56 protein-coding genes (2 of these 56 only partly in view) are annotated in these 55,122 nt (G+C 68.4%); 22 read left to right on the top strand and 34 right to left on the bottom strand.

The features are described 5' to 3' along the window. The 3 genes in view from AC07NC_RS01715 to AC07NC_RS01725 are tightly spaced (at most 56 nt apart) and all read left to right on the top strand, a layout consistent with a single transcriptional unit that may run on beyond the window. Positions 1 to 715, top strand: the 3' portion of a protein-coding gene (locus AC07NC_RS01715; protein WP_494568415.1) for a dienelactone hydrolase family protein. It extends 35 nt beyond the left edge of the window; 715 of the gene's 750 nt are visible here — the last part of the coding sequence; its start codon lies off the left edge, out of view; it ends in the stop codon at positions 713 to 715. Positions 716 to 771: 56 nt separating this feature from the next. Continuing rightward, positions 772 to 1,260: an Rrf2 family transcriptional regulator gene (locus tag AC07NC_RS01720; protein WP_494568416.1), complete on the top strand. Its 489-nt coding sequence runs from the start codon at positions 772 to 774 to the stop codon at positions 1,258 to 1,260. After that, entirely contained in the window at positions 1,229 to 2,176 is a 948-nt protein-coding gene (locus tag AC07NC_RS01725; protein ID WP_494568417.1) for an NAD(P)/FAD-dependent oxidoreductase, read from the top strand. Before AC07NC_RS01720 ends, AC07NC_RS01725 begins: the two co-directional genes overlap by 32 nt. Here AC07NC_RS01725 and AC07NC_RS01730 read toward each other — a convergent pair. From AC07NC_RS01730 to typA, 6 genes are all read right to left on the bottom strand, one after another. Further along, positions 2,173 to 2,637, bottom strand: coding sequence for an OsmC family protein (locus AC07NC_RS01730; protein ID WP_008263054.1), 465 nt, complete (start codon positions 2,635 to 2,637; stop codon positions 2,173 to 2,175). The two genes, AC07NC_RS01725 and AC07NC_RS01730, sit on opposite strands and share 4 nt — an antisense overlap. Before the next feature lie 14 nt (positions 2,638 to 2,651). After that, complete coding sequence (locus AC07NC_RS01735) at positions 2,652 to 3,359, bottom strand: GNAT family N-acetyltransferase (protein WP_494568418.1); 708 nt, start codon at positions 3,357 to 3,359, stop codon at positions 2,652 to 2,654. Between the two features lie 75 nt (positions 3,360 to 3,434). Continuing rightward, positions 3,435 to 4,475 carry a tryptophan--tRNA ligase gene (gene trpS, locus AC07NC_RS01740; protein ID WP_494568419.1) on the bottom strand — a complete coding sequence of 347 codons (1,041 nt, stop codon included), beginning with the start codon at positions 4,473 to 4,475 and terminating at the stop codon, positions 3,435 to 3,437. A gap of 136 nt (positions 4,476 to 4,611) precedes the next feature. Then, a complete protein-coding gene (murJ, locus tag AC07NC_RS01745) occupies positions 4,612 to 6,207 on the bottom strand; it encodes a murein biosynthesis integral membrane protein MurJ (protein ID WP_008259524.1) in 1,596 nt (531 codons plus the stop codon). A 36-nt stretch (positions 6,208 to 6,243) separates the two neighbouring features. Further along, positions 6,244 to 8,946 carry a [protein-PII] uridylyltransferase gene (gene glnD / locus AC07NC_RS01750; protein ID WP_494568420.1) on the bottom strand — a complete coding sequence of 901 codons (2,703 nt, stop codon included), beginning with the start codon at positions 8,944 to 8,946 and terminating at the stop codon, positions 6,244 to 6,246. Positions 8,947 to 8,992: 46 nt separating this feature from the next. Further along, on the bottom strand, positions 8,993 to 10,825 hold the full coding sequence (gene typA / locus AC07NC_RS01755; protein ID WP_183197195.1) for a translational GTPase TypA: 1,833 nt from the start codon (positions 10,823 to 10,825) through the stop codon (positions 8,993 to 8,995). A gap of 225 nt (positions 10,826 to 11,050) precedes the next feature. On the opposite strand from typA, the gene AC07NC_RS01760 reads away from it, so the two are divergent. Continuing rightward, positions 11,051 to 11,356 carry a hypothetical protein gene (locus AC07NC_RS01760; protein WP_494568421.1) on the top strand — a complete coding sequence of 102 codons (306 nt, stop codon included), beginning with the start codon at positions 11,051 to 11,053 and terminating at the stop codon, positions 11,354 to 11,356. Here the strand turns inward: AC07NC_RS01760 and AC07NC_RS01765 are convergent. The 5 genes from AC07NC_RS01765 to AC07NC_RS01785 all read right to left on the bottom strand — a co-directional run bounded on the left by AC07NC_RS01765 (position 11,353) and on the right by AC07NC_RS01785 (position 14,239). Beyond that, positions 11,353 to 11,850 carry a GNAT family N-acetyltransferase gene (locus tag AC07NC_RS01765; protein ID WP_494568422.1) on the bottom strand — a complete coding sequence of 166 codons (498 nt, stop codon included), beginning with the start codon at positions 11,848 to 11,850 and terminating at the stop codon, positions 11,353 to 11,355. The genes AC07NC_RS01760 and AC07NC_RS01765 overlap by 4 nt on opposite strands. Further along, positions 11,850 to 12,284, bottom strand: a complete 435-nt coding sequence (locus AC07NC_RS01770; protein ID WP_008261224.1) for a DUF1178 family protein — start codon at positions 12,282 to 12,284, stop codon at positions 11,850 to 11,852. Before AC07NC_RS01770 ends, AC07NC_RS01765 begins: the two co-directional genes overlap by 1 nt. After that, positions 12,281 to 13,120 (bottom strand): carbon-nitrogen hydrolase family protein, encoded by an 840-nt coding sequence (locus tag AC07NC_RS01775; protein ID WP_494568423.1) that lies wholly within the window; start codon positions 13,118 to 13,120, stop codon positions 12,281 to 12,283. Before AC07NC_RS01775 ends, AC07NC_RS01770 begins: the two co-directional genes overlap by 4 nt. 4 nt (positions 13,121 to 13,124) lie before the next feature. Beyond that, on the bottom strand, positions 13,125 to 13,382 hold the full coding sequence (grxC, locus tag AC07NC_RS01780) for a glutaredoxin 3 (RefSeq protein ID WP_008262738.1): 258 nt from the start codon (positions 13,380 to 13,382) through the stop codon (positions 13,125 to 13,127). Between the two features lie 62 nt (positions 13,383 to 13,444). Beyond that, entirely contained in the window at positions 13,445 to 14,239 is a 795-nt protein-coding gene (locus tag AC07NC_RS01785; RefSeq protein WP_494568424.1) for a ComF family protein, read from the bottom strand. Between AC07NC_RS01785 and AC07NC_RS01790 the strand changes: the two genes are divergently transcribed. Next, complete coding sequence (locus AC07NC_RS01790; RefSeq protein ID WP_494568425.1) at positions 14,238 to 15,152, top strand: methyltransferase domain-containing protein; 915 nt, start codon at positions 14,238 to 14,240, stop codon at positions 15,150 to 15,152. The two genes, AC07NC_RS01785 and AC07NC_RS01790, sit on opposite strands and share 2 nt — an antisense overlap. 20 nt (positions 15,153 to 15,172) lie before the next feature. Here the strand turns inward: AC07NC_RS01790 and AC07NC_RS01795 are convergent, their stop codons facing one another. From AC07NC_RS01795 to AC07NC_RS01810, 4 genes are read right to left on the bottom strand one after another with little or no spacing between them, the layout of a single operon-like run. Further along, positions 15,173 to 15,352, bottom strand: a complete 180-nt coding sequence (locus tag AC07NC_RS01795) for a Flp family type IVb pilin (protein ID WP_008263592.1) — start codon at positions 15,350 to 15,352, stop codon at positions 15,173 to 15,175. Positions 15,353 to 15,376: 24 nt separating this feature from the next. Next, on the bottom strand, positions 15,377 to 15,790 hold the full coding sequence (locus AC07NC_RS01800) for a (deoxy)nucleoside triphosphate pyrophosphohydrolase (protein ID WP_292150940.1): 414 nt from the start codon (positions 15,788 to 15,790) through the stop codon (positions 15,377 to 15,379). Next, the gene (gene argJ / locus AC07NC_RS01805; RefSeq protein ID WP_008260229.1) at positions 15,787 to 17,181 is read right to left on the bottom strand and encodes a bifunctional glutamate N-acetyltransferase/amino-acid acetyltransferase ArgJ; all 1,395 of its coding nucleotides are present in this window, start codon (positions 17,179 to 17,181) and stop codon (positions 15,787 to 15,789) included. Before argJ ends, AC07NC_RS01800 begins: the two co-directional genes overlap by 4 nt. 1 nt (position 17,182) lies before the next feature. Continuing rightward, complete coding sequence (locus AC07NC_RS01810; protein WP_447941623.1) at positions 17,183 to 18,112, bottom strand: peptidylprolyl isomerase; 930 nt, start codon at positions 18,110 to 18,112, stop codon at positions 17,183 to 17,185. Between the two features lie 281 nt (positions 18,113 to 18,393). Between AC07NC_RS01810 and secA the strand changes: the two genes are divergently transcribed. Beyond that, positions 18,394 to 21,243, top strand: a complete 2,850-nt coding sequence (gene secA, locus AC07NC_RS01815) for a preprotein translocase subunit SecA (RefSeq protein ID WP_494568426.1) — start codon at positions 18,394 to 18,396, stop codon at positions 21,241 to 21,243. A gap of 58 nt (positions 21,244 to 21,301) precedes the next feature. Here secA and hemW read toward each other — a convergent pair whose 3' ends face one another. After that, positions 21,302 to 22,462 (bottom strand): radical SAM family heme chaperone HemW, encoded by a 1,161-nt coding sequence (hemW, locus tag AC07NC_RS01820; RefSeq protein ID WP_494568427.1) that lies wholly within the window; start codon positions 22,460 to 22,462, stop codon positions 21,302 to 21,304. Next, a complete protein-coding gene (gene rdgB / locus AC07NC_RS01825; RefSeq protein ID WP_494568428.1) occupies positions 22,455 to 23,057 on the bottom strand; it encodes an RdgB/HAM1 family non-canonical purine NTP pyrophosphatase in 603 nt (200 codons plus the stop codon). The genes hemW and rdgB overlap by 8 nt, the downstream gene beginning before the upstream one ends. Positions 23,058 to 23,517: 460 nt before the next feature. On the opposite strand from rdgB, the gene AC07NC_RS01830 reads away from it, so the two are divergent. From AC07NC_RS01830 to AC07NC_RS01840, 3 genes are read left to right on the top strand one after another with little or no spacing between them, the layout of a single operon-like run. Next, positions 23,518 to 24,174: a DUF2975 domain-containing protein gene (locus AC07NC_RS01830; RefSeq protein WP_492071969.1), complete on the top strand. Its 657-nt coding sequence runs from the start codon at positions 23,518 to 23,520 to the stop codon at positions 24,172 to 24,174. 23 nt (positions 24,175 to 24,197) lie between these two features. Beyond that, a complete protein-coding gene (locus tag AC07NC_RS01835) occupies positions 24,198 to 24,437 on the top strand; it encodes a helix-turn-helix domain-containing protein (RefSeq protein ID WP_008258757.1) in 240 nt (79 codons plus the stop codon). Then, a complete protein-coding gene (locus tag AC07NC_RS01840; RefSeq protein ID WP_287927542.1) occupies positions 24,434 to 25,033 on the top strand; it encodes a Smr/MutS family protein in 600 nt (199 codons plus the stop codon). The genes AC07NC_RS01835 and AC07NC_RS01840 overlap by 4 nt, the downstream gene beginning before the upstream one ends. A gap of 72 nt (positions 25,034 to 25,105) precedes the next feature. Here the strand turns inward: AC07NC_RS01840 and AC07NC_RS01845 are convergent, their stop codons facing one another. Together AC07NC_RS01845 and AC07NC_RS01850 are read right to left on the bottom strand one after the other, a co-directional pair. After that, on the bottom strand, positions 25,106 to 25,747 hold the full coding sequence (locus AC07NC_RS01845; protein WP_008261977.1) for a TetR/AcrR family transcriptional regulator: 642 nt from the start codon (positions 25,745 to 25,747) through the stop codon (positions 25,106 to 25,108). Positions 25,748 to 25,947: 200 nt separating this feature from the next. Further along, positions 25,948 to 27,783, bottom strand: coding sequence for a cation:proton antiporter domain-containing protein (locus AC07NC_RS01850; RefSeq protein WP_008264369.1), 1,836 nt, complete (start codon positions 27,781 to 27,783; stop codon positions 25,948 to 25,950). A 155-nt stretch (positions 27,784 to 27,938) separates the two neighbouring features. Between AC07NC_RS01850 and AC07NC_RS01855 the strand changes: the two genes are divergently transcribed. Then, entirely contained in the window at positions 27,939 to 30,059 is a 2,121-nt protein-coding gene (locus AC07NC_RS01855) for a M13 family metallopeptidase (RefSeq protein WP_494568429.1), read from the top strand. Positions 30,060 to 30,431: 372 nt separating this feature from the next. On the opposite strand, the gene hisS is transcribed toward AC07NC_RS01855, so the two are convergent. Further along, entirely contained in the window at positions 30,432 to 31,922 is a 1,491-nt protein-coding gene (hisS, locus tag AC07NC_RS01860; RefSeq protein ID WP_494568430.1) for a histidine--tRNA ligase, read from the bottom strand. A gap of 155 nt (positions 31,923 to 32,077) precedes the next feature. Here hisS and AC07NC_RS01865 point away from each other — a divergent pair, with 155 nt between their 5' ends. Further along, positions 32,078 to 32,227: a hypothetical protein gene (locus tag AC07NC_RS01865; protein WP_494568431.1), complete on the top strand. Its 150-nt coding sequence runs from the start codon at positions 32,078 to 32,080 to the stop codon at positions 32,225 to 32,227. 105 nt (positions 32,228 to 32,332) lie between these two features. Here AC07NC_RS01865 and hslV read toward each other — a convergent pair whose 3' ends face one another. Then, the gene (hslV, locus tag AC07NC_RS01870; RefSeq protein ID WP_494568432.1) at positions 32,333 to 32,887 is read right to left on the bottom strand and encodes an ATP-dependent protease subunit HslV; all 555 of its coding nucleotides are present in this window, start codon (positions 32,885 to 32,887) and stop codon (positions 32,333 to 32,335) included. Between the two features lie 132 nt (positions 32,888 to 33,019). Between hslV and AC07NC_RS01875 the strand changes: the two genes are divergently transcribed. The 3 genes from AC07NC_RS01875 (at position 33,020) to AC07NC_RS01885 (ending at position 34,699) form a co-directional block, all read left to right on the top strand. Further along, positions 33,020 to 33,430, top strand: a complete 411-nt coding sequence (locus tag AC07NC_RS01875; protein WP_494568433.1) for a BLUF domain-containing protein — start codon at positions 33,020 to 33,022, stop codon at positions 33,428 to 33,430. 82 nt (positions 33,431 to 33,512) lie between these two features. Then, positions 33,513 to 33,923, top strand: coding sequence for a BLUF domain-containing protein (locus tag AC07NC_RS01880; RefSeq protein WP_154725820.1), 411 nt, complete (start codon positions 33,513 to 33,515; stop codon positions 33,921 to 33,923). 38 nt (positions 33,924 to 33,961) lie between these two features. Continuing rightward, the gene (locus AC07NC_RS01885) at positions 33,962 to 34,699 is read left to right on the top strand and encodes a HesA/MoeB/ThiF family protein (protein WP_494568434.1); all 738 of its coding nucleotides are present in this window, start codon (positions 33,962 to 33,964) and stop codon (positions 34,697 to 34,699) included. 3 nt (positions 34,700 to 34,702) lie between these two features. Here AC07NC_RS01885 and AC07NC_RS01890 read toward each other — a convergent pair whose 3' ends face one another. After that, a complete protein-coding gene (locus tag AC07NC_RS01890; RefSeq protein ID WP_008262988.1) occupies positions 34,703 to 34,954 on the bottom strand; it encodes a hypothetical protein in 252 nt (83 codons plus the stop codon). Between the two features lie 119 nt (positions 34,955 to 35,073). On the opposite strand from AC07NC_RS01890, the gene AC07NC_RS01895 reads away from it, so the two are divergent. Then, complete coding sequence (locus tag AC07NC_RS01895; protein WP_494568435.1) at positions 35,074 to 36,279, top strand: DUF6880 family protein; 1,206 nt, start codon at positions 35,074 to 35,076, stop codon at positions 36,277 to 36,279. Here AC07NC_RS01895 and AC07NC_RS01900 read toward each other — a convergent pair. Then, entirely contained in the window at positions 36,276 to 37,262 is a 987-nt protein-coding gene (locus tag AC07NC_RS01900; protein ID WP_494568436.1) for a 2-hydroxyacid dehydrogenase, read from the bottom strand. The genes AC07NC_RS01895 and AC07NC_RS01900 overlap by 4 nt on opposite strands. 66 nt (positions 37,263 to 37,328) lie before the next feature. Here AC07NC_RS01900 and AC07NC_RS01905 point away from each other — a divergent pair, with 66 nt between their 5' ends. The 4 genes from AC07NC_RS01905 to AC07NC_RS01920 all read left to right on the top strand — a co-directional run bounded on the left by AC07NC_RS01905 (position 37,329) and on the right by AC07NC_RS01920 (position 41,194). Further along, a complete protein-coding gene (locus AC07NC_RS01905) occupies positions 37,329 to 37,901 on the top strand; it encodes an SH3 domain-containing protein (protein ID WP_292148386.1) in 573 nt (190 codons plus the stop codon). Between the two features lie 77 nt (positions 37,902 to 37,978). Next, a complete protein-coding gene (gene fabA, locus AC07NC_RS01910; RefSeq protein ID WP_292148387.1) occupies positions 37,979 to 38,515 on the top strand; it encodes a 3-hydroxyacyl-[acyl-carrier-protein] dehydratase FabA in 537 nt (178 codons plus the stop codon). A gap of 77 nt (positions 38,516 to 38,592) precedes the next feature. Continuing rightward, positions 38,593 to 39,810 carry a beta-ketoacyl-ACP synthase I gene (fabB, locus tag AC07NC_RS01915; RefSeq protein WP_494568437.1) on the top strand — a complete coding sequence of 406 codons (1,218 nt, stop codon included), beginning with the start codon at positions 38,593 to 38,595 and terminating at the stop codon, positions 39,808 to 39,810. A 340-nt stretch (positions 39,811 to 40,150) separates the two neighbouring features. Next, on the top strand, positions 40,151 to 41,194 hold the full coding sequence (locus tag AC07NC_RS01920; RefSeq protein ID WP_494568438.1) for an aspartate-semialdehyde dehydrogenase: 1,044 nt from the start codon (positions 40,151 to 40,153) through the stop codon (positions 41,192 to 41,194). A gap of 18 nt (positions 41,195 to 41,212) precedes the next feature. Here the strand turns inward: AC07NC_RS01920 and truA are convergent, their stop codons facing one another. From truA to AC07NC_RS01965, 9 genes are read right to left on the bottom strand one after another with little or no spacing between them, the layout of a single operon-like run. Further along, the gene (gene truA / locus AC07NC_RS01925; protein ID WP_008259305.1) at positions 41,213 to 41,956 is read right to left on the bottom strand and encodes a tRNA pseudouridine(38-40) synthase TruA; all 744 of its coding nucleotides are present in this window, start codon (positions 41,954 to 41,956) and stop codon (positions 41,213 to 41,215) included. After that, a complete protein-coding gene (gene fmt, locus AC07NC_RS01930) occupies positions 41,956 to 42,879 on the bottom strand; it encodes a methionyl-tRNA formyltransferase (protein ID WP_008264402.1) in 924 nt (307 codons plus the stop codon). The genes truA and fmt overlap by 1 nt, the downstream gene beginning before the upstream one ends. Before the next feature lie 27 nt (positions 42,880 to 42,906). Continuing rightward, positions 42,907 to 43,149: a hypothetical protein gene (locus tag AC07NC_RS01935; RefSeq protein ID WP_008262062.1), complete on the bottom strand. Its 243-nt coding sequence runs from the start codon at positions 43,147 to 43,149 to the stop codon at positions 42,907 to 42,909. Continuing rightward, positions 43,149 to 43,727 (bottom strand): peptide deformylase, encoded by a 579-nt coding sequence (gene def, locus AC07NC_RS01940; protein WP_008262368.1) that lies wholly within the window; start codon positions 43,725 to 43,727, stop codon positions 43,149 to 43,151. The genes AC07NC_RS01935 and def overlap by 1 nt, the downstream gene beginning before the upstream one ends. Before the next feature lie 44 nt (positions 43,728 to 43,771). After that, on the bottom strand, positions 43,772 to 44,173 hold the full coding sequence (locus tag AC07NC_RS01945) for an acyl-CoA thioesterase (protein ID WP_008260913.1): 402 nt from the start codon (positions 44,171 to 44,173) through the stop codon (positions 43,772 to 43,774). A gap of 33 nt (positions 44,174 to 44,206) precedes the next feature. Next, positions 44,207 to 44,827 carry a hypothetical protein gene (locus AC07NC_RS01950; RefSeq protein WP_035308592.1) on the bottom strand — a complete coding sequence of 207 codons (621 nt, stop codon included), beginning with the start codon at positions 44,825 to 44,827 and terminating at the stop codon, positions 44,207 to 44,209. Between the two features lies 1 nt (position 44,828). Continuing rightward, positions 44,829 to 46,001 carry a polysaccharide biosynthesis/export family protein gene (locus AC07NC_RS01955; protein WP_008264281.1) on the bottom strand — a complete coding sequence of 391 codons (1,173 nt, stop codon included), beginning with the start codon at positions 45,999 to 46,001 and terminating at the stop codon, positions 44,829 to 44,831. Positions 46,002 to 46,031: 30 nt separating this feature from the next. Then, positions 46,032 to 47,315 carry a glycosyltransferase family 4 protein gene (locus AC07NC_RS01960; protein WP_008259324.1) on the bottom strand — a complete coding sequence of 428 codons (1,284 nt, stop codon included), beginning with the start codon at positions 47,313 to 47,315 and terminating at the stop codon, positions 46,032 to 46,034. Positions 47,316 to 47,325: 10 nt separating this feature from the next. Next, the gene (locus AC07NC_RS01965; RefSeq protein ID WP_008263429.1) at positions 47,326 to 48,318 is read right to left on the bottom strand and encodes a KpsF/GutQ family sugar-phosphate isomerase; all 993 of its coding nucleotides are present in this window, start codon (positions 48,316 to 48,318) and stop codon (positions 47,326 to 47,328) included. 198 nt (positions 48,319 to 48,516) lie between these two features. Here AC07NC_RS01965 and otsB point away from each other — a divergent pair, with 198 nt between their 5' ends. From otsB to AC07NC_RS01980, 3 genes are read left to right on the top strand one after another with little or no spacing between them, the layout of a single operon-like run. Further along, positions 48,517 to 49,245: a trehalose-phosphatase gene (gene otsB / locus AC07NC_RS01970; RefSeq protein ID WP_035308587.1), complete on the top strand. Its 729-nt coding sequence runs from the start codon at positions 48,517 to 48,519 to the stop codon at positions 49,243 to 49,245. A 4-nt stretch (positions 49,246 to 49,249) separates the two neighbouring features. Further along, the gene (locus AC07NC_RS01975) at positions 49,250 to 51,034 is read left to right on the top strand and encodes a glycoside hydrolase family 15 protein (protein WP_494568439.1); all 1,785 of its coding nucleotides are present in this window, start codon (positions 49,250 to 49,252) and stop codon (positions 51,032 to 51,034) included. Positions 51,035 to 51,088: 54 nt separating this feature from the next. Then, positions 51,089 to 52,501 (top strand): alpha,alpha-trehalose-phosphate synthase (UDP-forming), encoded by a 1,413-nt coding sequence (locus AC07NC_RS01980; protein ID WP_008264209.1) that lies wholly within the window; start codon positions 51,089 to 51,091, stop codon positions 52,499 to 52,501. Between the two features lie 6 nt (positions 52,502 to 52,507). Here the strand turns inward: AC07NC_RS01980 and AC07NC_RS01985 are convergent, their stop codons facing one another. Beyond that, complete coding sequence (locus AC07NC_RS01985) at positions 52,508 to 53,491, bottom strand: esterase-like activity of phytase family protein (protein ID WP_494568440.1); 984 nt, start codon at positions 53,489 to 53,491, stop codon at positions 52,508 to 52,510. Next, positions 53,488 to 55,122 carry the 3' portion of a cobaltochelatase subunit CobT gene (gene cobT, locus AC07NC_RS01990; protein WP_494568441.1) on the bottom strand. The gene runs 249 nt beyond the window's last position, so only the last 1,635 of its 1,884 coding nucleotides appear in the window; the start codon falls outside the window, past its right edge; its stop codon occupies positions 53,488 to 53,490. Before cobT ends, AC07NC_RS01985 begins: the two co-directional genes overlap by 4 nt.

Here is a 55,122-nt window from a genome sequence, read left to right on the forward strand (position 1 = left end):
ACCCCATCTGACTGTTGTCGGGCCCGACGACGACCGGCCCCGGCCGGCGGTGCTGCTGTTCCACGGCTGCGGCGGTCTGCGCGACCACCTGCCTCGCTATGCCGAGGCGGCCAAGGCGGCGGGCTGGCGGGCCTTCATCGTCGACTCCTACGGCCCGCGCGGCTGGGGGCGGGCCTTCACCCTGACGGCGGTCTGCACCGGCCTGGCCTTTCGGGGCTATGAACGGGCCGGCGACGTGCTGGCGGCGATCCAGGGGATTTCGGCCCGACCGGACGTGGACGCGACCCGGCTGGCCCTGGCCGGATGGAGCCACGGCGGCTGGTCGATCATGGAGATGATGAGCGCCGATCCCGCGCCGAACACGATGGGCGTGGCCGATCCCGGCGCGGCCGACCTGTCGGGGGTGCGGGCCGTCTGGCTGGCCTATCCCTATATCGGCCCGTTCGCCTTCAATCGGATGAAGCCCTGGCGGCACTGCCCCAAGGTGCTGGCCGTGACCTGCAAACGCGACCACCTGACCACGGTCCGCAACGCCGAAATGATCAACGCCATGATCCGCGACTGCGGCGCCGAGGTCGAAAGCTGGGTCGCCGCCGGCACCCACGCCTTCGACGAACCGACCAACAACGGCCCGATGCGCCACGACCCGGACCTGACCGAGGACTCCCTGCGGCGGTTCAGGGCCTTCCTGACGGACGTCGCGCCCCACGTCTGAAAAGAATCCCAGCCCCCGTCTTGACGCCGGGCCCATCACGTAACAATTGAAGTTACATGAAAAGGGACTCCCGCCTCTCGAACATCCTTCACGCCCTGCTGCACATGGCAGAGCATGAGGCGCGAACCGGCGCGCCCATGACCTCGGATCAGCTGGCCGTCTGTCTGTCGACCAATCCGGTCGTGGTGCGCCGGACCATGGCCGGCCTGCGCGAGCAGAAGCTGGTGGCGTCGGAAAAGGGGCATGGCGGCGGCTGGCGGCTGGCCCGGCCGCTGGACCAGGTGACCCTGGGCCAGGTCAACACGGCCCTGGGCGAGCCCGGCCTGTTTCCCGAAACCCCGCCTGTCGAGGCCGACGGCTGTCTGGTCGAGGCGGCGGTCAACGACGCCCTGGCCGGAACCTATGCCGCCGCCCGCGCCCTGCTGGTCGCGCGGCTGAACGAGATCACCCTGGCCGATCTGGCGGCGGACTTCGCGCGCCGGATGGCCGAACACCCCAAAAGGGATTTGCTGAATGCCCGTCTCAACGCCCATCGCCCCGAGTGAGCCCATGCCGCACGACGCCCTGATCATCGGCGGCTCCTACGCCGGTCTGTCCGCCGCCCAGCAGCTGGTTCGCGCCCGGCGCAGGGTGCTGGTCATCGACGACGGACGCCCCCGAAACCGGTTCGCCGCCCGCGCCCACGGCTTTCTGACCAACGACGGCCGACCGGGGGCCGAGATCACGGCGACGGCCCGGTCTCAGGTTGCAGCCTATCCCACCGCCGCCTTCCGCATGGCCGAGGCGATCACGATCGAGCGGATCGACGGCGGCTTCTCGGTCGCCTTCGCCGACGGCACGCGGACGCGGGGGCGCCGCCTTCTGCTGTCGCACGGGGTCGAGGATGTGCTGCCCGATATTCCGGGCGTCAAGGAACGCTGGGGCCGCACGGCCCTGCACTGTCCCTGGTGCCACGGCTATGAGATCGGCGGCGGTCCGATCGGGGTGCTGGGGCGGGGCGACCATGCGGTCCAGTACGCCGCCACGGTGGCGGAGTGGGGCCAGGTCACCCTGTTCATGGGGTTGGACGTCGGCCTGTCGCCGGAGGACGCCCATCTGCTGTACCGGCGCGGTGTTACCATCGAGACGACGCCCATCGCCCGGCTGGAGGGCGAGGCGCCGACCTTGACGGGGGCGCGGCTGACCGACGGGCGCTTCGTGGACCTGAAGGCCATCTTCGTCGGCGCCAGCGTCCGCGTCGCCAGCCCCTTCGCCGAGCGGCTGGGCTGCGAGATGACCGACACCCCGATGGGCCGGGTGATCAAGGTGGACGCCATGCAGGCGACGACCCAGCCGGGCGTGTTCGCCGCCGGCGACCTGGCGCGGGCGGCGTCCAACATCACCCTGGCCACCTCGGACGGCATGATCGCCGCCCACGGCCTGTTCCGCTCGCTGATCGAGGAGGAGACGGCCCCCGCCTAGCCGATGGTCGCCTCGATGGTGATTTCGGCGCGGACCGAATGGGCCATTTCGCAATGTTCGTGGGCGGAATGGTGCAGGGCGTCCAGCTCGGCCTGGTCCGGCTGGCGGCCGGAGAAGGCGGTCACGGGGCGAAGGGCGACACGGGCGAGATACCGGGCGCCCGCCGCGTTCTTGTCCAGTTCGCCGGAGGCCGCGTCGCGATAGGAATCGACCACCAGACCGGCGTTGGCGGCGAAGGCCAGGAACCACAGCATGTGGCAGCTGGACAGGGAGGCGACCATCGCCTCCTCCGGATCGACCGCCGAGGCGTCCGACAGGGGCACGGGCACGCCGGCGGGCGACGACGACCCGGGGACCACCGCCCCGCCGTCGAAGGTCCAGCTGTGGGCGCGGCTGTAGCGCTTGTCGGTGAAGGGCTGATCGCCCCGCATCCACTCGATGGTCGCCCCGTGCGCGCTCATGGCCCGTCTCCCTGTCAGTCGGCCAGGATCGTATAGACCATCGGCGCCCGAACCTCGAAGCCCAGGGACCGGTAAAAGGCGATGGTCGCCTCATGATCGGCGAAGGCGTGCAGGAAGGCGGCCTCGCCCGAGGCGTGAATTTCGCCGACCACCGCCCGCGAAAGGGCGGCGGCATAGCCCTTCCCCTGGTGGTCGGGGTGGGTGCAGACCCCGCTCAGCTCGGTGAAACCGTCCACCCGCAGCCGCCGCCCGGCCATGGCGACCAGTTCGCCGTCCTGCTTGATCCCGATGAAGGGGCCGAGTTCGCGGGTTCTCGAGCGGAAGGGGCCGGGCCGGGTCAGGGTCGCCAGGGCCAGCATGGCGGGGGCGTCGGCCTCGGTCAGGGTCTCGAAGGCGATGTCGGGCGCCCTGGCCGAGGTCCTGGCCGGGGTCAGGGCGCTGGCGGTCATCTGCACCAGGGCGATGCGGCGATCCACGGCGACCCCGTCCGGCAGGACGTCGGCCATGGGTCCGTCGGAATGCTCGACCATTCCCGCGCCGGGGTGTCGCCGGGCCAGTTCGGTCAGCCGGGCGCGGCTCTGGGGCGAGGCGTCGGCGGCCGACAGGAAGACCCCGATCTCGGGGTCGATGCGCACGGCGTGGGCGTCGGACTCCGGCGTCGTGAAGGATGACAGACGGGTGGTCAGGGCGTTCCAGACGGCGCGGTCGAGGGGATGTTTCATGGCCGCGCTTCTAGCCCCGACGGCGCGGCGGCGGAACCGGTCGCCGCGACGCCGCGTCCGAAAACCGCCAGCGGCCTACCCCCGCCAGAAGCCGACGATCGTCTTGACCTCGTCCACCACCGGATCGGCGACCTCGGCGGCGCGGTCGGCGCCGTCCTTCAGCACGCGGTCGATCTCGGCCGGATCGTCCATCAGGCGGCGCATTTCGGCCGTGACGGGGGCCAGGGAGGCCACCGCCAGGTCCGCCAGGGCCGGCTTGAAGGCGCCGAAGCCCTGGCCGCCGAACTGTGCGATCACCTGTTCACGCGTCAGGCCGGCCAGGGCGGCGTAGATGGCCACCAGGTTCTTGGCCTCGGGCCGGTCGTTCAGCCCGTCCAGGGTTTCCGGCAGGGGCTCGGGATCGGTCTTGGCCTTGCGGATCTTGGACGCGATCGTGTCGGCGTCGTCGGTCAGGTTGATGCGGCTGTTGTCGGACGGATCCGACTTGGACATCTTGGCCGCCCCGTCGCGCAGGGACATGACGCGCGTCGCCGGCCCCTGGATGATCGGCTCGGGCACCGGGAAATAGCCGGGAACGCCGAAGTCGTTGTTGAACTTGGCGGCGATGTCGCGGGTCAGCTCCAGATGCTGTTTCTGGTCCTCGCCGACCGGCACCTCGGTCGCCTTGTACAGCAGGATGTCGGCGGCCTGGAGCACGGGGTAGGTGTAGAGGCCGACCGAGGCCCGCTCCTTGTGCTTGCCCGACTTCTCCTTGAATTGGGTCATCCGGTCCAGCCAGCCCAGGCGGGCGACGCAGTTGAAGATCCAGGCCAGTTCGGCATGGGCGCGCACGGCGGACTGCGGGAAGATGATCGACTTGGCCGGATCCAGGCCCGAGGCCAGATAGGCGGCGGCGATCTCGCGCGTCTGGGCGGCCAGCTTGTCCGGCTCCTGCCAGACGGTGATGGCGTGCATGTCGGCGACGAAGACGAAGACGGGCGCGCCCTGGTCCTGCAGTTCGACGAACCGCTTCAGGGCGCCGAGATAGTTGCCCAGGTGAAGCGCGCCCGACGCCTGGATGCCGGACAGGATGCGGCGCGGGCCGGTGTAGAGGGCCGAGGGAGTTTGGTCGGTCATGGATTCGGGTCTCGAAAAGGCAGGGTCAGGCGTGGCGAAGGGTGCGGCGGTTCAGCCGCGCCATCGCCAGGTGGAGATCAGGCCCGAAAGGATCATGGCCCCGCGCTTATCGCCTCGCGGTCCAGCCGTCCAGACCTCAATCCAGGCCGGATACGGGTCCCGCGCCCGGCTCGCGCCGCAACGTCCCCTTGAGCTCCGACAGGGTGACGGCGCGGAACAGCAGAAGACAGACGCCGTAGGCCGCCGCGCCGGCCGCGCAGACGATCAGCACCGCCGCCTCCTTGGCCAGGAACAGGCGGCTGAGAACCGGATAGCCGAGGCTGGCGGCGAACAGCAGGCCCGCCATGATCAGGCTGGCGGCGAAGATGCGCGACAGGCGCGACAGGAAGGCCGCAGACGGCCGCCAGCTGTCCTCGCGGATCAGCGTCCCGGCCAGAAGCGCGACGTTCACCCAGGCGGAAATGCTGGTGGCGATGGCCAGGCCCAGCACCCCGTCCCAGCCCTGCGATCCGAACCAGAAGAACAGGGCCGATCCCAGCACCACGGTCAGGATCACCGAGGTCACGGCGAAGATCATCGGCCTTCGCGTATCCTGACGCGCAAAGAACGGCGGGGTCAGGACCTTGACCAGGACGAAGGCCGGCACGCCCCAGGCGAACTGGCGCAGCACGTCGGCGGTCCGCGCCGCATCGGCCGAGGTGAAGGCGGCGCGCGTCACCGTGGCGTCGATGATGAAGAAGGGAATGACGAACAGAGCCACGCCCGCCGGCAGGGCGAAGGCCAGGGCGAGGCCCAGTCCGTCGTCCATCGTCCGCCGTCCGCCCTCGTGGTCGCCCGAGACGAAGGCGCGCGTCAGGCGGGGCACCAGAGCGAGGCCCAGCGCCACCCCGACCAGGCCCAGCGGCAGCTGGTACAGCCGGTCGGCGTTGTACAGCACCGACCGCGCCCCTTCGTTCGATCCGGCCAGAAACTGGCTGACCAGGGAGTTGATCTGGAAGGCGCCCCCGGCCAGCACGCCGGGAATGGCCAGGGCCAGCGTCTTTCTGACCCCGGTCGTCAGGCGCGGCCACGACAGGCTGATCCCCACCCCGAGACGTCGCACGCCCCACCACAGCAGCGCCGCCTGGATAACCCCGGACACGGTCACCGCCGCGCTGACGGCGATCAGGATCTGGGGCTGGGCCATCGGCACGACGCTGGGCGCCATCAGCGGGACCAGGGTGCACAGGTTCAGGAACACCGGCACGCCCGCCGACAGGGCGAACCGGCCCCCGGTGTTCAGCACGCCCGACAGCAGCGACGCTATGGTCATGCAGGCCAGATACGGCATGGTCAGCTGCGCCGCCGTCACTGCGGCGCGCATCACCGCGTCGTCGTCGCGCCAGGCCGACAGCAGCCAAGGCATGATCCACGGCATGGCGACCTGCAACAGGATGCAGAAGGCCGCCACCACGGCGAAGATGAAGCTCAGCGCCTCTGACGCCGTGACGGCCGCCGCCGCCTCCCCTTCGCGCGCCCGCACGCCGCCGTAGATCGGCACGAAGGCCTGGGCGAAGGCGCCCTCGGCGAACAGGCGGCGGAACATGTTGGGCAGCATCAGCGCGGTGGTGAAGGCGTCCATCATCGGGCCCTGACCGAACCGCGCCGACAGGAACAGGTCGCGGGCGAAACCCAGTATGCGGCTTCCCAGGGTCAAGGTGGCTTGCACCAGGGTGTTGCGGGCGAGACTCATGCGGACATTCGGCGAGGAGCGACGGATGGTCTTCGCTTAGCGCGCTTCCGACGGCGGCGATACGGGCTTGGCGCGGGTCCGGCGGCCCAGGTCCGAGACGTCGCGCGCGCTGGCGCGGGCCGAGGCGACCTTGCGGCCCTCGGGGGCCGGGGCGCGGCTGTCCAGCACGGCCTCCAGGGCGGTGCGCAGCTCGGCGATCCGCTGTTCGGACGTGATCTTGCGCCCCTTGCCATCGACCACATAGAAGCTGTCCACCGCCCGTTCGCCATAGCTGGCGACATGGGCCGAGCGGATGTTCAGCCCCTCGTCGCTGAAGACCCGCGAAAGCGCCGCCAGCAGGCCCGGACGGTCGGCCCCCGAAACCTCGACCACCGTGGCCGTCTCGCTGGCGTGGTGATCGACCATGACCACGGGCCGGACCTCGAAGGCGGCCTTTCTGGCGTTGCCGGCGGGGGCAGGCGCCTTGCTGATGCGGCCCTCGCCGCGCGCCGCCTTCTCCAGGGCGTCCACCAGGGCCTTGAGCCGGCGCGGTTCGGCCTGGCCGTAAGGCAGGCCCGCCCCGTCCTGAACCCGGAAGACGTCCAGGACCACGCCCTCGCTGGTGGTCGCCACCCGGGCGTCGGTGACGTCGGCGCCCAGGGCGGCCATGGTCTGGGCCAGGTCGGCGAACAGGCCGGGCCGGTCGGCGGCGGCGATGGAGATCTCCGTGGCCTGGACCGGCAGGCCCTCGACCGGGGTCAGGGGCGCGGCCTGGGCGGCGGCCCCGGTCTGACGCGCCCGCTCCACCAGGGCCGGATGCGCCGCCAGCGGATCCTCGCGCGCCACGTCCTCGCCCCGGAACATGGCGGCGACCTGATCATAGAGGGTGCGCATCAACTGCCCCTTCCAGCCGTTCCAGACGCCCGGCCCCACGGCGCGGATGTCGGCCACGGTCAGGACCAGCAGCATCCGCAGCCGTTCGGGGTCGCCGACCAGTTCGGCGAAGGCGCGGATGGTGGCCGGATCGGACAGGTCGCGCTTCTGGGCGTAGTCCGACAGGGCCAGGTGGCTGCGCACCAGCCAGACCACCAGTTCGATGCGGCGCGGATCGACGCCCAGGCGTTCGCAGGCCCGGCGCGCGGCGATGGCCCCGTCCTCCAGCTGGCCCCGCTCGCCGCCCTTGCCGACGTCGTGCAGCAGCATGCCCAACATCAGGGCTTCCATGTCCGAGATCAGATGCACGATCTCGGTCGCCATCGGATGGTCGGCCTTCAGCTTGCCCCGGGCGATATCGTTGATGATGCCGATGGCCTGCAGCGTGTGCTCGTCCACCGTATAGGCGTGGTACATGTTGAACTGGGTCTGGCCGACGATCCGCCCCCATTCGGGCAGGAACCGGCCCAAGAGGCCCGTCTCGTTCATGATGGTCAGGGTGCGATAGGGCCGCTGTCCGTGCGTCAGGACGTTCAGGAAGGCGCGCGTCGCCTCCGGATCACGACGCAGCCTGGGCGTCACCAGCGACAGGCTCCGGCTGACGGCCGAGAAGGCGTCGGGGTGCAGGTCCAGGTCGTGGCGATCGGCGCAGACGAACAGGGTCAGAAGCTTGACCGGATCGGCGGTGAAGACCTCGGGCCCCTCGACCGACAGACGCCCCTGATCGACCCAGAAGCCCTCGACCTCCAGCTTGCGGCGGTTGGGCCGGAACGGGGTCATCAGGCGCGACAGGCCCTGGGTGGGCTTCTGGTGGCGGGCCTCCAGCTTGGCTGACATGGCGCGGGTCAGGGCGCCGACGTCGCGGGCGACCAGGAAATAGCGGCGCATGAACCGTTCCACCGCCGGCTCGTCGCCACGCCCGCGCCACCCCATCCGCCGGGCCACCTCGGGCTGCATGTCGAAGGTCAGCTTCTCCTCGGCCCGCCCCGCGACCAGATGCAGATGGATCCGCACCCGCCACAGAAAATCGAAGGCCTCGTCCGAGGTGCGGCGTTCGCGCGGGGTGAACATCTCGTCCATCACCGTCGCGCCCAGCCGGCTTTCCGGCGCCAGGGAGCGGGCGATCCAGTACAGGGTGTTCAGGTCGCGCAGCCCCCCCTTGCCGTCCTTGACGTTGGGCTCGACCTTGTAGCGGGTCACGCCCGCCTTCTGGTGACGGAGGGCGCGCTCCTCCAGTTTTGCGGCGATGAAGGGGCGGGGGTCGGACTTGGCCACCATGTCGCGGAAGCGGCCGATCATCAGGTCCGAAAGTCGGGCGTCCCCCGCCAGCGGCCGGGCCTCCAGCAAGGCGGTGCGCACCGTCATGTCGGTGCGCGACAGGGCCAGACAGTCTTCGACCGACCGCACTGAAGGCCCCACCTTCGCCCCAAGATCCCACAGGACATAGAGGATGAACTCGATCACCCGCTCGCCGCGCGGCGTCGGCTTGCCGGGCCGCAGGAACAGCAGGTCCAGATCGGAATAGGGCGCCAGGACGCCGCGGCCGTAACCGCCCACCGCCACCAGCGACAGGCGTTCGCATTCCACGGGCGATACGGGATGAAGGGTCTGGGTCGCCACCCGCCACAGGGCCGCCAGCATGTCGTCGGCGGCCGTGGCGTACAGGCGGGCGACCTCGCGCCCGTTCAGCCCCCCGTCCAGCTTGCGTTCGGCGCGGGCGCGGGCGGCGTCGTAGCTGTCCCTCAGAACGGACGCGACCGCCGCGCGCGGATCTCCCGCGCGGGCGGCCTCGTCAAGGCGGTCATCCAGACTGGGCGAAGCGGTCATGTCGGCCACCTATAGGCCGCATCCCCCCTCGCGTCAGTGGAGGATATTACTCGGGGCGAACGCGCTTCTTGCGGAACGACGGGTTCAGCGTCTGCTTGCGCAGGCGGATGGACTTGGGCGTCACCTCGACCAGTTCGTCGTCGTCGATATAGGCGATGGCCTGTTCCAGCGACATCTGGCGCGGCGGGGTCAGGCGAACGGCCTCGTCCTTGCCGGAGGCGCGGACGTTGGTCAATTGCTTGCCCTTGATCGGGTTGACGTCCAGGTCATCCCAGCGCGCGTTCTCGCCGATGATCATGCCCTGATAGGTCTTTTCGCCGGCGCCGACGAACATGACGCCGCGATCTTCCAGGTTCCACAGGGCGAAGGCCGCCGTGTCGCCGTCCGAGTTCGAGATCAGAACGCCCTTCAGACGACCGGCGATCGCGCCCTTGTATTCTTCGTAGTGGCTGAAGACCCGGTTCAGCACGCCCGAACCGCGCGTGTCGGTCAGGAACTCGCCCTGATAGCCGATCAGCGAGCGCGACGGGCATTTCAGGCTGATGCGGGTCTTGCCGGCGCCCGACGGACCCATGTCGGTCATTTCGGCCTTACGGGCCGACAGCTTCTCGATGACGATGCCCGAGAACTCGTCGTCCACGTCGATCATGACGTCTTCGATGGGCTCCATCTTCTCGCCGTTGGGGCCTTCCTGGAAGACCACGCGCGGACGCGAGATCGAGACCTCGAAGCCTTCGCGACGCATGTTCTCGATCAGAACGCCCAGCTGCAGTTCGCCGCGGCCGGCGACCTCATAGGCGTCGCCGCCTTCGGTGGTGGTGACGCGGATGGCGACGTTGGCCTCGGCTTCCTTCAGCAGACGGTCGCGGATGACGCGCGACTGAACCTTGTCGCCTTCGCGGCCGGCCAGCGGGCTGTCGTTGACCGAGACGGTCATGGAGATGGTCGGCGGATCGATGGGTTGAGCGGGAAGCGCGTCGACGACTTCCATGGCGCACAGGGTGTCGGCCACGGTCGCCTTGGACATGCCGGCGATGGCGACGATGTCGCCCGCTTCCGAACCCTCGTCCAGAGCCGTACGCTTCAGGCCGCGGAAGGCCAGCACCTTGGTGATGCGGCCGCGCTCGATTTCCTTGCCTTCGCGGTCCAGGGCGTGGATCGCCATGCCGGGGATCGCCTTGCCGCTCTCGATGCGGCCGGTCAGGATCCGGCCCAGGAACGGGTCGCTTTCGATCAGCACGTTCAGCATCTGGAACGGCTTGTCCTTGTTCTCCTGAACCTTCGGCGGCGGGACGTGATCGACGATCAGGTCGAACAGCGGGGCCAGGTTGTCGTTGGGCTGGTTCAGATCCATCGTCGCCCAGCCGTTGCGGCCCGAGGCGTAGATGTGGGGGAAGTCCAGCTGCTCGTCCGTCGCGCCGATGGCGGCGAACAGGTCGAAGGTCTCGTTGTGGACGCGGTCCGGATCGGCGTGGGCGCGGTCGACCTTGTTGATGCACAGGATCGGACGCAGGCCCATCTTCAGGGCCTTGGTCAGGACGAACTTGGTCTGGGGCATGACGCCCTCTTCGGCGTCAACCAGGATGACGCAGCCGTCCACCATGCCGAGGATGCGCTCGACCTCGCCGCCGAAGTCGGCGTGGCCGGGGGTGTCGATGATGTTGATGCGGGTTTCGCCGGCCTTGCCGTTCCAGAGCACCGAGGTGCACTTGGCCAGGATGGTGATGCCGCGTTCCTTTTCCTGGTCGTTCGAGTCCATGGCGCGCTCTGTCGTCGCCTCATTGGCTCGGAAGACGCCGGACTGGGCCAGCAGTTGGTCCACCAGGGTCGTCTTCCCGTGGTCGACGTGGGCGATGATGGCGACGTTGCGCAGGTTCATTTGATAATCGCGAAAAGGCGCGGCCGGGATGCAGGCGGCCGCTGGTCATGAAAAGGCATGCAGGGAGCGCGCGCCTCTTACAGGCATGTGGACGGAAAGACCAGAGCAGGCGTTCAGACGCCCGCCGCCGCCTTACCGATATTTCATTCACGACGCCGCATCCGCGAGGGATGACGGCCCCCTCTACTCCCGTGACGGCATGACCGTTCAGGAATGGAGAAGACGATGTCGGCCTTGGTGGGAATGATGATCGCGGGTTTGCTGGCGACAGGGACTGCGCCGGACATGCGGGTGGACGCCCGAGATCTGGCTATGGACCGCCCCGGCCACGCCCTGGCTCTGGCGGAGCGTATTCAGCAGGCGAGCCGAAGCTGGTGCGCCCGCTATCGCGGCGTTCTGACGCCGAACGACGTGGGCGCGCCCAGCGTCTACGAGCGCGAGATGAAGCGTCGCGCCTTCTACCAGATGCCCCGGGACCAGCGTCGTCTCTTCGTACAGGCAGGGGGACGGCGAACCCTGAACCGGCCCTAGAGGCGGCGGATCATGTAGCGGGCGTCGGCGCCATAGCTGGCCAGCTTGGCCGCCATGCCCGGCGCCGCCTGCGCCTCAAACCCGTGGCGACGCCAGAAATTCACGGCGTCGTTGACGGCGACCAGGGCTATGGCGGGCCAGCCGTCCCCGGCCGCCTGTTCCGCCAGCCGCTCGACGACGGCCCCCGTAACCCCGCCGCCGCGCGCCTGGGGGTGCAGGGCCAGGTCGTGCAGATAGATCAGGGCCGGTTCCGCCGGCAGGCCCTCGATCACCGTATTCAGCGGCGGCGCGTTGTCGGCCCGCCACGGATAGGCGATCAGATAGCCTTGGCCCGGCGCCTCGCCGTCCGCCAGCACGAAACAGCCGCGCGGATAAAGCGCCAGCCTGTTCTGGAAACAGGCCCGGTCCTCGAAATGGTCCGGGAAGGACAGGCGGGCGACCTCGACCACGGCGTCGATGTCGGTCGGCCGCATGGGCCGCCATTGCAGGGTCATCAGTTCACCTTGGACGGATCCGGCGGGGCGTCAGGCAGGGCCGAGACGGGTACGCCGTCCTCCTTCAGCTTCTTGACCTCGGCGGGGGTGGCCTCGCCGTAGATTTCGCGCTTCTCGGACCGGCCTTCATGGATGTCGCGGGCTTCGCGGGCGAAGGCGTCGCCGACATAGTCGAAGTTGGCCTCGACGTGGGCGCGGACTTCACGGGCGGCGGCCATCATGACGGTCTGCATCCTGACGGCCATGTCCGAGGCCGGATCGGCCTGGCGTGCGCCGCCGACGGCGGGGGCCATCACGGCCTTCTCCACCCTGTTGGAGCCGCAGAACGGGCACTCCACCAGGCCGCGCGCGGCCTGGTCGTCATAGTCGGACGAGGAGCCGAACCAGGCCTCGAACCCGTGGGTCTGGTCGCATTTCAGGGCGTATCGGATCATTGGGCGGGCTGGAAGTCGCGGTCATGGGTCAGGGCGGGCACCGCCGCGCGGGCCTTCGCCACCGCCTCCATGTCCAGTTTCGCCGTCAGTATGCAAGGGTCGTCGTGATCCGCCCGGGCCAGGATCTCGCCCCAGGGTCCGACCACGGTCGACCGCCCCCAGGTGAGACGCCCGTCCTCATGCAGGCCGCCCTGGGCCGGGGCCAGGACGAAGGCGCCGGTCTCGATGGCGCGGGCGCGCAACAGGGTCTCCCAGTGCGCCTGGCCCGTCGGCGCCGTGAAGGCGGCCGGGACTGCGATCATCGCCGCTCCGGCCTTGGCCAGGTGACGATACAGGTAAGGAAAGCGGATATCATAGCAGATGCTCAGGCCCAGCCGACCCCAGGGGGTGTCGGCGACCGCCGCCGCATCGCCGGGCCGCACCGTCGCGCTTTCGCGGTAGCGCTCGCCGTTCGGCAGATCGACGTCGAAGACATGCAGCTTGTCATAGCGGGCGACGATCCCGCCGGCCGCGTCGATCAGCAGCGACCGGTTGGCGGCGCGGCTGTCGCCGACATGGCCGGAGCGGACGATGGCCGAGCCGATCAGCAGCCAGACGCCCAGCTCCGCCGCCAGACGACGCAGGCCCAAGACGACGAGGTCGGCGTCCTCGTCCGTGACGACGGCGTCGCGGCGGTTGCGGCGCTGCTCAAGGACATTGGTCCCTTCGGGCGTCAGGATGAATTTCGCCCCGCCGGCCGCCGCCTCGCGGACCAGGGGCTCGACATGGGCCAGGGCCGCCGGCGCCGTCGCCGGCGTGCGGGTCTGGATCAGGGCGATGTCGAGCCCGCCGCTCATGGGATCAGGCCGCCAGAAGCGGGTCGAGCTTGCCCTCGCGGTCCAGGGCGTGGATGTCGTCGGATCCGCCGACGTGGTTCCCGGCGATGAAGATCTGCGGGAAGGTCATGCGGCCGCCGGACTTCTCGACCATCTCGGCCTTCTTGGCCGGGTCGTTGGAAGCGACGATCTCGGTATAGTCGGCGCCCTTCTTCTTCAGCAGCGCCATCGCGCTGTAGCAATAGGGGCAACCGGGTTTGGTGTAGATGACGACGTCGGCCAATTCGGATCTCCAGAATGATGCGCCAAGGGGCGTCGGGCGGCCGCGCCGCCCGTATTTGATGTCTACATAGTCAGTTCACGGGCGTTTCGCACCCGGGCGATGACGGCGAGATCCACCGCCCTGGCCCCGGCGTCGATCAGGGCGCGGGCGCAGGCCTCTCCGGTCGCGCCCGTGGTCAACACGTCGTCGATCAGAAGGATGCGCCGGCCCTTGATCCGCCGCCGACCGATCTCGCTGACGACGAACGCCTTTTTGACGTTCAGCCGCCGTCCGCGCCGGCTCTTGCCGCCCTGGCTGGTCGTGTGGGTCCTGCGCGTCAGGGCGTCGGGCAGATAGTCGAGCCGGGCGTGGCCGGCCAGAGGCCTGGCGATCTCCGCCGCCTGGTTGAACCGCCGCGACAACAGGCGAAACGGGTGCAGCGGGACGGGGACCACGGCGTCGGCGTCCTGGATCAGATCCGTGGCGGCCCGGCCGATCCAGCGCGCGAACAACGGGGCGAACTGCTGCTGGTCGCCGTGTTTGTAGCGCAGGATCAGACTTCGCGAGTGGTCGTCATAGACACAGGCCGCCCTGGCCCGCGCAAAGACATAGGGTTGGGCGATGCAGGCGGCGCAGCGGGTTTCGGCGAAGGCGCCGCCGTCGAATTCGAAGGCCGCGCCGCAGCCGTCGCAGACCGGCGCGTCGAGAAATTTGATCCGGTTCCAGGCGTCGGGCGTCAGACCGGCCGCCGCCGTCGCCTCGCGGCTGTCGTGAGCCAGGGGCGGCAGGACGAGATCCGCCAAACCACGCCCCACGTCGCGCAACTGACGCCCCGCCCCTTCCCAGGCGCGGCGCCAGCCCCCATCCTGCATCATCATGACCGCCTCCCCCGAAGCAACGTCCGCATCCTCCAGCGCCCCGCCCCGCATCTTCGACGCCCGGCGACGCGAGGCCCGTCTGGCCCGTGCGGCCCATCGACTGGGCCAGGCCGACTTCCTGCACGTCCGGGCGGCCGAGAATGCGGCGGGCAGCCTGGAGGCCATCCTGCGCGACTTTCCGGTCGCCGTCGATCTCTCGGCCCATTCCGGCCCGTTCGCCCAGGCCCTGGCCGCCAGCGACGCCGCCGGCCGGGTGGGCGTCGTCGCCAGCCCCACGTCGCGCGCCGAGCGGGCCGCGCCGGGCGCCGCCGCCCTGCCGCTGGACGAGGGATCGACCGATCTGATCGTCTCCCTGCTCAGCCTGCACTGGGCCAACGACCTGCCCGGCGTCCTGGCCCAGATCCGCAAGGCCCTGAAGCCGGACGGCCTGTTCATCGGCACCCTGTTCGGAGCCGGCACGCTGAAGGAGCTGCGGTCTGTCCTGACCGAGGCGGAGCTGGCCGAGCGCGGCGGGGCCCAGGCGCGGGTCTCGCCCTTCGCCGACGGCTATGACGGCGCCGCCCTGTTGCAGCGCGCCGGCTTCGCCCTGCCGGTCTCGGACGTGGATCGGTTCACCGTCCGCTATCCCGACCTGTTCGCCCTGGTCCGCGACCTGCGGGCCATGGGCGAGACCAATGTGCTGGACGGGCCGATCCGCTCGCTCAACCGCGCCGTGATCGCCCGCGCCGCGTCCCTGTACGCCGAACGCCACGGCGACGCCGACGGCCGCATCCCCGCCACCTTCGAGATCATCCATCTGGCCGGCTGGAAGCCCCACGAGAGCCAGCAGAAGCCGCTGGCGCGCGGCTCCGCCAAGGTCCGGCTGGCGGATGCGCTGGGCGTGAAGGAGATGACCGGCGACGAGATCGACTGACGAACGTCTCCGGGTTTGCTTCAGCGGTTCAGGGCGTCCGCGATCTTTTGCATGGTCTGATTATAGAGACCGCCGTTCGATGCGCCCAGCGCATTCAGCCCGCCGAGAATGGCGACGAAGATCAGGCCGCAGATGAGGCCGTATTCGATGGCGGTCGCGCCCCTGTCGTCATTCAGGAACCGGGCGGTGAAACGTCGCATGGCCGGCCTCCTGGTCGGCGGTGATCAGAGCAGGTCGCGCAACCAGGCGACCAGAGGTTCGTCTGCCGGCGGCATGGGATAGGCCGACAGCTTGTCCGGCTTCACCCAGGCCAGGGCGTCGTGTTCGCGCGCGGCGACCACGCCGTCCCAGCGGCGGCACAGATACAGTGGCATCAACAGGTGAAAGGAATCGTAAGCGTGGCTGGCGAAGACGAAGGGCGCCAGGCAGGATTCGCTGACCTCTATGCCCAGCTCCTCGCGCAGCTCGCGGATCAGGGCCGCCTCGGGCCGCTCGCCCGGCTCGACCTTGCCGCCGGGAAACTCCCACAGCCCCGCAAGGGACTTGCCCTGCGGCCGTTTGGCGATCAGCACCCGCCCATCGACATCGATCAGGGCGACGGCGACGACGAGGACGGTGGGAAGCGGCGTCTCGGTCACGAACGATAATCGCCGTTGATCTCGATATAGCCCTTGGTCAGGTCGCAGGTCCAAACCGTGGCCGAGGCCCGGCCCGCGCCCACGTCGACGGTGATGTCGATCTCGGGGTTCTTCATGTAGGCGGTCATTTTGGCCTCGTCGTAGGTCGGGGACGGGGCGCCGTCGACGGCGGCGACATTGGGGCCGAACCGGATGCCCAGCCGGTCGCGGTCCACCGGCTCCTCGGTCTTGCCCACGGCCATGACCACCCGGCCCCAGTTGGCGTCCTGACCGGCGATGGCGGTCTTGACCAGGGGGCTGTCGGCGATGGACTTGGCCAATTTTCTGGCTGACGCGGGGCTGGCGGCGCCGTCCACCGTCACCTTGACGAACTTGGTCGCCCCCTCGCCGTCGCGCACCAGCTGGTGCGCCAGGTCCAGCATCACCTTGTCCAGGGCGACCGAGAAGCTCTTCAGGCGACGATCCCCGACCCGGCCGATGCGCGGCGCGCCCGAGGTTCCGGTGGCGAACAGCAGGGCGGTGTCGTTGGTCGAGGTGTCGCCGTCCACCGTCACGCTGTTGAAGGTGGTGCGGACATGCAGGCCCAGCAGGGCCTGAAGCACGTTCGGATGGATGTCGGCGTCGGTGACGATGAAGGCCAGCATGGTCGCCATGTCCGGCGCGATCATGCCCGACCCCTTGGCGATCCCCGCGATCCGGACCTTGTAGCCCTCGATTTCGGCCTCGGCGTAGGAGCCCTTGGGGAAGGTGTCCGTGGTCATGACGCCCCGCCCGGCCCGGGCCCACTGCTCGGACGGATGGATGTCGGCGTCCAGGCGGCTTTCGATGTCGGGCAGTTTGGAGACGATCTTCTTTTCGTCCAGCACCACGCCGATGACCCCGGTCGAGGCCAGCATGACGTCGCGCTGGCGACAGCCGAACCGTTTGGCGACCTCTGAGGCGGTGCGGCGGGCGGCGTCGGCGCCGGCCTTGCCGGTGAAGGCGTTGGCGCAACCGGCGTTGACCACCAGGGCGCGCACGTCCTTGCCGCCGTCCGCCCCGCCCAGCGCCTTCTTGCACCAATCGACCGGGGCGGAGCCGATCTTGTGGCGGGTGAAGACGCCGGCGCAGCTGGTGCCCCGCGCGAACCGGAACACCACCAGGTCGTCGCGCTCGTGCTTGTAGAAGCCGGCTCGGGCGGTGGCGATCTCGACCCCGCCGATGGGCGGGATGGTGGGAAAGGGCACGGCCAGGGGCGACACGGCCAGACCCGGCTTTCCGGCGGCGGGCGCGGGGGCTGAGGCGGGCTCGGCCGGGCGGGTGGCGCGTTTCAGGGCCGTGGCGAACGGATCCAGGGCTTTTTCGAACGCCTGTTCGATCTTCTGGCCGGTGGTCGAGGGGGGCTTGTTCATGTCAGGCGGCCGGGGCGGGGGCGGAAGTCGGGGAGGGGGCGTCGGCGGGCGGAGGAGCGCTGGGAGCGGCGGGCGGCGGGGCGGAGGCCGGCTCCTCGTTTCGCCCGGCGGTTTCGCCCGCCAGCAGGACGTCGACCTTGGCCTTGCCGCGCAACTGCTCCAGCAACTGCCGCACGCCCTCATAGGTCAGGTAGCGGACGATCTGGGGCCGGGCCTGCTCCAGGGTCGGCGGGCTTTCCTTGCGCCGGTCCTCGACCCGCAGCACGGCCCAGCCGCCTTCGGTCTGGAACGGACCGACGGTGGACCCTGCCGGTTTGTCGCGCAGGGCGCCGGCATAGGCCTGGGGCATGACGTCCAGGGTCGAATAGCCCAGGTCGCCGCCTGAAAAGCGCGTCGCCTCGTCCACCGACCGCTCCATGGCCACGGCCTCGAAACTGGCGCCCTGGCCCAGGATGCCGATGACCGCCTCGGCCTCCGGCTTGGTGCGCGACAGGATCAGGCGGACGCGGATCTCCTCCGATGTCTTCGCCAGCCGCAATTGCTCATTGTACAGGGTCTGGACCGCCTGGTCGGAAATGGCGCCGTTGACCACGCTCTCCACCAGCATGTCGCCCAGGATTCGTTCGCGGGTCGCCTCGAGGCGGCGCTGGGCCAGGGGCGAGGCGTCCAGGCGACGGCGCTCGGCCTCCTTGGCGAGCAGTTTCTGATCGATCACCTCGTCCAGCACGCGCCGGAACAGGTCCGAGGTCACGTCCAGCGGCTCGCCCTCGCCCACCAGCCCTTGGGCCACCGCCTCGCGCTTGACGTCCGAGGCCCAGACGGTCTCGTCCTGGACCCGGGCCACCGGCCGGTCGCCCGGCTCCGGGGCCTTGTCGTCCCCGCCGCCGCGCGAACAGGCGGCGACCGTCAGGACCGCAGCCAGAAGCGCCATGGAAAACAGGCCGAAAGGTCGCCGAAATGGGGTCAAGAGGGCGCTCCGTAGAAGGCGGCCGAAAGCCCCTCGCGTTGACAGGGGTTAGGCCGGTGCTTAAGTCCCGCCTGCGCCCAAGTCGAGGGGTTTTGATCGTCTGCGCGGCCCTTCGCGCGCGCCAGTTCCGGCGCATCGGGGCCGCCACCGGTTCGGGCCCCTCTCGCGGCGTCCGTATCGCCGCCCCTCACGGGATTTCCAGAGCCGCTCAGCTCGCAGACGCTCGACCGCTTACCGGATCCAATATGCTCGGCTTCGCCAAGAAACTTTTCGGCTCTTCCAACGACCGCAAGGTCAAGGCTTTCCAGGACCACGCCCAGCGCATCAATGCGCTGGAGCCCAAGTTCGCCGCCCTGTCCGACGACGAGCTGCGGATGATGACCGACGCCTTCCGCGACCGGGTGGCCAATGGCGAGACCCTGGACAAGATCCTGCCCGAGGCCTTCGCCGTGGTGCGCGAGGCGTCCAAGCGGGTGCTGGGCCAGCGTCAGTATGACGTCCAGCTGGCCGGCGGCATGATCCTGCACGAAGGCGGGATTGCGGAAATGCGGACCGGCGAGGGCAAGACCCTGGTCGCCGTGGCCCCCGTCTATCTGAACGCCCTGCCCGGCAAGGGCGTCCACGTCATCACCGTCAACGACTACCTGGCCCGCCGCGACGCCGAGACCATGGGCAAGGTCTATCGCTTCCTGGGTCTTGAGGTCGGGGTCATCGTCAACGGCCTGAGCCAGGGCCAGCGCCAGGCGGCCTACGCCGCCGACGTCACCTACGGCACCAACAACGAGTTCGGCTTCGACTATCTGCGCGACAACCTGGTCTATGACCGACGCGAGATGGTGCAGCGCCCGCACAACTTCGCCATCGTCGATGAAGTCGATTCCATCCTGATCGACGAAGCGCGGACGCCTCTGATCATCTCGGGCCCGACCGAGGACCGTTCGGACCTGTACAAGATCCTCGACGGCCTGGTGAAGGAGCTGATCAAGGACAAGGACACCTTCGAGCTCGACGAGAAGCAGAAACAGGTCCTGCTGACCGAACTGGGCTCGGAGCGGATGGAAGAGGCGCTGGAAAGCGGCGGCCACTTCGCCGCCGACACCACCGGCCTGTACGACGCCGCCAACATCAGCCTGGTCCACCACACCAACCAGGCCCTGCGCGCCAACACCCTGTATCAGCGCGACAAGGACTATATCATCAAGGGCGGCGAGATCGTCCTGATCGACGAATTCACCGGCCGGATGATGACCGGCCGCCGCCTGTCGGAAGGCCTCCACCAGGCCATCGAGGCCAAGGAAGACGTCAAGATCCAGCCCGAGAACCAGACCCTGGCCTCGGTCACGATCCAGAACTATTTCCGCCTGTACCAGAAGCTGTCGGGCATGACCGGCACCGCCGCGACCGAGGCCCAGGAGTTCGGCGACATCTACAAGATGGACGTGCTGGAGGTGCCGACCAACCGGCCGATCCAGCGCAAGGACTATGACGACGAGGTCTATCGGACCCACGCCGAGAAGAACCAGGCCATCGCCAAACAGATCGCCGAATGCCACCTGGCGGGTCAGCCCATCCTGGTCGGCACCGTATCGATCGAGCGTTCGGAACAGCTGTCGGATCTGCTGAGCAAGTTCGAATACAAGGTCGAGGTCTCGCGCAAGCTGAAGCCCCAGTACGAGGGCAAGGCGAAAGAAGCCGAGAAGATCGGCGACGCCGCCTATGACATCCAATACGAGACGAAGCTGCGCGGCATCCCGCACTCCGTCCTGAACGCGCGCCAGCACGAGCAGGAGGCCTATATCGTCGCCGACGCCGGTCTGCCGGGCGTGGTGACCATCGCCACCAACATGGCCGGCCGCGGCACCGACATCCAGCTCGGGGGCAACCTCGAGATGAAGATGCAGAAGTGGCTGCTGGAACAGCGCAACATGGCCGTCGAGGTCACGCCCGAGATGGAGAAGGCCCAGGAGGCCCAGTACAAGGCCGACATCGCTGTTCAGAAGAAGATCGCCCTGGACGCCGGCGGTCTGTTCGTCCTGGGCACCGAACGCCACGAGAGCCGCCGGATCGACAACCAGCTGCGCGGCCGCACCGGCCGTCAGGGCGACCCCGGCACCTCGAAATTCTATCTGTCCTGCGAGGACGACCTGCTGCGCATCTTCGCCGGCGACCGTCTCGACTCGATCATGAAGACCTTTGGCGTGGCCGAGGGCGAGGCCATCACCCACCCCTGGCTGAACCGCGCCATCGAGACCGCCCAGAAGCGGGTCGAGACCCGCAACTACGACATCCGCAAGAATCTGCTGAAATACGACGACGTCGTGAACGACCAGCGCAAGGCCGTGTTTGAGCAGCGCCAGGAGTTCATGGACTCCGAGGACCTGTCGGAACTGGTCGGCGACTTCCGCCGCGACGTGGTGTCCGACCTGGTCGAACGCTACATGCCGCCCAAGGCCTATGCCGAACAGTGGGACATCGACGGCCTGGACGAAAAGGTCCGCACCACCCTGGGTCTCGAACTGCCGCTGCACGACTGGGCCGCCGAGGAGGGCGTGTCGAACGAGGAGATCGAGGAGCGGCTGCTGGCCGCCGCCGACGCCCGTGCGGCCGAACGGCTGGAACAGATCGGCGCGGCCCAGACGCGCGGTCTCGAAAAGCAGTTCATGCTTCAGATGATCGACATGCAATGGCGCGAGCACCTGGTCCACTTGGACCATCTGCGCGGCGTCATCGGCCTGCGCGGCTACGGCCAGCGCGATCCGCTGAACGAGTACAAGACCGAGGCCTTCTCGCTGTTCGAGAACCTGCTGTACGACCTGCGCCACAATGTCACCCGCTGGCTGATGACGGTCGAGTTCCGCTTCCAGCCGCCGCCGGAAATGCCCGAGTTCCAGGAAATCCACCTGAACCCCGGCACCGGCGAGAACGAGATGGCCAATCCGTCGGCCCAGAATCCCGAAGGAACCCTGATCGGCGACGACCGCTCCAAGCTTCCGGTCGAAGCCCTGCCGCCCGGCTGGGAAATGACCGGCCGCAACTCGCCCTGCCCCTGCGGCTCGGGTCGCAAGTTCAAACACTGCCACGGGGCGCTGGTCTAAGCGCATCCAACCGACGTGATCGCAAAGCGGGCCCGGATTTCGATCCGGGCCCGCTTTCTTATGTCAGCAACGCCTTCAACACCCCGTCCAGCACGGGCCGTCCGCGCGGCGTGGCCACCAGGCGATCGCCGCTGAGTTTCAAAAAGCCGTCGGCGATCAGATCCGCCGTCGGCGCCGCGTCCGCTGACCGCCCCAGGTCCGCCAGCAGCCCGACCGGCGCCCCCTCGACCGTACGCAGGCCCAGCAGCAGGCGCTCCTCGGCCGCCCCGGCGGCGTCCAACCGCTCCGTCTCCGTCCAGGGCGTCCCCGCCCCGACTCCGGCCACATAGTCGGCGATCCGGCGGTGGGCGACCGTCGCCGTTCGCACGCCGTCCAGGGTCAGCCGGCCATGGGCGCCCGGCCCCAGCCCCAGATAGTCGCCGCCGCGCCAGACGTGCAGATTATGCGCCGACCGCGCCGCCACGCCCCGGGCATGGTTCGACACTTCATAGGCGTCGAACCCGGCCGCCTCCAACACCGCCTGGGTCGTCTCATACAGGGCGGCGGCGGCGTCCTCGTCCGGCGGGATCAGGGTCCCGCGCGCCAGGGCCCGCCCGAACGCCGTCGTCGGCTCCAGGGTCAGCTGATAGGGCGAGACGTGCTCGAACCCCATGTCCAGGGCCGCGCCCAGCTCCGTCGCCCAGTCGGTCGGGGTCTGGTCCGGCCGGGCGTAGATCAGGTCGATGGACAGGCGCGAAAAGGCCCGCCCGGCCAGATCAACCGCGCGCCGCGCCTCGGCCGCCGAATGATCCCGCCCCAGGAACCGCAGCGCGGCGTCGTCCAACGCCTGCACCCCCATCGACAGCCGGTTGACCCCCGCCCCCGCCAGGGCGGCGAACCGGGCCGCCTCGGCGTCGGTCGGATTGGCCTCCAGCGAAATCTCGATCGCGCCCGCCGGGGGGAACAGATCGCACGCCTGGGCGATGATCCGGGCTGCGGCCTCGGGCGCCATCAGCGAGGGGGTGCCGCCGCCGAAGAAGATCGACGCCAGCCGGCGCGGTCCGGTCAACGCGCGCTGCGCCCGCATGTCGGCCAGGATCGCATCCACCAATCCTGCCTGTTCCTCGATCCGCCCCCGGTCGCGCACGACGTTGAAGTCGCAATAGGGGCAGATGCGCGAACAATAGGGCCAGTGGACATAGAGGCCGACGTCCGTTCCTGGGGCGAGGAAATCAGTCAATCAAAGCGGCCCGCAGCTTGGCGAAGGCGCGGGTGCGGTGGCTGATCGCCTCCTTGGCCGCCGGCTCCATCTCGCCGAAGGTCAGGTCGCCGCCCTCGGGAATGAAGATGGGATCATAGCCGAAGCCCCGGTCGCCGCGCGGCGGGAAGGTCAGACGGCCGTGCACCTCGCCCTCGACCACCACGCACGGCCCGTCCGGCCAGGCCACGGCCAGGGCCGAGGTGAACCAGGCGGCGCGGTCCATCGCCCCGATCTCCTCCAGCCGGTCTTCGACCTTCTTCATCGCCACGGCGAAATCCTTGCCCGGTCCGGCCCAGCGGGCGGAGAATATGCCCGGCGCCCCGTCCAGGGCCGCCACCGACATTCCCGAGTCGTCGGCCAGGGCGACCTCGCCTGACAAGGCGGCCGCATGACGAGCCTTCAACATGGCGTTGCCGGCGAAGGTGGTCTCGGTCTCGTCCGGCTCGGGCAGATTCAACTGGCCGGCGGTGAGGATCTCGTAATCTTCACCCAGCAGGGCGGCGATCTCCGGAACCTTGCCGGGGTTGTGGGTGGCGGCGACGATCCGCATCCCTTTGAAAAGCTTGAGAGTCATCGATTATCACGGCCCTGAAACAGTCTATTGCCAAAGTTTAATATCGTTAAACGATATGTAACGTGCTTTTTAGCAGCGCACGGCCTATCTATTGATCGTCAGGAACGGGGCCGCACCGTTCAGGACTTCCGGAAAATCCGGAACGATCATGCGGATAATAAACCAAGCGGGTGATTATCACCCAAACAGGAACAACGGAGAACCCTGATGCATACGATGAACATGTCGCTCTGGCTGGACAAGGTCTGCGCCGCTTTCGTCAACACGGTCCTGATCGCCGCCCTGCCGACCGCCCTGGTCGCCATTCTGGTTCAAGCCCTCTGATCGCGCCCAAGTCCAGCCCTGTATCGATCACGAGAGCTTTGACGACCTTGACGAAGACCGCGATGTATAGAGCTGCGCGCGGGTTCGCCGGACCCCGCGCAGCCGTCGCGCCCTTCCCTCCGGCCTGAGACCGACCATGCGCCTGCTCCCGCCGCGACATCCGCTGAAGCGAGGCGAGGCGCCGAGTCCCAAATGGCTGACCCCGAAATGGCCCGCTCCTCGCTGGCTGCGCGCCATGACCGCGCCGCTGAAGGCCCCGTTCCGCGCCCTGGGCCCGGGTTCGGTCTCCAGCGTGCTGAAGGTGGCGCTGGACGTCGCCTATATCCTGCTCTGGCTCATCACCGGCCTGCTGTTGTTGCTGCTGGTCGCCGCCGTCTTCATTCCCCTGGACAATGTGAACATCACCGTCAGCGGCGAGTCCGGCGGGCGACAGCTGCCGCTGACCCGTATGCTTCTGCTGTTCGGCCTGGGGGCGGCCACCGCCTATTTCGGCGGCTTCATGCTGATCCTGCGCAGCCTGCGTCGGATCTTCCGCACCTTGACCATGGGCGACCCCTTCCATCCCGACAATGTCCGCCGTCTGCGCCAGATCGGTCTGACCCTGGCGGTCGTGACCGGCGGCGTCTGGCTGGCCCAGGGCTTCGTCGCCGCCCGTCTGGCGCCCGGCGTCATGGACCCCCAGGGGCTGGGTGAACTGCTGACCCCGATCTTCTCCGTCCTGATCGTCTTCGTCCTGGCGGAGGTTTTCCGCGAGGGGGCGCGCCTGCGCCGCGAATCCGAACTGACGATCTGAGCCGTTTCCAGTAGGACTTCCCCATGGCCATCCGCGTCCAGCTTGATCGCGTCCTCGTCGAACGCCGCATGTCGCTGACCGAACTCGCCGACCGGGTCGGGGTGACGGTGGCGAATCTGTCGATCCTGAAGACGGGCAAGGCGCGCGCCGTGCGGTTCTCGACCCTCGACGCCCTGTGCCGCGAACTGGACTGTCAGCCCGGCGATCTGCTGGTTCACGAACCCGGTCCGGGCGACGCCTTCGACGACGACGCCGAGGCATGAAGCGCAAGGGCCCCGGCCGTGACGAGAACGGGCTGACGCCCGAGGACCGTCGCATCTGGAGCCGCATCACCGGCACGGTCGCCGCCCCGCGCAGCCGCAAGGCCGCCCGCGTCACCCCCGGCGCCGAGGCTCCGGCCCATGTCGTGGTCGCCCCGCCCGAGCATCCGCGCCGCCTGCCCAAGGTCTCGCCGCAACGCAACCTCCCGACCGCCCCGCCGGTCGACTCTCGCCCCCCGGCGTCCCGCACCGCCGCCTCGCGTGTCCGCTCCGCGCCCGAGGATCTGGAGCCGCGCCGCAAACACCGGCTGTCGCGCGAGCGGGACCCCATCGAGGCGCGCATCGACCTGCACGGCTTCGGCCGGTTCGAGGCCGAGGATCAGCTGCAGGCCTTTCTGACGTCGTGCCAGGCGCGGGGCATGCGGGCGGTCCTGGTCATCACCGGCCAGGGACGGCTGGGGGGCGGGGTGATCCGCGCCTCGTTCGGGGAATGGATGCAGTCGCCGGGCCTGCGCGGCGTCGTGTCCGGCTTCACCGTCGCCCACCAGAGGCACGGCGGCAACGGCGCCTTCTACGTCACCCTGAAGCGTAAGGCCTGAGCGCGGAACGCCGGGCATGAAAAAGGCCGGGACCGCGCGGCGGCCCCGACCTTTTCAGGCGCTTTGATTGGATTATTTGGCGGACAGCGCGCCAGCCAGGATCACGTCGATCTGCTTGCCCATATGGTCGGACAGGGCTTGAGCGTCCCATTCGTCATAGGCGGCGCGGCGGTAGTTCGACAGATAGGCGTCCCAGATCAGCTCGACCAGCAGGCGGATGTCGGCGTCCTTGTTCACCTCGCCCTTGGCGACGGCTTCCTGGAGGATGCCGCCGATCGCCAGCAGCAGGTTCTTGGTCGCGGCGCGGGCGCGCATCTCGGCGGCCAGGGGCTGGAACCACGACCGGGCGACGATGGCCTGGAACAAGGGCAACTGGTCCAGCGAGGAGTGATAGCCGGCGCTGAGGGCGCCCAGCAGTCGCTGGCGAACGGGTTCGCCCTGGGGCGCGCCCGCCTCGACCACCTCGGCCAGGCGGGTCATGTCCTCGGTCAGGACGGCTTCGAACAGTTCGGCCTTGTCCTGGAAGTTGGCGAAGACCGCCCCGGTGGACATGCCGGCGCCCTTGGCGATGTCGCGGATCGTGGCTGGCTCATAGCCGCGCTCGGCGAACAGGGAGCGGGCGGCGTCCAGAACCTTCTGGCGCGTCCGGACCTTGGCGGCCTGACGGCGGTTCAGGCGGGGAGCGGCTTCGGTCGAGAGAACGGTATCGGTCATGAAATCAGGCTTTTACTCTACGCATTTCGGAAGCCCTGACGGCCCGAAGTTGACTGGGTCAGTCGCTTAGACCGCGAGGCGAGACGTTATGTTGCTTCGCCCGCCAACCGCGCGATGCTGAAGCAGGGCTTGCATCACGGAACCATGACGAAAATGGGTCGCAAAAGCTAATGTCGCGGTTAACAGCCCGATTTCTAAGCTTAACTGTTATGGTTACCTGTCCCAATCTGAGGCATTCTCAACGCGCGGGTGGTTCTACTGCGTCCTCCGGCGGGTATGGCGGCCTGGAAGGTCCGGCGGAACTGATCCCGCTTCTCGTGGATCGAGGCCAGAACCAAGCCCATGGGCACGCCCAGATCGACCAGGGTGTTCTCCGCCAGCTGCAGGCTGGCCTCGGTCGTTTCGGGCACCGCGTCGGTGACGCCCAGCGCATAGAGGCGCGCCGCATGTTGGTCGTCGCGGGCGCGAGCGATGATGATCAGGTCGTCGCGCAAGGCGCGAGCCGTGGTCACCACCTCGTCCACCTTGGTCGGGGCGTCCATGGTGACGATCAGGGCGCGGGTCGACAGGACGCCGCAATGCGCCAGCATCTCGGCGCGACCCGCGTCGCCGTAGAAGACGTCGAATCCGTCGCGACGTCCCGCCGCCACGGCGGCGGCGTCGGTGTCCAGGGCGATGAAGGCCTGGTCGTGTTCCTTCAGCAGCTCCCCGATCAGTCGTCCAACCCGGCCGAAGCCGACGATGATGACGGCGCCGTCGGCCTGTTCCGGCGGGGCTGCGCCCTCGGGCGTGGTCGGCAGGGCCGGCGCCTTTTCGCGCGACAGCCTCTGGCCCAGCAGGGCCAGGAGGGGAATGGAGAAGATGCTCAGGGTCGCCGACAGGGCCACGGTGCTGGTCAGGGCCGGCGGGGCGATCCCCTCGACCATGCCGGTGGCGAAGACCACGAAGGCGAACTCGCCCGCCGGCGCCAGGACCAGGGCGGTCTCCAGCGCCGGGCGCGCGCCTAGGCCCCACAGGCGCGCCAGGCCGAAGATGACGCCGGTCTTGACCACGGTGATGGCCAGGGCCAGGCCGAACAGCAGGACCGGATTGGCCGCGACCGCGCCCAGGTCCAGGCCCAGGCCGACCCCGACGAAGAAGACCCCCAGCAAAAGACCCTTGAACGGTTCGATGGAGACCTCGACCTCGCGCCGGAACTCGGTCTCGGCCAGAAGCACCCCGGCGACCAGGGCGCCGATGCTCATCGACAGGCCGCTGGCCTGGGCCGCCAGTCCGGCGACCACCACGACCAGCAGGCTGGCGGCGACGAACAGCTCGCCGCCCTGCGCCGACTTGCGCGCCTGGGCCACCGAGCGGAACATCGGCCGCAGCACCACACGACCCATAAGAACCAGCAGGCCCAGGCCGATGGCGGCCGGCACCAGGGTGAACAGCGACCGTCCCAGAACCGCCGGATCCAGCGACCCGCCCGCCTGGGCGACTGCGGCCATCACGCTGACGGTGATCAGGATGGGCGCGACCGACAGATCCTGGGCCAGCAGAATGGCGAAGGTCGACCGACCGACCGTACCCTTCAGCCGCCCGCTTTCGGCCAGGACCGGCATGACGACCGCCGTCGAGGACAGGGCCAGGCCCATGCCCAGCACCGCCGCGCTGACCAGGCTCTGGCCCAGCAGCACGAACAGGCCCGCCAGCACCAGGGTGCAGACGACGACCTGCATCAGCCCCAGGCCGAAGACCAGCCGCCGCATGGCGCGCAGCCGCTCCCACGACAGCTCCAGCCCGATCATGAACAGCAGGAAGGCGACGCCCAGTTCCGACAACTGCGCCAGCTGAACCGGATCGCTGATGGTGAAATAGGAGAGCCAGGGAAGCGTGTCCGAAAACCGCGCCAGCCCGCTGGGCCCCAACACCACCCCGGCGGCCAGAAAGCCCAGAACCGGACTGATCTTCAGCCGATTGACCAGGGGCACGATCACCCCCGCCGCCGCCAGGAAGACCACCAGATCCTTGTAGTCTGCGCCGTGCCCCTGCATTCGCCCTCCGTATCCCCGGCATGTGACCCGGAACCGCCGTCCCTGGCGAGACGTCGCGACCGTTTCATGAACTTTTTTTAAGGCGACAGCCCCAACCTCGGGTCTAGGGTCCGCTCCGACCTGCCCGCTCCAAGGGTGGAACCTAGGATACAGTGATGAAAAGACTGCTTATCGCCGCCGCTGTCGGCGCCCTTTTGGCGCCTGCCGCCGCCTTCGCCCAGGACATCGACCACGACCACGCCTGTATCGACGAGACCTGCTCGATCGTCTCGCTGTTCTCGGGCGAGGAGACCGCAGCCGGCTGGCAGGGCGTGGACGCCCCCCGCTACGGAACCTGGGGCTTCGATCTGAACGGCCGCGACACCTCGGTGAAGCCGGGCGACGACTTCTTCCGCTACGCCAACGGCGCGGCCTTCGACAAGCTGGTCATCCCTTCGGACCGCACCAGCTACGGCTCCTTCGCCCTGCTGCGCGAACTGTCGGACAACCGGATGAAGGAACTGGTCACGGGTCTGGCCGCACGCACCGACCTGACGCCCGGCTCGGATGAGGCCAAGGTGGCCGACGCCTATCGGTCCTACATCGACCAGGCGCGCATCGATCAGCTGGACGCCCAGCCGCTGCAACCCTATCTGGCCGCCATCCGCGCCGCCGACAGCCATGAGAAGATGGCCGTCTACATGGGCCAGACGGTCGGCCGTTTCGGCGGCTCCTTCTTCGGCACCGGCATCACCATCGACGCGAAACAGCCGACCCGCTACGTCGTCTCGACCGGTCAGTCGGGCATCGGCCTGCCCAACCGCGACTATTATCTGGACGCCCGCTACGCCGACAAGAAGCACCTTTACACGACCTACGTCGGGCAAATCCTGGCCATGTCGGGTTGGGACAAGCCGTTCACCACGGCGGCCGAGATTGTGGAGCTCGAAACCAAGATCGCCGAGGCGCACTGGACCCCGGTCGAGAACCGCAACCGCGACAAGACCTATAACGAGGTCACCATCGCCAAACTGACCCAGGATGCGCCCGGCTTCGACTGGCAGGCCTATTATGATGCGGCCGAACTGGGCGGCGTGCCCCGCCTGATCGTGCGCCAGGACACGGCCATGCCCAAGATCGCGGCCCTCTACGCCGAGACGCCGATCGAACTGCTCCAGGCGTGGGAAGCCTTCCACACCGCCGACGACATGGCCCCCCTGCTGTCGCAAAGGTTCTCGGACGCCCAGTGGGGCTTCCGCGCGCGCGATCTGTCGGGCCAGCCGGAACAGCGCACCCGTGAGAAGCGCGCCATCTCCTTCGCCGAGGGTTCGCTGGGCGAGGCGACGGGCCGGCTCTATGTCGCCCAGTATTTCCCGGCCGAGTCCAAGGCCAAGATGGAAGACCTGGTCGCCAATCTGCGCACCGCCCTGTCGCACCGCATCGACAACCTCAGCTGGATGGGCGACGAGACCAAGGCGGCGGCCCAGGAGAAGCTGCGGAAATTCACCGTCAAGATCGGCTATCCGGACAAGTGGCGCGACTATTCCGGCCTTGAGATCCGTGCAGACGACCTGGTCGGCAACGCCGAGCGGCGCGGTCTGTTCGAGTGGAACTACGACCTCGCCCGTCTGAACGACCCGGTCGACAAGACCGAATGGGGCATGACGCCGCAGACGGTGAACGCCTACTACAACTCGGCCAATAACGAGATCGTCTTCCCGGCCGCCATCCTGCAACCGCCCTTCTTCGATCCGAACGGCGACCCGGCGGTCAACTACGGCGGCATCGGCGGCGTGATCGGCCACGAGATCGGCCACGGCTTCGACGACCAGGGCTCCAAGTCCGACGGCGACGGCGTGCTTCGCAACTGGTGGACGCCTGCGGACAAGGCCAATTTCGAAGCCCTGACCGCCCGTCTGGGCGCGCAATACGCCACCTACGAACCGATCACCGGCTACACCATCAACCCCGGCCTGACGATGGGCGAGAACATCGGCGACGCCTCGGGCGTGGCCGTGGGTCTTGAGGCCTATCATCTGTCGCTGGCCGGAAAGCCCGCCCCGGTGCTGGATGGAACGACCGGCGACCAGCGCTTCTTCTACGGCTGGGCCCAGGTCTGGCAGTCGAAATATCGCGACGAGGCCCTGAAGCAGCAGGTCGCCACCGATCCGCACTCGGCCGCCCAGTTCCGGGTCATCGGCCCGCTGCGCAACGTCGACGCCTGGTACGACGCCTTCGACGTCGAGCCGGGGACCAAATACTATCTGACGCCGGAAGAGCGCGTCCGCATCTGGTAGGCGGCGCCCATTCGAGAACGGAAAAGGCCGGGGTTCGCCCCGGCCTTTTTCATGGCGGACGCCTCGACAAATCGCCCCGGAAACCTCGAGACCACATCGAAATAGTCTACATATTGTCCATGGCGCGGGCGGCTCCAGGCGCGAAAAAGCCCGCTGCGGGGGATACATCGCAGCGGGCTTTCGCGCTCTTTGAAGAGCGGACGTTTCCTCCCCGAAACGCCTTCGAGTGCTGCGCGCTTGAGCAACGCTTGCCCTCGAGTGAGTTCATTTGGCCTATCGGACCCTGCGGCGTCAACGCACGTATCGGGCGGAGTCGAACTTTCTTCGACTTATCATTGATAAGTCATATTTCGCGCAAGTTATTCTCGAAGCTTATTCGATAATAGCCTTGATCGCAGCGATCAGGCCCTCCCGAGGGATCTTCATCTGGCCCGGACGCTCGGCCTTCCAGGCGTCGTTGTCGGTGATGGCGGCGGCCGCGGCGCGGCCGGCGTCCAGGTCCTTGATGGTGACTTCGCCCGCCGCAATCTCATCGCCGCCCAGGATGACGACGGCCGGAGAACCGCGACGGTCGGCGTATTTCATCTGGGCCTTCATGCCCGCACGGCCCAGATAGAGCTCGGCGGCGATACCGGCGGCGCGCAGTTCGGCGACCGCGGCCAGATAATGAGCCATGTCGTTGTCGGAAAAGACGATGACGACGACGGGGCCGCGCACGGCGTCTTCCGCCCCGCGGCCGGCGGCGCGCAGGGCCGAGGCCAGGCGCGAGACGCCGAAGGAGAAGCCGGTGGCGGGCACGCTCTGGCCGGTGAAGCGGGCGACCAGATCGTCATACCGCCCGCCGCCGCCGATGGAGCCGAACCGGACCGGACGGCCCTTGTCGTCAACGGTGTCCAGCAACAGTTCGGCCTCGAACACCGCGCCGGTGTAATATTCCAGCCCACGCACGATGGTGGGATCGAACTTCACCGCCTCCTGGCCGACCCGCATGGCGCCCAGCGCCCGGTCGATGGCGGCCAGTTCGTTCAGCGCCGCTTCGCCCGCCGCGCCCAGGTCGCCCGAACGGGCGACGGCGTCCAGGGTCTCGGCTCGTGACAGGCCCGGCGTATTGGCCGAGGCCAGGAAGGCCTCGATGGCGCCGGTCACCCTGGCCGGAAGGCTTGCGCCCTTGGTGTAGTCGCCGGAGTCGTCCAGCCGGCCTTCGCCCAGCAGTTGGACGACGCCGTCCCAGCCCAGCCGGTCGAACTTGTCGATGGCGCGCAGGGCCGTCAGCCGCTGGCCCGCCTCGGTCACGCCGCCGGCGTCGAACAGACCGTCGAACAGCTTGCGGTTCGAGACGCGGATCTGGGCCTGGCCCGCATCAAGGCCGGCGGCGCCCAGACCCTCGCAGGCCATGGCGATGATCTCGGCGTCGGCCTCGGGCCGGTCCGAACCCACGGTGTCGGCGTCGCACTGCCAGAACTCGCGGAACCGGCCCGGGCCGGGCTTCTCGTTGCGCCACACCGGCCCATAGGCGTAGCGGCGGAACGGCTTGGGCAGGGTCTCCCAGGTCTGGGCCGCGAACCGGGCCAGAGGGGCGGTGTGGTCGTAGCGCAGCGCCATCCAGTCGCCCGGCTCGTCCGAGCCGGCGTCGTCCTGGAGCGCGAAGACCCCCTCGTTCGGCCGGTCGGCGTCGGGCAGGAATTTGCCCAGGGCGTCGGCGTATTCGAAGGCCGGGGTCTCCAGCGGCTCGAAGCCCCAGCGCTCATAGACCTCGGACACGCGCGCGACGATGCGGCGCTCTGCGGTCAGGTCGCGGCCGCGCTTGTCGGCGAAACCGCGCGGATTGCGGGCGAGGGGTCGAAGGGGGGCGTCATCGGTCATGGCGCGCGCTTAAGCCAAGGGGGAGATGATCGCAACGTATCGCCGGCGGCGGCGCAGGGAGCAGACACCCGTGAATCGCAGGCAGTCTGTTGTTCCTGCAAAGAAAACCGGATCGCGAAGGAACAAAGGCGAAACGCTGTCCGTTGTTTCGCGCCATGACCCCACACGCCGTCCTCGTCTCCAAGACCTGCATCACCTCCGATCGCCGGACCATCCGGTGGTGGGAATGCGAATTGGTCGATGAAGACGGCGCCCGACGCATCCGCGAACAGGCCTCCTTCTCCATCGGCGAAGCCCGGTCCTGAGCGTCGTCCCAGGGCTATCCGGTCGAGGAGGCGTCTTTGCCCGGGGCGCGGACCTCAAGGCCTTGGGCCTCGTCGCCGACGTGATCTGAGCCCGTCGCGGGCCGATCAGGGCTCCAGCGTCTCCACGGTCAGATTGCCGTTCGTATAGACGCAGATCTCGGCGGCGATCTTCATGGCCTTGCGGGCGACGGCCTCTGCGTCTAGGTCGGTCTCCTCGATCAGGGCGCGGGCGGCCGACAGGGCGTAGTTGCCGCCCGAGCCGACGGCGGCGACCCCGTGTTCAGGCTCCAGCACGTCGCCGACGCCGGTGACGGTGAAGATCGACGACTTGTCCGCGACCAGAAGCATGGCCTCCAGCCGGCGCAGATAGCGGTCGGTGCGCCAGTCCTTGGCCAGGTCGACGCAGGCCCGCGCCAACTGGTCCGGATACTGCTCCAGCTTGGCCTCCAGCCGTTCGATCAGGGTGAAGGCGTCGGCTGTGGCGCCCGCGAAGCCGGCCAGCACCTTGCCGCCCGCCAGGATCCGCACCTTGCGCGCCGCGCCCTTGACGATGGTGGGCCCCATGGAGACCTGACCGTCGCCCGCGATGACGGTGCGGCCGTTCTTGCGCACCGCCAGAATGGTGGTGCCGTGCCAGTCGGGAAAATTCGATTGAGTCATGATCCGCAGATGGCGCGACGGGCCTCGTCGATCAAGAGCGCGCGACGCTGGATAGCGTAGTCATATTTATACCCATGTTTCTCTTATAACGCGCCATCCTTGACCGGAAGATCCGACATGGGAGATCGAAAATTGCTCTATCGTGTGCTTCTCGTGAGTGAAACAGTCGCGGCGGTTGAACGCTCGCCCTCGATGCTGGCTGACATTCTCGGCGCGTCTGAACGCAACAACCGTCGCGACATGATCGGCAGCGCCATGATGTTTCATGAGGGTCAGGCCGCTATGATGCTGGAAGGCATGCGCGCGGACCTCGATCGGTTGATCGCGCGCCTTCTTTCGGACGGTCGTCACCGAAATCTCAAGATCGTCGAGGATCGCCCCATCGTGCACCGTCGTGTGGCCGAGCCGGTCAAGCTCAACGCCATGTCGCCTCATCAGGCGGGCGAATATCTGGGCGGTCGCCGACTGGACCAGCTCGCCGCCTCGGTGCTGGAGCGGCTGTTGTCCTGCGACGGATTGCGTGTCTCGAGCTGTGCGGTCTGACGCCTTTCCTGCGTGTTTCGTTAACTCTATGGCATTACTTCGGTCCTTGTGGCTGTAAATTGTAAAAGCGTAAGAGTAATCAATGAGTTTGTTCCGTATTGTCTATGTCAGCGACGCCGTGGGCGACGCGGGCGTGGGCCTGCTGCCCCTGATCGACATCATCGGCGCGTCGGACCGGAACAATCGCCGGGATCATGTGACCGGGGTGCTGATGCGCCACGACGGCCGGTTCTTTCAGGCCATTGAGGGCGCGCGGGTCGATCTGGATCGGTTGATGGGCCGGCTGCGCGCCGATCGACGCCACACCAATATCCGCATCCTCGCCGAGCTTGTGATCGATCAGCGCCTGTTCCCGGGTTGGGCCATGGCCCAGACGGACGCGTCTCCGGGGCTGGAGCGCCTGCTGGCCGAGGGGCTGGATCATCCGAGCGTGAGCGCGAGCGCCGACAGGATCGTGTCGGAGGCGAGCCGGAGCCTGGCCGCCGTCTCCTGAGGCCTCGCGCCCAAGCCTGCCGCTCGTTAGAGAAGGGCATGGTTTTCTCTGAAGACGAAGTCGAACGCTACGCTCGCCATCTGGTCCTGTCCGAGATCGGGGGGCCGGGCCAGCAGGCCCTGAAGCGCGCGCGGGTGCTGATCGTCGGGGCCGGCGGCGTGGGCGCGCCGGCGGCCCTCTATCTGGCGGCAGCCGGCGTCGGGACGTTGGGTCTGATCGACGACGACGTGGTGGGTTTGTCGAACCTGCAGCGCCAGATCGCCTTTTCCACCCCCGAGGTGGGCCGGCCCAAGGTCGAAGCGGCCGCCGAACGCCTGGGCGGGCTGAACCCGCATGTGACGATCCAGACCTTCGCCGAACGGCTGACGCCGGACAACGCCGCCGATCGGATCGACGGTTTCGACATCGTGCTGGACGGGACCGATGATTTCGAGACCCGGCTGATCGTCAACGCCGCCTGCGTGGCGGCCGGCAAGCCTTTGGTCTCGGGCGCCCTGGGGAGATGGAGCGGCCAGGTGGGGGTGTTCGCCGGTCGGCCCTGTTACCAGTGCCTGGTGCCCGAGATCCCGCCGGACGCCGAGACCTGCGCCCGTGTCGGCGTGGTCGGCGCCCTGGCGGGCGTGGTCGGATCGATGGCGGCGCTGGAGACGATCAAGCTGATCACCGGGGCGGGCGAGGCTCTGGCCGGGCGGCTGATGCTGTACGACGGTCTGGCGGCGATGGCGCGGACGGTGCGGGTGACGGCCGACCCCCAGTGCCCGGTTTGCGGCGGCTGAACCTCAGGCGGCCGTGGCGAAACGGACGTCGGCCAGATCCAGGTCCGGGATGGGCGGGGCGAAGCCCAGGGCGGGGTTGCTGAGCACCGTCACCAGCCGCTCGCCGCAATACAGATAAAGGGTCTCGAACCCGACCCAGGTCCGGGCGAGCTCGGCCAGAGCCTGATTCGCCGCCGAGTCGTCGGTCGCGCCCAGAACACAGATGTCACGCACCGGAACGCCCGGCAGGTTGACGATACAATAGTAGGAGTCCAACGCACGCTTCCTCAGACAGGTCGCCGGAAACGAAGCTCGCTCGCGGCGGTTCCTCCCCTGCCCGTGGTTTTCGACAGCCGTGTGAGTCCGGTTCGACAGACTTGTGAAAAGGAGACCCGATGGCCCGACGCCCCGCCTCGCCCAAACGTCTGAACGCCGCCAGTCTGGCGTCCCTGGGGGCGGATCGGCTGGGCGAGCTGTTGATGCAGGCGGCGGACGGCGACGCCTTGCTGAAGCGTCGTCTGCGGCTGGTGCTGGCGGCCGAGGCGGGGGTCGAGCCCCTGACGGTTGAGCTGGACAAGCGGCTGACGGCCCTGGCGTCTGCACGGGCGCGGGTGTCCTGGCGCAAACGGCCGGACCTGCTGCGCGACCTCGACATGCTTCGCAGCGCGGTGGTGGAGGATCTGGCCCCGACGGCGCCCGTCGCCGGGCTGGACCGGTTGATCGCCTGGTTCGATCTGTTTCGCGGTCTGACCTTGCGGGTCAAGGATCCGCGTGGCGAGATGACGGCGGCGTTCGAGGCGGCGGCTCCCGAGCTTTGGACGGTCGCCCAGGCGGCCCTCATGGATCCGGCGGCGATGGAACGTCTGGCCGCCGCGATCGAACGCCATCCGCTCGACTACGCCCGCTGGATCGGCGCGGCGGGCGAGGCCCTGACGCCGGAACTGGCGCGGGCCGTGCTGGCGGGGCTGGACACCAGTTCGGGCGTCCGCGGCGCGCGCACGGCGATCCGGCGACTGGCGGACCGGGCCGAGGATCTGGATCTGTGGCTGTCCTTGGTCACACCGGACGAACAGGGCTCGCCGGACTTCGCGGCGGCGGCGGCGCGGCGGCTGCTGGCCGCCGGTCGGATCGCCGAGGCGCGCCAGGCCCTGGAGGCCGCGCTGAAGCCGTCGGCCGCGAACCGGCGCTTCACCTTCGGTCGGTCGCCCGCAGCGGGCCCGCCGCCCCTGACCCCCGCCTGGGAGGCGGCCTCCATCGACCTGCTCGACGCCGAGGGGCGCAAGGCCGAAGCCCAGGACCTGCGCTGGGTCCTGTTCGAACGCGACCTGTCGGCGCCGGCCCTGCGAACCTATCTGTCCCGCCTGCCGGACTTCGACGACGTCGAAGCCCTGGACCGCGCCCTGGCCCACGCCGCCGCCTATGCCGATTTCGAGACCGCCCTGGGCTTCCTGATGGACTGGCCCGCCCACCGCGAGGCCGCCGCCCTGGTCGAACGCCGCATCGGTCAGGTCCGAACCCATTTGCCGATGAAGGCCGATTGGGCCGCGCGGCTGGCGCAGAAATATCCGGAGGCGGCCGAACGGCTACTGGCCGCGCCCTAGAGCATCGCCGGAATGACCCGGTCCGGCGGGCGGTGGCTGTTCTGGTAGGTCATGACATTGGCGATGACCCGGTCGCCCATGTCCTGGCGCGCCTCCAGCGTCGCCGAGCCCAGATGGGGCAGCAGCACGACATTGGGCTGGCCCAGCAGGCCGGGGTGGATGGCCGGCTCGTTCTCGAACACGTCCAGGCCGACGCCGGACAGGGACCGGGTCGCCACGGCCTGGGACAGGGCCGCCTCGTCGATCAGATCGCCGCGCGCGGTGTTGATCAATATGGCGTGGGGCTGAAGCCGGGCCAGGCGTTCGGCGGACAGCAGATGATGCGTGTCCTTCGTCGCCGGGCAGTTCAGCGAGACGATGTCCATCCGCGCCAGCATCTGGTCCAGATCGTCCCAATAGGTCGCGCCCAGTTCCTCCTCGATCAGGGCCGAGACGGGCTTCCTGTTGTGGTAATGGACCTGCAGGCCGAAGGCCCTGGCGCGACGGGCCAGGGCCTGGCCGATCCGGCCCATGCCGACGATCCCCAGCCGCTTGCCCCACAGTTTGCGGCCGCACATCCAGGTCGGGGTCCAGCCCTCGAACCGCCCCTCGGCCACCACCTGGGCGCCCTCGACGATGCGGCGGCTGACGGCCAGGATCAGGCTCATGGCCAGGTCGGCGGTGTCCTCGGTCAGGACGCCGGGGGTGTTGGTGACGATGATGCCGCGCGCCACGGCCGCGTCGATGTCGATATGGTCCACCCCTGCGCCGAAGTTGGCGATCATCTTCAGCTGATCGCCTGCGCCATTGATCAGGTCGGCGTCGATGACGTCGGTGATGGTGGGGACCAGAACCTCGGCCCGCTGAACCGCCGCCTGAAGCGCCGCCCGGTCCATCGGCTGGTCCTTCAGGTTCAGCTCGGCGTCGAAAAGCTCGCGCATCCGCGTCTCGACCGCGTCGGGCAGGCGTCTGGTTAATACGACCTTAAGCTTGCGGACGGACATTGCGGGCCTTGGTTAGCGGGCGGCGATTTCAGGATCGAAAGCCCGCGCGACGGGTCGTTCCATCCAGTGTCTAGCAAAGCCTCCGCCATCTTCCAAAGCCTGCGACGCCGCAGCGCCCTCGCCCTGGCCATTCTGGGCGTGGGCGTCTTGGCCGGCGCCGGCGCGACCATGCCCGACGGCCGGCCCACGCCGACGGGGCTGGAGGTGCCGCGCTGGATCTCGCTGAAGTCGTCGCACGTCCGCGCGCGTCAGGGACCGGGGCTGGACTATCCGATCCTGTGGGAATACCGCGCCGCCGGCCTGCCGGTGCAGGTGGTCGCCGAGACGACGGAATGGCGCAAGATCTGCGACCCGGACGGGGCCGTGGCCTGGATCCACCGCACGGTGTCGTCGGGCCGCCGGTCCGTCTTCAACACCTCGCCCGAAGAAGTGATGATCCACGCCGGCAAGTCCCAGGCCTCGGCCGTGCGGGCGCGCCTGTCGCCCCGTTCGCTGGTGTCGCTGGACGAGTGCGAGGACGGCTGGTGCCAGGTTCGGGCGCGCCGCCTGCGCGGCTGGGTCCAGGAACGTGCGGTGTTCGGAACCCAGCAGAGGGCGCTGTGCAACGCCAACCGCCCCGCCGGGACCGGTCGGGACTGACCGCCGTAACCCTTGGTGTTGAGCGAAGTCGCGCGGTCGTGTAACCCGCCAGCAACAGCAGACGTAACGGAACCGCCTTGACCCAGTCCCAATATCCCTCGTCCTTCGATCACGAGGCCCTGCTCGCCTCCGGGCGCGGCGAACTGTTCGGTCCCGGCAATGCCCAACTGCCCGCCCCGCCGATGCTGATGTTCGACCGGATCACCCAGATCTCGGCCGACGGCGGAACCCACGGCAAGGGCTATGTCGAGGCCGAACTGGACATCAATCCCGAGCTCTGGTTCTTCCAGTGCCACTTCATCGGCGACCCCGTCATGCCCGGCTGCCTGGGCCTGGACGCCATGTGGCAGCTGGTCGGCTTCTATCTGGGCTGGATCGGCGGTCCGGGCCGCGGCCGCGCCCTGGGCGTCGGCGAGGTCAAGTTCACGGGCCAGGTCACCCCGGACATCAAGAAGGTGGTCTACAAGATCAACCTGAAGCGGGTCATCAATCGCAAACTGGTCATGGGCATCGCCGACGGCGTGCTGGAGGCCGACGGCGAGGTCATCTACACCTGCAACGACATGCGGGTGGGACTCTTTGGCGCCGCCAAGGATGAGCAAGCGGGCGCCTAAACGCCTATATAACCGCGGACAGCGCGGAAGGCCCCCGCTCGAGAAGCTCGGGTCGAGAAGCTTAAGAAGGAAACACCATGCGTCGTGTCGTCGTCACCGGCCTGGGCATCGTCTCTTCCATCGGCCACGGCGCCGAAGAGGTGACCCAGTCCCTGCGCGAGGCCCGTTCGGGCGTCGTCCATGCGCCCGATCACGCCAAATACGGCTTCCGCAGCCAGGTCTGGGCGCCGCCCAGGATCGGCCCGTGGGAAGAACTGGTCGATCGTCGCGCCGCCCGCTTCCTGGCCAACGGCACCGCCTGGGCGCACATCGCCTTTGAGGAAGCCCTGAAGTCCTCGGGCATGACGGCGGACGAGATCAAGGACGACCGCATCGGCCTGATCGTCGGCGAAGGCGGCCCCTCGACCCAGGTGATCCTGCAGGCGGCGGCCACCACCATCGAGAAGGGCTCGCCCAAGCGGATCGGCCCGTTCGCCGTGCCGAAAGCCATGGCGTCCGGCCCCTCGGCCGTCCTGTCCACCTGGTTCCAGATGCGCGGCGTCAACTATTCGATCAGCTCGGCCTGCGCGACCTCCGCCCACTGCATCGGCGCCGGGGTCGAACAGATCCAGTGGGGCAAGCAGGACGTGGTCTTCGCCGGCGGCTGCGAGGACATCGACTGGTCCATGTCCAACATGTTCGACGCCATGGGCGCCATGTCGTCGGACTTCAACGAGACCCCGTCCGTCGCCTCGCGCGCCTATGACGTCAACCGCGACGGTTTCGTCATCGCCGGCGGCGCCGGTATCGTGGTGCTGGAGGAATACGAACGGGCCAAGGCGCGTGGCGCGACCATTCTGGCCGAAGTCACCGGATACGGCGCCAACTCCGACGGCTACGACATGGTCGCCCCCTCGGGCGAGGGCGCCCAGCGCTGCATGAAGATCGCGCTGGAACAGGCCGGCAATCCCCGGATCGACTATCTGAACCCGCACGGCACCTCGACCCCGGTCGGCGACTCCAAGGAAATGGAGGCCGTGCGCGCCGTCTTCGGCGACCAGATGCCGATGATCTCCTCGACCAAGTCGCTGACGGGCCACTCGCTCGGCGCGGCGGGCGCGCAGGAGGCCATCTACTGCCTGCTGATGATGCAGAACGGTTTCGCCGCCGAGAGCGCCCATATCGAGACCCTCGATCCGGCCTTCGAGGGCATGCCCATCCTGCGCCAGCGCCACGAGGGCGAACTGACCCACGTCATGTCCAACAGCTTCGGCTTCGGCGGCACCAACGGCACGCTGATCCTGTCCAAGGTCTGAGCCGCGACGCCCAGCCACGTCATCCTCGGGCTTGACTCGAGGATGACGTGAGAACGGCAGGGGCCGATGCTTTATTGCGTGCACGAGCCACTGACGCCCGCCTTCACGCCATTTTTTTTTCGCGTTAGCCAGTTTACAGTGACAAGTCTCGCCCTTAGAGAGCGTCGCCGTGACCCGCGCCCTGACCAATGCGATTACCTCGAAAACCACCGGCTTCGGCGGGGCGGTTTCGGGTGTGCGCGAGGTCTGAAGCGCCGAACCCCGATCCCAAGCCCCGCCGATGCGCGGGGCGGTCGATCCGGCTGAACCCCGCGCCTCCATCCTTCCAGGAGACGCCTGAATGTCCTTTTCCCCGTCCAATCCTCCTCACGTCGGCATCGTCGGCGCCACCGGCCTCGTCGGCGAGATGATGCGCGGCCTTCTGGCCGAGCGGAACTTCCCGCTGGCCTCGCTGCGCCTGTTCGCCTCGGCCCGGTCGGCAGGCAAGACCATCCACTTCGGCGAGACCGAGATCGTGGTCGAGGACGCGGCGAGCGCCGACTACGCCGGGTTGGACATCGTCTTCTTCTCGGCCGGCGGCGATACCTCCAAGGCCCTGGCGCCCAAGGTGGCCGCCGCCGGGGCGGTGGTGATCGACAACTCCTCCGCCTGGCGCAGCGACCCCGAGGCGCCGCTGGTCGTCGCCGAGGTGAACCCCCACGCCCTGGCGCACCTGCCCAAGGGGATCATCGCCAACCCCAACTGCACCACCATGGCCGCCATGCCGGTGCTGAAGCCCCTGCACGATGCGGCGGGGCTGAAGCGTCTGACGGTCTCGACCTATCAGGCCGTCTCGGGCGGCGGGGTCGAGGGAATTCGCGTACTGGAGGACCAGGCGCGCGCGGCCGTGGGGCAGGGCGCGGCCCTGGCCCGCGACGGCGGGGCAGTGGACTTCGGCGCGCCCGAGAAGTGGGTCGTGCCGATCGCCGCGAACGTCGTGGCCCTGAACTATACGCTCGGCGAGGACGGCTATACCGACGAGGAGCTGAAGCTGCGCGACGAGAGCCGCAAGATCCTGGAGATCCCCGGCCTGCCGGTCTCGGGCACCTGTGTGCGGGTGCCGGTCTTCACCGGCCACTCCCTGTCGATCAATGTCGAGTTCGATCGGGCGCTGTCGGCGGCCCAAGCGCTGGAGCTGCTGGCCCAGGCGCCGGGCGTGGTCGTCACCGCCGTGCCGAACCCGCTGGAGGCGGCGGGCCAGGACCCGGTCTTCGTCGGCCGGGTGCGCTCCGATCCGACGGTCGAGCACGGCCTGGCCCTGTTCGTCTCGAACGACAATCTGAGGAAGGGCGCGGCCCTGAACGCGGTGCAGATCGCCGAGGTTCTGGTTCAGCAGCGCGGTTGACCCGGCCCCAGGCGGGGTTCAGTCGTAGCGCACGCCGCTGAGATAGAGCCCCGCCGAGGGGGCGACGGGGCCGCACCGGGCGCGGTCCTTCGCCTCCAGCGCCGCCTTGACGTCATGGGCGGTCCAGCGGCCCAGACCCACCTCGACCAGGGTGCCGGCCATCGACCGGACCTGGCGGTGCAGGAAGCTGCGCGCCTGGAAGACCAGATGCACCTCCTCGCCGAACCGGCTGACGCGGGCCACGTCCAGGGTCTTGACCGGCGACTTGGACTGGCAGCCCACGTCGCGGAAGGTGGTGAAGTCGTGCAGGCCGACCAGGACCTGGGCCGCCTGGTGCATGGCCTCGGCGTCCAGGCTCTTCTTGACGTGCCAGACCCGGTCGCGCTCCAGCACCGGCTGGGGGCGGCGGTTCAGGATCCGGTACAGATAGCCCCGGCCGGTGGCGGAGAAGCGGGCGTGCCAGTCGGGATCGGGCGCGTATTCGGCCGACAGGACGCAGACGTCCTGTTTGATCAGATGGGCGTTGACGGCGTTCAGGACGGTGTCCACCGGCCAGTCGCGCTCCAGATCGGCATGGATCACCTGGGCCGTCGCATGGACGCCGGTGTCGGTGCGGCCCGCAGCGGCGATGCGGATACGCTCGCCTGAAAAGGCCAGTATGGCGGCCTCGACCGCGCCCTGAACCGTCGGCTGGTCCGCCTGGGCCTGAAAGCCGTTATAGGCCGTGCCGTCGTATTCGAGGGTCAGCTTGTAGCGCGGCATCAGCCGAGCACGGTCCCGGCCGGCAGGGCGAAGCCGCGCAGCATCTCCTCGGCCGATTGCGCCGCCTTGCCCTCGCGCTGAACCCGGATCAGGCGCACGGCGCCGGTTCCGCAGGCGACAGTCAGGGCGTCGTCCAGCACCGCGCCGGGCGCGCCGGATCCGTCGGCCAGGGCCGACAGCAGGGCCTTGATCCGAACCGGCCCCGCTTCTGACGGGGCTTCGAACCAGGCGCCGGGGAAGGGCGACAGGCCGCGGATATGGGCGTCCACCTCGGCCGCCGGACGGGTCCAGTCGATGCGGGCCTCGGCGGGGGTGATCTTGCGGGCATAGGTCGGCTCGCCGACCTGTTCGGTGGGGGTGACGCCGCCGCGATCTATGGCGGCCAGGGCGCGGGGCCACAGGCCGGCGCCGACATGGGCCATGCGTTCGGACAGGCTGGCGGCCGTGTCGTCGGGCCGGATGTCCATCACCTCGCCCAGCAGGATCGGGCCTTCGTCCAGGCCCAGGCTCATCTGCATGATCTGGACCCCGGTCTCGGCGTCGCCGGCCATGATCGCCCTCTGGATCGGCGCCGCGCCGCGCCAGCGGGGCAGCAGCGAGCCGTGCAGGTTCAGACAGCCCAGCCGGGGCGCGGCCAGCACCTCGGCGTTCAGGATCTGGCCGTAGGCGACGACGCAGGCGGCGTCGAGGTCCAGGCTCTGGAAGTCGGCGACGGCCTCGGGGGCCTTCATGCTGTCGGGCGTGAAGACCGGCAGACCCATGGTCTCGGCGAAGGCGTGAACCGGCGACGGCGTCAGCTTCTGGCCCCGGCCCCTGGGGCGCGGCGGCTGCGAATAGACGGCGACGATCTCGTGGCCCGAGGCGAGAAGCTCGGCCAGAGACGGCACGGCGAAATCGGGAGTTCCCATGAAGGCAAGGCGCATGGGCACGCCTTTAGAACTTTAGGTCGCCTACTGCCAGCGGGTGAAGACGCCGCCGCCCTCATCCCACTCGCCGCCGGCGTCCAGGGCGTCGTCGAAGTCCAGCAGCCGGTCCAGCAGCAGGCCCGCCACCACGCCCAGCAGGGCGACGCCGGCCAGGGTCGCGACCCCGGCGACGCCGATCTTCTGGCTGCGGGTCAGGCGACGGCGGCCTTGGGTGTCGATGACCAGGGACTGGCCGCGGCGGGGCAGGCGTGAGGTGCGTTTGGTCATCAGGCGGCGATCCTGTCGCGGGCGGCCTTCTTGACCTTGGTCACGGCGCGATCCCGCTTGAGCCGCGACAGATGGTCGATGAAGAGCACGCCGTTAAGGTGGTCCATCTCGTGCTGGATGCAGACGGCGTAGAGGCCTTCGGCCTCTTCCTCCACCGACTGACCGTCACGGTTCAGATAGCGAATGCGGACGCGGGCGGGGCGTTCCACCTTGTCGAAATACTCGGGGATCGACAGGCAGCCCTCTTCGTAGGTGTAGAGCTCGTCCGAGGTCCACAGGATTTCCGGATTGGCGAAGAAGCGCGGGTTCTTGCGCGCCTCGGCCGCTTCCGGCGTGTCTTCTTCCTCGGTTTCGCAGATCGTGCCGTCGCGATCGCCCAGGTCCATGACGATGACCCGGTCCAGCGCCCCGACCTGAACGGCGGCCAGACCGATGCCCGGCGCTGCGTACATGGTCTCCAGCATGTCATCCATCAGCGCACGCACGGCGTCGTCCACGGCGGCGACGGGCTTGGAGACCTGTTTCAGAATCGCCAGGTCGGCGGGGATGTCGATGGTGAGGATACGTCGGATGGCCATGGCCGGGACGTAGGCGCGCCCCGGCGTCAGGTCAAGATTTGCGCCTATTCCTTGCCCGGCAGCGGGCGCGGCTTGCGGTTCTCGTCGATGGCCACATAGGTGAAGACGCCCTGGGTCACGCGGACCGAGGTCGCCAGGGGCTGACCGCGCGCGCGTTTCCAGGCCTCGACATGGATGCGGATCGAGGTGCGGCCGGTGCTGATGACGTCGGCGTAGATGCTGACCTCGTCGCCGACGGCGACCGGCTGGTGGAACACCATGCCGTCCAGGGCCACTGTGGCGCAGCGGCCCTGGGCCAGTTCGAAGGCCGGGGTGGCGCCCGCGACGTCCATCTGGGCCAGCAGCCAGCCGCCGAAGATGTCGCCTTCGGGGTTGGTGTCCGCCGGCATGGCGATGATGCGTCCGACCGGACGGGTCTCGGGCGGATATTCGGGCGCGTCGGACATGGGCAGACTCTGGCGTTCGGGAAGGCGGCGTTCCTAGCGCGCCTCGGACGACTTGTCGCGCTTCGCACGGGGTTTCCGGGGCGTCTTAGCGGCCTTGGGCGGTTCGGATCGGGGAGGCGTCAGGGTCAGGCGCGACGCGGTTACGGCCTTTGAGTCCCTGAGCGCGCGCCAGGCGCCGCCCAATTCCAGCGCGATCAACAGATGATCTTCTTTGAGAACTCCGCGACGGGCGGCCCGCAGATCAGCGATCTCGTTCAGCAGACGGGACGCCGCGCGAAGGTCCGCCCGGCCGGACCTCGCGCCCAGGTCCTGCAGGCGGGCGAAGCGCCAACCCATCTCTGAGGGGTGGTCCAGCGTCAGGGCGAAGCGCGCCTCTGGCGACAGCGTGGCGGCGATGAAGGTCCAGGCCTCCGTGCCCGGCGCCTTGCGGTAATGGCCCGGCTTAGTCGGGAGTCCGGCGCGGGCATAGACTTCCAGCGCGCCGGTCTCGATCTCGACGAGCGCGATCTCCAGAGGGTCTGGCGCAGACGGCTCGAGATCGGACGGACGGTCGAAGGGAGCCGCCGCCGCGCTGTCGTCGTCTGTCCTTCGAAGGCGACCGGACGCGGCGGGGCCGCTCAGTTGGGACAGCAGGATCCGCCAGCGCCCCAGCACCTCAGTCGATGTTGACGGCGCTGGTCACCGACACGTCATAGACCACGCGAGTGACAGTCTGAACGAACTCGAAGAATTTCCGCGCCTCGGCGGCGCCGGCCAGGGGCACATAGATCACGTCTTCCGGCATGATCTGCATATTGGTGGCGGCGAAGACGTTGGCCGCCTCGTTGAAGTTCAGCTCATAGACCACGGGCACGCCCCGCGGGGTAGCGGGCTGGTTGATCCCCAGGGCTTGCGCCACTTCCGGACGCTCGAAGCGGAAGACCATCACGCGACGGGCGTTGGCTGTATTGGTGTTCAGTCCGCCGACCTTCGACATGGCGCCGGTCAGGGTCATGACCCCGGCGGGCATGTCGACCTGCGTCACCGCATTCAGGGCGCCGAAGGTCGAGAAGCGGCGCGGCTTGTACTGGACATTGATCACGTCGCCGCGTTGCAGGCGGACGTTCTCGCCGAACTCCGTCGTCACGGCGGTCATGGGGGCCGTATAGGTCTGGCCGCCGCGTTGGACGCTGATGGTCAGGTCGTCGGTCTCACGCGCGGAGCCGCCGGCGGCGGCGATCACGTCCAGAATCCGGTCGCTGTTGACGCCCAGCGGCGCGCGACCGGGCCGGCGCACGTCGCCGAAGACATTGACCGTATTGGAGGCGTTGTCGGCGATGCCGACCAGAACCTGGGGATTGGCGACCTTGCCGACCAGGGCGCGCCGAACGGCCGCCGCCGCCTGGGGCGCCGTCAGACCCTGGACGCGGACCTGGCCGGCGAAGGGCACGGCGACCGAGCCGCTGCGGTCGACGGTCACGCCCGGCAGGGCCTGGGACCCGCCGGACAGGGTCGACAGAGAGCGATTGGCGCTGGAGCCGCTGCCGAGCGCGCCGCCGAACAGGGAGCCCGAGGGATCGTAGATCGAGATGGCCAGGGTGTCGCCAATGCCGATCACATCGGCCGGCTGCTCGCTGGAGGCGGCGACCAGGGTGCCGAAGAACTGGGGCGGCACCGCCTTCATCCGTTCGGTGGCTTCATAGGTGAGGGGCACCAGAGCGTAGCTGCCCAGACCCTGGGGCGTCGTGGCGCCGGCGTTGATCGAGGCGCCTGAAGGTCCGTCACGCGGCAGGGTGGAGCACCCGCCCAGAATGGCGACGATGGCGAGGGGGAGGATGGTGCGAGTCATGAAGCAGGACGGCCCTTGTTCGCGGACTGATTACAAGTCTTTGGAGACGCCCGCCAGAGGCGAAGCCGGCGTTAGACCGATGGCCTCGGCGACGATGTCGAAATGTCCCGCCCAGGACGGCGCCGACTGAGGCGTCGGCGGCGCGGGTCTTTCCTGGGCGGCGCGTTCGACCGCCGCCAGCCAGCCGAGCCCATCCAGCGGATCGATCAGCACCGCATTGGGCGTGAGTTCGCGGTGGGCCGGAATGTCCGAAGCGAACAGGGACAGCCCCATGGCGCGGGCCTCGACCGCCGGGAGGTCGAAGCCTTCGACCGAAGACGGCGCCAGAACCGCCCGCGCCCCCCGCATCAACCGCGCCAGCAGGACGTCGGAGAGGTTGGACGCCTGGTGCACGACGCCTTGCAGGTTCGGCGACCGTTCCAGATGATCCAGCACCGCCTCATTCTCCCAACCGTAGCGCCCGACCAGCACAAGGGACGGCGTCCTCTCGCCCAGCCGTTCTTCCAGCCGCCGCCAGACGGTCAGTAGAAGCGCCAGATTCTTGCGGGCCTCGATCGTGCCGACATGAACGAAATACGGTCGGGTCGTCTCTACGATGTCGCCGTCGATGAAGACGGGCTCCAACCCAAGGTGCGCGACATGGACGGGCGGTTGAGGCAGGCCTTCGCGAGAGGCGAAGGCGCGCAGCTCGTCGCCTGTGGAGGCCGAGTTGACGATGACGCGGCTGGCGTATCGCAGGGTGTTGGCGACCCGGGCGTGATGTTTGGCGCCGTCGCCGGCACGGCAGAATTCCGGATGGGTGATCGGAATCAGGTCGTGGAGCAGAACAACCCGTTCCACACCCGCCGCCTCCAGCTCAATCAAGGCCGTCGGCTCGTGCAGCGTGGTGTGGCCCACGTTGAGATAGAGATCGGCGGCCGGCGGCGCGACGACATGGCGCGAGCGGAAAAACTGTTTGAGCACCCGGCTTCTGTCCGCCGGCTTTTTGAGCGACGGCGCGGGCGGCGGGCTGATCACCGACAGGTTCGGGCGAACCGATGCGGTCAGCGCGGCCAGCAGCCGCGCCTCGTGCGCCGGATCGCCCGACGCATCGGCAGCCCCATTCCACCGCGCCCGTAGTTCGCCGACGAACCGGCGGAACCACTCGGTATCGACCGCCACCAGTCGGTTCTTGCGGCCCCTCACCGGTATGGTGACGACGTCGGGGCGGGACAGCAGCCATTCGGCATAGGCCAGACAGACCCGATCGACTCCCGTGGGGGCTGAACGGTCGGCCCGGCTCATCAGCCGGCTGGCGTCGTAGAGGATTCGCATGTTCGAGGCGTCAGGCGACGTAGCCGGCCTGCATCAGTTCGGCGATGTGGACGATGGCGGTCGGCCGGCCTTCCTCGACGACAAACAGGTTGGCGATCTTGTTCGCGGTCAGCAGATCGACGACGTCGCTCATCCGCGCGTCCGGATCGACGGTGATGGGATTGGGACCCATGATGTCGGCCGCCGTCAGATTGGTGGTGTCGCGCTGGAAGGCGCGGCGGAGGTCGCCGTCGGTGACGATCCCCGCCAGCGTCCCGTCCAGGTCAAGCACGGCGACGGCGCCCTTTCGTCCCTCGGTTATGGCTGAAACGACTTCACTGAAGTTGGCGTTCAGGGGCACGCTGGCCGGGGCCGCTGCATTGTCTCCCATCCATTCGCGCACGCTTTGCAGGCTCATGCCCAGGGCGCCGCCGGGGTGGTGCAGGCCGAAGTCCATGGCGCTGAAGGCGCGGCGGTCCATCAGCACCATGGCCAGGGCGTCGCCGAGGGCCAGGGTCATCAGGGTCGAAGTCGTCGGCGCCAGGCCGTTGGGGCAGGCCTCGGCCACCTTGGGCATGGTCAGGCAGACGGCGGCGTTGCGGCCCAGGAAACTGGCGGGCCGCTGGGTGATGGCGATGACCGGTATGCCGTTGCGATGGCAAAATATCAGCGGATCACGCAGTTCGCGGCTCTCGCCCGAGTTTGAAATGGCCAGGACGGTAACGTCCGGGCGCAACATGCCCAGGTCGCCATGGCTCATTTCGGCGGGATGGACGAAGAAGGCGCTGGTGCCGGTCGAGGCCAGGGTGGCGGCGATCTTTCCGCCGATATGGCCCGACTTGCCCATGCCGGTGACGATCACATAGCCCGGCCGGCTCATGATGACATCGACGGCGCGAGCCATCGAAACGTCGATCGACCGCTCCAAGGCCTCCAGCGCCTCGATGTTCAGCCGCATCACGTCGCGGGCGCGATCGGTCATGGCGGCGATGTCATCGGGAGACGAGTGGGCGATCTCGGTCATGGTCTGTCAGGCCCCTTGTGGGCTCTCCTTGGTGCGAGGCGCGCGATCTGCCCCATCCCAAGGCCGCGCGCAACGTGTCCTTTCAGACGACTTTGTCGCTTTCGGGTCAACCTTTGCCGGAGTGGCGCGTTACGAGGTGCTGGGGAAGTCAAAATGAGTGCACGCCACATGCCGTCTCACGCCGGAGCAGAAGCTCTATTGCTGCCACCGCCGCCTGTCGTCGCGGACGGGATCGCCCTGTTCCTGGATATGGACGGCGTTCTGGCGCCCATGGCGCCGACGCCGGACGGCGTTGGACCGGTCGCGCGTCGAACGGCCGCGCTGAAGGCGGTCGAAGCGCGACTGGCGGGCCGTGTCGCTATCATCAGTGGCCGGACAATAGCCGAGATCGACCGGATTTCCGATCACGCCCTGACCTCGGCTTCCGGCGTGCACGGGCTGGAGCGTCGTCTGAAAGACAAGTCCATCCGCCGCGGCGCGCCTGATGCTGGCGTCGCCGTGGCCCTGGCCGGCTTCAAGGCCTTCGCCGCAGATCGGCCGGGCGTCATCGTCGAGGACAAGGGTGTCTCGGCCGGGCTGCACTATCGTCAGGCGCCAGATCAGACGGACGCGGCCAAGGCCCTGGCCAAACGCTTGCAGGCCGAAACGGGCCTGAGCCTGCAACCCGGCCATATGGTGCTGGAACTCAAGACGCCCGGCGCCGACAAGGGCACGGCCGTGACCGATTTCATGCAGGACGCCCCGTTCAAGGACGCTATCCCTGTCATGCTGGGCGACGACCTGACCGACGAACACGGGTTCGAGGCTGCGGCGGCTCTGGGCGGATATGGCGTGCTGGTGGGCCCGCAACGCGAGACGGCCGCCCGCTATCGACTGGACGACGTAGACGCCGTCCTGACCTGGCTCGAAGCCGTGGCGAAGGCCTGAACCGATGAAACCCAATCTTGATCTCTTCCCCATCGGCAACTGCGCCATCAGCGCCCTGATCGATCGTCAGGGCCGGTTCGTCTGGGCCTGTGCGCCGCGCGTGGACGGCGATCCGGTCTTCTCGTCCCTGATGAACGGCGAGGATCCGGCGCATGGCTACTGGTCCGTCGAACTGGAGGGGCTGGAGCAGGTCAGCCAAGCCTATATCCGCAACACGCCGGTGCTGCGCACGGTGTTGACGGCGGAAGACGGCGCTGCGGTCGAGATCATCGACTTCGCCCCGCGCCATCCGAAACACTCACGCACCTATCGGCCCCTGGCCTTCGGACGGATCGTGCGGCCGCTGAAAGGCACGCCGCGCATTCGCATCCGGCTGCGGCCGTCCGCCGACTGGGGCGCCCGGCCGGCGCCCTGCACGTCCGGTTCGAACCATATCCGCTTCATGTGTCCCGACGTGACCTTCCGCCTGACCACCGACTGTCCGGTGTCGCATGTGGTGGAAGAACGGGTGTTCCGCCTGGAAAGGCCGCACGCCTTCTTCATGGGGCCGGACGAGGGCTATGATCAGGACGTCGGTCCCGGGGTTCAGGCGGCGCTGGATCGCACCGTGGCCTATTGGCAGGACTGGGTGCGCAAACTGTATCTGCCGCTGGATTATCAGGAGGCGGTCATCCGCGCGGCCATCACCCTGAAATTGTGCGCCTATGAGGAGACGGGGGCCATCGTCGCCGCCATGACCACCTCGGTGCCCGAGTTCAAGGAGAGCGGCCGCAACTGGGACTATCGCTACTGCTGGATCCGCGACGCCTATTATACGGTGCGGGCGCTGAACCGGCTGGGCGCGGTCGACATCCTGGAAAACTATCTCGGCTATCTGCGCAATCTGGTCGATGACGCCGCGGGCGGCCATGTGCAGCCGGTCTATGGGGTGGGTCTGGAGCCCGGCATCGGCGAGAGCATCGTCGATACGGTCGAGGGCTACCGCGGCATGAAGCCGGTGCGGATCGGCAATCAGGCGCACGAGCATCTGCAACACGACGTGTACGGACAGATCGTCCTGCCTCTGGTTCAGGCCTTCTATGACCAGCGTCTGCTGCGTCCCGGCACGGTCGAGGATTTCCACGCCCTGGAGAAGGTCGGCGAGCGGGCCTTCGCCATGCATGACCAGACCGACGCCGGCCTGTGGGAGTTCCGCACCATCGCCCGCGTCCACACCTATTCGTCGGTCATGTGCTGGGCGGCGTGCGACCGTCTGGCCAAGGCGGCGGACCATCTGGGCCTCAGCGCGCGGGGCGAAGTCTGGCGTGAACGGGCCACGATCATCCGCGAGCGGGTCGAGAGCGAGACCTTCCTGCCGGACGAGGGGCGGTTCGCCGCCAGTTTCGGCGGTCGCGAACTGGACGCCTCCTTGTTGCAACTGACGGATCTGGGTTTCCTCGACGCCCATGACCCGCGTCAGGTCGCCACCTTCGACGCCATCGAACGCGATCTGAAGAAGGGCGCCTTCCTGTTCCGCTATGTCGAACCGGACGATTTCGGCGAACCGGAGACGGCGTTCAACTTCTGCACCTTCTGGTTCATCGAAGCCCTGCACCAGAACGGCCGGGTCGAAGAAGCCCGGGAAATTTTCCAGGAAATGCTGAGCCGTCGCACCGAGGCGGGCTTGCTGAGCGAAGATATTTCGGTCGAGGATGGCGAACTGTGGGGCAACTATCCCCAGACCTATTCTCTGGTCGGCATCATCAATTGCGCCGTGATGTTGAGCCGTTCTTGGACCGACGTGCGTTAAACCGCCGAACGCCGTGTCTGACCCCGGGGCTGGGGTCGTTGCCGAAGTGAAATCATGAGCCGTCTTATCGTCGTATCCAACCGGGTTTCGGCCCCCACCGATCCTGCCGCCGGCTCGGCCGGCGGGCTGGCCATGGCCTTGTCCGCCGCCTTGAGAAAATACGAGGGGCTGTGGTTCGGTTGGTCAGGCGAGACGATCGAGACCTTCACCGGCGAGATGAAGGTGGAGGACCGGGCCGGGGTCACGGTCGGCCTGGTCGATCTGGAGCCGCAGGACGTCGACGAATATTACAACGGCTACGCCAACAAGACCCTGTGGCCGCTGTTCCATCACCGCATCGATCTGGCCCAGTACGAAAGGTCCTACGGCGAGGGCTATGAGCGGGTGAATCGACGGTTCGCCGAGGTTCTGGCGCCGGTGATCCAGCCGGACGACGTCATCTGGATTCACGACTATCATATGATCCCGATGGCGCGGGACCTGCGCCGCCTGGGGATCCGCAACCGGATCGGCTTTTTCCTGCACACGCCATGGCCGGCGCGTCAGCTGCTGGTCACCTTGCCCCACCACCGGCGACTGGTGGAGTCGATGTTCGATTTCGACCTGATCGGCTTCCACACCCAGGAATGGAGCGACCTGTTCACCGACTATGTGGTCAGCGAAGCCCAGGGCGAACTGTTCGGCCACGGCGGGCTGGAATGTTTCGGACGGCGGGTCCAGACCGGCGTCTTCCCCATCGGCATCGACGTGGACGGCTTCCTGGCGGCGCGGAACTCGACGCTGGGCGCCCGGACCTATGACCGGATGGCGGCGTCGGCGGCCTTCCGGTCCATGATCGTCGGCGTGGACCGGCTGGACTATTCCAAGGGGCTGGAGGAACGGCTGCTGGGCTATGAGCAGTTCCTGCACGACAACGCCTCGATGCGGGGCGAGGTCTTCCTGCTGCAGGTGACGCCCATCTCGCGCGACGACGTGGACTCCTATCAGGATCTGCGGGCGCGTCTGGATTCCCTGGCGGGACGGGTCAACGGCGCTTTCGGCGACATGGACTGGCAGCCGATCCGCTATCTGAACCGCACCTATCGCCGCGATCAGCTGGCGGGCATCTATCGGGCGGCCAAGGTCGGGCTGGTGACGCCGTTGCGCGACGGCATGAACCTGGTGGCCAAGGAATATGTCGCGGCCCAGAACCCCGACGATCCCGGCGTTCTGATCCTGTCGCGGTTCGCCGGGGCGGCGGAACAGATGGGCGAGGCCCTGCTGGTCAATCCCTACAGCCGCGAGGAACTGTCGGACGCCATCCAGAAGGCCCTGACCATGCCCCTGTCCGAAAGAATCCGGAAATGGGAGGCCCTGATGCAGGTGGTGCGCGACACCGATGTCGGCATCTGGCGCGACGACTTCGTCAAGGCGCTGCGGTCTGTGGCGAGCGAGCCTGAATCAACCCAGTGGGCGGGGGCGGCCTGAGCAGCCTCAGCGCAGGTCGAAAGCCAGCAGAAGGGTGCGCTGGGCGGGGTTGGCGTTGTCGTCTGACAGCAGATAAAGCCGCGTCGCCCGGCCGCGCCGCTCGGCCGCCACCCCCTCGAAATTATCCGTCGTGCCGGGCAGTTTCAGCTCGATCAGCACCGGCCCCCGCGTTCCGTCTGACGACAGACGACGCAGACGGCCCCGCATGTCGAACGGCGGGCTGTAGCGGCGCTGGACCATGAACCAGCCGTCGCCGGACGGGTCGCGATCCAGGCCGGTGTTGCGATAATCGGCGCCCTGGGGCGCTTCGGTCGGTTGCGAGGCGACGAGGCGGCATCCGGCGGACGTGCAATCCCAGACGCCGCCCGTCTCGCCCGCCGCGCGCCAACCGTCCTGACGGTCTCCCGGAAGGGCGGCGGCCAGACCTTCGAGACCTTCATTGTCGGGGAAGACGGCGTCAGGCGAGGACGCCTGCGTCGGCGCCTTCAGGGCCGACAGGGGGCCATAGTTCCAGATGCGATGACGGCGTTCGAAACTGATCAACAGGTCGCCCGAGCGGGTCAGGGCCAGACCCTCGGCGTCACCGTCGACCTTGTCTATGATCGGTCCGCCGTCTTCCAGCGTCAGCCGACGCGTGGCCAGACGATCGACGCCGATCAGCCGCCCGCGGGCGTCCAGCCGCAGCTCGCCGCGCACCAGGTCTCCGGCGTCCGACACGGCCACGAAGCCGCCGTCGCCGGTCAGTTTCAGGTCCGACAGACCGTGCAGCGGCGAACCCAGGCCGGCCACGATCTCCACCCCGCCCGCGAAATGGACACCCGGCGCCAGGACCGCGCCGGGCAGGCCGAGGCCGACAGCCTTCAGCTCAGCCGGAGCGTAGGTCCAGCCGTCCATCCCCGCCAGGTTCGGCTGGGGCGCGCTGAGCGCGGTGGCGCAGGCCGTCAGCGACAGGGCGGCCCAGACGGCGGCCAGACGGCGCAACCGGGTCATGCGGCCAGTTTCTTCCGCGTCCGGCGCGTGGGGCCGGCTGCCCCCTCGGCCTCGAACAGTTCGGCCAGTTTCTCGGTCATGGCCCCGGCCAGCTGTTCGACATCGACGATGGTCAGGGCCTTGCGGTACCAGCGGGTCACGTCATGGCCGATGCCGATGGCCAGCAGCTCGACCGGCGACCGGTCCTCGATCTCGGCGATCACCTGGCGCAGGTGTTTGTCCAGATAGAGGGCGGCGTTGGCCGACTGGGTCGAGTCGTCGACCGGAGACCCGTCGGAAATGACCATCAGGATGCGCCGCTGCTCGGTCCGGGCCAGCAGGCGGTTGTGGGCCCATTGCAGGGCCTCGCCGTCGATATTCTCCTTCAGCAGGCCTTCGCGCATCATCAGGCCCAGGTTCTTCTTGGCCCGGCGCCAGGGGGCGTCGGCGGCCTTGTAGATGATGTGGCGCAGGTCGTTCAGGCGGCCCGGATTGGCGGGCTTGCCGGCGCTGATCCAGGCTTCGCGGCTCTGTCCGCCCTTCCAGGCCCGGGTGGTGAAGCCCAGGATCTCGACCTTGACCCCGCACCGCTCCAGGGTCCGCGCCAGGATGTCGGCGCAGACCGCCGCCACCATGATCGGCCGCCCGCGCATCGAGCCGGAATTGTCCAGCAACAGGGTCACGACCGTGTCGCGGAACGGGCTTTCGCTCTCGGCCTTGAACGACAGCGGGGCGGTGGGGTCTGTGACGATCCGGGTCAGGCGCGCCGTATCCAGCATCCCCTCTTCCAGATCGAAGGTCCAGGACCGGTTCTGCTGCGCCAGCAGGCGGCGCTGCAGCTTGTTGGCCAGGCGCGAGACGACGCTGGACAGGATGGTCAGCTGCTGGTCCAGCAGGTTGCGCAGCCGCTCCAGCTCCATCGGGTCGCACAGGTCGGCGGCGTCCACCACCTCGTCATAGGCGGTGGTGAAGACGCGATAGAAATCCACGGCCCGACCGTCGTCGGCGGTCTGCTGGCGATTGGGCTGCTGGCCCTCGTTCAGTTCGGGTCCGTCCTCGGAGGCGTCGCCTTGCGGGTCGCCGGGCGCGCCCTCGGGTCGGCTGTCGCGTTCGTCCTCCGACGACTGATCGTCGGCGTCCCCCTCCATCGACTGGGAGCCTTCGCCGCCCTGTTCGTCCTCGTCCTCGTCCGGCTCGTCGCTGGCTTCGGGGTCCTGGGGATCGGGTTCGTCCTGGCCGGGATCCTCGGAGGAGTCTTCGCCCCGGCCGTCGCCGGGATCCAGGTCGAGGGCGCGCAGCACCTCGCGCATCTTCTCGGCGAAGCCCGCCTGGTCGCCGGCGGTCGCCGCCAGGGCGTCCAGCTTGTCACCGGCCTTGGCCTCGATGCCGGCGCGGACCAGGTCCAGCATGGACTTGGCGCCGTCGGGCGAAGGGCGGCCGGTCAGGCGCTCGCGCACCAGCAGGGCCACGGCCTCGGCCACCGGCACCCGGTCCGCGTCGGCGATGCGCAGGGCGCCGGTCTTTTCCAGCCGGGTGATCAGGGCGGCGCCCATGTTGTCGCGCACCCCGGCCAGATATTCGGAGCCCACGGCCTCGACCCGCGCCTGTTCGACCGCGTCGAACACCTCGGCCGCCTTGGTGTCGACGGGCCG

This window comes from Brevundimonas sp. GW821-FHT10A07, assembly GCF_059415785.1.

Bases quoted from the DNA above. Each gene is read 5' to 3' on its own strand.
- AC07NC_RS01720 (WP_494568416.1), top strand. From the start codon at position 772: ATGAAAAGGGACTCCCGCCTCTCGAACATCCTTCACGCCCTGCTGCAC.
- AC07NC_RS01725 (WP_494568417.1), top strand. From the start codon at position 1,229: ATGCCCGTCTCAACGCCCATCGCCCCGAGTGAGCCCATGCCGCACGAC.
- AC07NC_RS01730 (WP_008263054.1), bottom strand. From the start codon at position 2,637: ATGAGCGCGCACGGGGCGACCATCGAGTGGATGCGGGGCGATCAGCCC.
- AC07NC_RS01735 (WP_494568418.1), bottom strand. From the start codon at position 3,359: ATGAAACATCCCCTCGACCGCGCCGTCTGGAACGCCCTGACCACCCGT.
- trpS (WP_494568419.1), bottom strand. From the start codon at position 4,475: ATGACCGACCAAACTCCCTCGGCCCTCTACACCGGCCCGCGCCGCATC.
- murJ (WP_008259524.1), bottom strand. From the start codon at position 6,207: ATGAGTCTCGCCCGCAACACCCTGGTGCAAGCCACCTTGACCCTGGGA.
- glnD (WP_494568420.1), bottom strand. From the start codon at position 8,946: ATGACCGCTTCGCCCAGTCTGGATGACCGCCTTGACGAGGCCGCCCGC.
- typA (WP_183197195.1), bottom strand. From the start codon at position 10,825: ATGAACCTGCGCAACGTCGCCATCATCGCCCACGTCGACCACGGGAAG.
- AC07NC_RS01760 (WP_494568421.1), top strand. From the start codon at position 11,051: ATGTCGGCCTTGGTGGGAATGATGATCGCGGGTTTGCTGGCGACAGGG.
- AC07NC_RS01765 (WP_494568422.1), bottom strand. From the start codon at position 11,850: ATGACCCTGCAATGGCGGCCCATGCGGCCGACCGACATCGACGCCGTG.
- AC07NC_RS01770 (WP_008261224.1), bottom strand. From the start codon at position 12,284: ATGATCCGATACGCCCTGAAATGCGACCAGACCCACGGGTTCGAGGCC.
- AC07NC_RS01775 (WP_494568423.1), bottom strand. From the start codon at position 13,120: ATGAGCGGCGGGCTCGACATCGCCCTGATCCAGACCCGCACGCCGGCG.
- AC07NC_RS01790 (WP_494568425.1), top strand. From the start codon at position 14,238: ATGACCGCCTCCCCCGAAGCAACGTCCGCATCCTCCAGCGCCCCGCCC.
- AC07NC_RS01785 (WP_494568424.1), bottom strand. From the start codon at position 14,239: ATGATGATGCAGGATGGGGGCTGGCGCCGCGCCTGGGAAGGGGCGGGG.
- AC07NC_RS01795 (WP_008263592.1), bottom strand. From the start codon at position 15,352: ATGCGACGTTTCACCGCCCGGTTCCTGAATGACGACAGGGGCGCGACC.
- argJ (WP_008260229.1), bottom strand. From the start codon at position 17,181: ATGAACAAGCCCCCCTCGACCACCGGCCAGAAGATCGAACAGGCGTTC.
- AC07NC_RS01810 (WP_447941623.1), bottom strand. From the start codon at position 18,112: ATGGCGCTTCTGGCTGCGGTCCTGACGGTCGCCGCCTGTTCGCGCGGC.
- secA (WP_494568426.1), top strand. From the start codon at position 18,394: ATGCTCGGCTTCGCCAAGAAACTTTTCGGCTCTTCCAACGACCGCAAG.
- rdgB (WP_494568428.1), bottom strand. From the start codon at position 23,057: ATGACTCTCAAGCTTTTCAAAGGGATGCGGATCGTCGCCGCCACCCAC.
- AC07NC_RS01830 (WP_492071969.1), top strand. From the start codon at position 23,518: ATGCGCCTGCTCCCGCCGCGACATCCGCTGAAGCGAGGCGAGGCGCCG.
- AC07NC_RS01835 (WP_008258757.1), top strand. From the start codon at position 24,198: ATGGCCATCCGCGTCCAGCTTGATCGCGTCCTCGTCGAACGCCGCATG.
- AC07NC_RS01840 (WP_287927542.1), top strand. From the start codon at position 24,434: ATGAAGCGCAAGGGCCCCGGCCGTGACGAGAACGGGCTGACGCCCGAG.
- AC07NC_RS01845 (WP_008261977.1), bottom strand. From the start codon at position 25,747: ATGACCGATACCGTTCTCTCGACCGAAGCCGCTCCCCGCCTGAACCGC.
- AC07NC_RS01850 (WP_008264369.1), bottom strand. From the start codon at position 27,783: ATGCAGGGGCACGGCGCAGACTACAAGGATCTGGTGGTCTTCCTGGCG.
- AC07NC_RS01855 (WP_494568429.1), top strand. From the start codon at position 27,939: ATGAAAAGACTGCTTATCGCCGCCGCTGTCGGCGCCCTTTTGGCGCCT.
- hisS (WP_494568430.1), bottom strand. From the start codon at position 31,922: ATGACCGATGACGCCCCCCTTCGACCCCTCGCCCGCAATCCGCGCGGT.
- AC07NC_RS01865 (WP_494568431.1), top strand. From the start codon at position 32,078: ATGACCCCACACGCCGTCCTCGTCTCCAAGACCTGCATCACCTCCGAT.
- hslV (WP_494568432.1), bottom strand. From the start codon at position 32,887: ATGACTCAATCGAATTTTCCCGACTGGCACGGCACCACCATTCTGGCG.
- AC07NC_RS01880 (WP_154725820.1), top strand. From the start codon at position 33,513: ATGAGTTTGTTCCGTATTGTCTATGTCAGCGACGCCGTGGGCGACGCG.
- AC07NC_RS01885 (WP_494568434.1), top strand. From the start codon at position 33,962: ATGGTTTTCTCTGAAGACGAAGTCGAACGCTACGCTCGCCATCTGGTC.
- AC07NC_RS01895 (WP_494568435.1), top strand. From the start codon at position 35,074: ATGGCCCGACGCCCCGCCTCGCCCAAACGTCTGAACGCCGCCAGTCTG.
- AC07NC_RS01900 (WP_494568436.1), bottom strand. From the start codon at position 37,262: ATGTCCGTCCGCAAGCTTAAGGTCGTATTAACCAGACGCCTGCCCGAC.
- fabB (WP_494568437.1), top strand. From the start codon at position 38,593: ATGCGTCGTGTCGTCGTCACCGGCCTGGGCATCGTCTCTTCCATCGGC.
- AC07NC_RS01920 (WP_494568438.1), top strand. From the start codon at position 40,151: ATGTCCTTTTCCCCGTCCAATCCTCCTCACGTCGGCATCGTCGGCGCC.
- truA (WP_008259305.1), bottom strand. From the start codon at position 41,956: ATGCCGCGCTACAAGCTGACCCTCGAATACGACGGCACGGCCTATAAC.
- fmt (WP_008264402.1), bottom strand. From the start codon at position 42,879: ATGCGCCTTGCCTTCATGGGAACTCCCGATTTCGCCGTGCCGTCTCTG.
- AC07NC_RS01935 (WP_008262062.1), bottom strand. From the start codon at position 43,149: ATGACCAAACGCACCTCACGCCTGCCCCGCCGCGGCCAGTCCCTGGTC.
- def (WP_008262368.1), bottom strand. From the start codon at position 43,727: ATGGCCATCCGACGTATCCTCACCATCGACATCCCCGCCGACCTGGCG.
- AC07NC_RS01945 (WP_008260913.1), bottom strand. From the start codon at position 44,173: ATGTCCGACGCGCCCGAATATCCGCCCGAGACCCGTCCGGTCGGACGC.
- AC07NC_RS01955 (WP_008264281.1), bottom strand. From the start codon at position 46,001: ATGACTCGCACCATCCTCCCCCTCGCCATCGTCGCCATTCTGGGCGGG.
- AC07NC_RS01960 (WP_008259324.1), bottom strand. From the start codon at position 47,315: ATGCGAATCCTCTACGACGCCAGCCGGCTGATGAGCCGGGCCGACCGT.
- AC07NC_RS01965 (WP_008263429.1), bottom strand. From the start codon at position 48,318: ATGACCGAGATCGCCCACTCGTCTCCCGATGACATCGCCGCCATGACC.
- AC07NC_RS01975 (WP_494568439.1), top strand. From the start codon at position 49,250: ATGAAACCCAATCTTGATCTCTTCCCCATCGGCAACTGCGCCATCAGC.
- AC07NC_RS01980 (WP_008264209.1), top strand. From the start codon at position 51,089: ATGAGCCGTCTTATCGTCGTATCCAACCGGGTTTCGGCCCCCACCGAT.
- AC07NC_RS01985 (WP_494568440.1), bottom strand. From the start codon at position 53,491: ATGACCCGGTTGCGCCGTCTGGCCGCCGTCTGGGCCGCCCTGTCGCTG.